The following is a 57,671-nucleotide window of genomic DNA, read 5'->3' on the forward strand; positions in this document are numbered from 1 at the left end:
CGTCGAGTCGGTGCAGCGGATGCGGGAGCGGGTCACCGAGAACATCCCGCAGAACGACGTCCACTACCAGATCAAGCTCGGGCCCGGCGGCCTGCGCGACATCGAGTTCACGGTGCAGCTGCTTCAGCTCGTCCACGGGCAGACCGACGACGAGATCCGCATGCCCGGGACTCTCCTCGCCCTGGGCGCCCTCGCCGACCGCGGGTACATCGGCCGCTCCGCCGCCGAGGAGTTCGCGCAGGACTACCGGGCACTCCGGCTGCTCGAGCACCGCCTCCAGCTGCGGCGCCTTCGGCGTACGCACCTGATGCCGCGGGACGAGCACGAGCTGCGGACCCTCGCCCGCTCCAGCGGGCTCGCCCGCACGGCGGAGGAGCTGCTGAGCGTCTGGAACGGGATCAAGCACCGCGTCCGGGGCCTGCACGAGCGCCTGTTCTACCGTCCGCTGCTCTCCGCGGTCGCCGCGCTCTCCGACGGCGGTGCCGAGCTGTCCACCGGCCAGGCGGAGGCGCGCCTCGCCGCCATCGGCTTCGCAGACGCCCGCGGGGCGCTCGGTCACATCGCCGCGATGACCTCGGGCGTCTCGCGCCGCGCGAGCATCCAGCGCCACCTCGTGCCGGTGATGCTGCAGTGGTTCGCCGACGGACCGGACCCCGACTACGGCCTGCTCGCGTTCCGGCGCCTCAGCGACGCACTGGGCGGGACGCCCTGGTTCCTCCGGATGCTGCGCGACTCGTCCGGAGCCGCCAAGCGGCTCACCACGGTGCTCTCCGGATCGCGCTTCGTCGGCGAGCTGCTCGACCGCATCCCGGAGTCGGCGGCCTGGCTCGAGGACGACGACGCCCTCCGCCCCCGCAGCGCCGCCCAGCTCGCCGAGGAGGTGCGCGCCGTGCTCGCCCGGCACGAGACGCCCGACGCGGTCGCCTCGGTCCTCCGCTCGATGCGCCGGCGCGAGGTGCTGCGGACCGCCATGGGTGGCGTGCTCGGCCTCAGCTCGATCGAGGAGATCGCGACCAGCCTCACCGACATCATCAGCGCACTGCTGGGCGGCGTGCTCGCCGCCATCCGGCGCGGCAGTGCGACCCGGCCCGGCGCCGACGCGGAGTTCGCGATCATCGGCATGGGCCGGTACGGAGGGGCGGAGCTGGGGTTCGGCTCCGACGCCGACGTGGTGTACGTCCAGCGACCCGGCACCGCCGAGCCGCACCAGGCCCAGCTCTACTCGCAGTTCGTCGTCGCCGAGCTGGTCCGGCTCACGGAGGACTCCCGCCTGCCACTCGACCTCGACGCCGACCTGCGGCCCGAGGGCAAGAACGGGCCCCTCGTGCGCTCCCTCGACTCCTACCGCGCCTACTACGCCCGCTGGTCGCTGACGTGGGAGGCGCAGGCGCTGCTCCGGGCGCGGGGAGTAGCGGGGGACCAGGCGCTCCTCGAGGACTTCGAGGAGCTGGCCGACGGGGTCCGATACCCGGGAGCGGTCTCCGACCGTGACATCCGCGAGGTGAAGCGGATCAAGGCACGGGTCGAGAGCGAGCGTCTGCCGCAGGGCGCCGACCCGCGCCGTCACCTCAAGCTCGGCCGCGGATCGCTGAGCGACGTCGAGTGGCTGGTGCAGCTCCTCCAGCTGCAGCACGCGCGGCGGACCCCGGCGCTCCGGACGACCTCGACCCTCACCGCCCTCGCGGTCGCGGAGGAGGAGGGCATGATCGGCCCGCAGGACGCGGATCGGCTGCGCGCCGCGTGGATCCTCGCGTCCCGCGTCCGCTCGGGCACCACGCTCTGGGGCAACCGCACCAGCGACGTCCTCCCGACCGACCGCCGGCAGCTCGAGGGCGTCGCGCGCCTGCTCGAGTATCCGGCCGGGTCCGCGACGGCACTCGAGGACGACTACCTCGGCGTGACCCGCCGCTCCCGCGCGGTCTTCGAGCGCCTGTTCTACGGGCCGGCCGCGGGAGACGCTCCCTCCTACCGCTGACGCCGGCGCGCCGCGGACGGCGAAGGACCGCCCCTCCGAGGAGGAACGGCCCTTCGGCAGTGCTGCGGGATCAGACCCCGTAGTACAGCTCGAACTCGAACGGGTGAGGACGCTGCGCGAGGGGCTTGATCTCCTTCTCGCGCTTGTACTCGATCCAGGTGTCGATGAGCTCCTGAGTGAACACGCCGCCCTGGAGGAGGAAGTCGTGGTCGGCCTCGAGGGCGTCGAGCGCCTCGCCCAGGGTCGCGGGGACCTGCGGGATGAGCTTCGCCTCCTCGGGGGGCAGCTCGTAGAGGTCCTTGTCGACCGGCTCGTGCGGCTCGATGCGGTTCTTGATGCCGTCGAGGCCCGCCATCAGCTGGGCGGCGAACGCGAGGTACGGGTTGCCGGAGGCGTCGGGCGCACGGAACTCGATGCGCTTGGCCTTCGGGTTCGTGCCCGTGATCGGGATGCGGATGGACGCGGAGCGGTTGCCGGCCGAGTAGACCAGGTTGACCGGCGCCTCGAAGCCCGGGATCAGGCGGTGGTACGAGTTGACCGTCGGGTTCGTGAACGCGAGGACGGCGGGGGCGTGCTTGAGCAGTCCGCCGATGTACCAGCGCGCGAGGTCCGAGAGACCGCCGTAGCCGTTCTCGTCGTAGAAGAGCGGCGTGCCGTCGTTCCACAGCGACTGGTGGGTGTGCATGCCCGAGCCGTTGTCGCCGAAGAGCGGCTTCGGCATGAACGTGGCGGTCTTGCCCCACTGCTCGGCCGTGTTCTTGACGATGTACTTGAACTTCAGGATGTCGTCCGCCGCGTGGACCATCGTGTCGAAGCGGTAGTTGATCTCGGCCTGGCCGCCGGTGCCCACCTCGTGGTGCGAGCGCTCGAGGATGAGGCCGGCGTCGATCAGCTTGAGGCAGATGTCGTCGCGGAGGTCGGCCTGCTTGTCGACGGGGCTCACCGGGAAGTAGCCGCCCTTGTAGGGCGTCTTGTTGCCGAGGTTGCCGCCCTCCTCGACGCGTCCCGAGTTCCAGGCGCCCTCGACCGAGTCGACGGAGTGGAACGCGGAGTTCTGCGTGATCTCGTAGCGGACGTCGTCGAAGATGTAGAACTCCGCCTCGGGGGCGAAGAACGCGGTGTCGGCGATGCCGGTCGACGCGAGGTACTTCTCGGCCTTCTTCGCGACCTGACGCGGGTCCTTGGAGTAGATCTCGCCGTTGCGCGGGTTGTAGATGTCGAAGACGAGGATCAGCGTGCGCTCGACGCGGAACGGGTCCACGTAGGCGGTGGTCACGTCAGGGATCAGCTGCATGTCCGATTCGTGGATGTTCGCGAATCCGCGGATCGAGGACCCGTCGAAGAGCTGACCGACGGAGAAGAACTCCTCATCGACAGTCGAGGCGGGGATGTTGAAGTGCTGCTGGACACCGGGGAGATCGGTGAACCGGATGTCGAGGAACTTGACGTCCGTGTCCTTGATGAACGAGAGCACCTCGGAAGAATCTTTAAACATGCAAAGGTCTCCAATGGCGTGACGGGGTGCTGCAGAGCGCAGCCGTTCCAGGGTAGTGACGGGGGGTTTCCCCACCGTGTCCCTGTTGTTTCCGACATGTTACGGGGCCGGTCCGGGGTCGGGCTCCACGTCGTCTGCCGGACCACCCGCTCCTCGGTCCGCTCCGAGACGCCGCGGATAGGATCGGAGGATGCCAGCCGCCGACCGCAGGACCTTCGCCGACGCCGCCCCGAGCTCGTACCCGGGGGAGCGTCTCGGCCTCCCCCGAGAGGGCCGCCTCTCGGTCGGACGGTCCGGCCGCCGCATCGCCGCCCTGGCCGTAGACGTCGCCGTCGCCGCTCTGCTGTCGCTCGCGTTCTTCGACTACGACCGCTGGGCGAGCCTGCTGCTGTTCGTCCTGCTGCAGGTCGTCTTCATCCCCACCATCGGCGGCAGCATCGGGCACCGCCTGCTCGGGATGCGCGTCATCCGTCTCGGCGGGGGCTGGGTCGGCGTGTGGCGCCCGATCGTGCGCTCTGTGCTGCTGGCCGTGCTGGTGCCGGCGCTCGTCTGGGACTCGGACCAGCGCGGCTTCCACGACAAGGTGGCCGGCACGGTTCTCGTCCGCTACTGACTCGCGCCGCAGACGCGACAGGCCGGCCGGGAGAGATCCCGACCGGCCTGTCGCGTCGTGCGTCAGCGCGATCGCTGAGGGCGCACCTTGAAGGGGTCGACGCCCTTCGGGATGGGCAGCGACGTGTTGAGCGAGGAGAGCCGGTTCTTCACCGCGAGGACCTCGGCCTTGGTGAGGACCTTCTTCGTCTTCGAGAGGCGGCTCGGCACCTTGTGCAGCGGAGTCGCATCGGCGTCGGAGCCGACGTGCACGAAGGTGACGGGGACGTTCGGCAGGATCCGCGACACCTTGCGCCGCTCGTCCTCGAGCATGCGCTTGGTCCGGGAGGCGGGGCCCTCCGCGATCAGCACGACGCCTCCGCGGCCGACGGCGCGGTAGACGGCGTCCTGGGTCTTGCCGTTGACGGCGACGGGCATCTCGCCGCCGGTCCAGGTGCCGCGCAGTCCGCTGCGCAGGACGGCGCCGACCGCGCCGGGCTGCCCGGCGATCTGCCCGTAGGCGGCGCGCTCGGCGCGGCGCGAGAGCACGGCGAGTCCGGCGACCAGGCCGGCCATCACGCCCACGATGATCCACAGCGCGATCACGAAGCCGTTGCCGTTGCCGAGCAGGATGCCGAGGAGCACGCCGAGCAGGATCGGGAGCAGGAGCGCGAGGAGGATGATCCAGACGGCGCTGCTGTCGTAGCGGCGGGTCATCTGGAACACCTGCCACATCTGCTTGAGACGTCCGGGTTCCTTGACCGCCTTCGTCGACGGTTCCGTGCTGCGTGCCATGACGTCAAGGATACCGAGCGGGAGCGCGGCGGCGGACCCCGGACGCGGATCCGACTCCTCCACAGAGGGCACGTGCGCCGATCCCTCCACCGATCGGGATCGGCGGGCGTCCTCCGCCTCGGCCTGCGGTCAGGCTCGCCTCATGACGAGCAGCGGGACGGTCCAGGGCCGGAGGATCGGCGGAGCGCGGACGGGGAGGCGGTGGACGCCTGCGCCGGACGCCGCACCGTCGGCCGAGCGGACGATGCGGCCGCGGGAGGCCGAGGCGCTGCAGGCGTCGCCGGTGGCTCGGCTCGCCGAGCACCGCCACCGCGAGAGCATCGTCCGGGTGGAGTCGTCTCCGAGGAGGTGCATCGTGTCGACCGCCCCTCCCGTCGTCGCCACGCTCGAGAGGTTCCTGCGGGTCGAGCGGGGGATCGGACTCGGCGCCGCGGTCACCCTCCTCGCCCCCGTGGTGGGCGCGGTCCGCTCGGCCGCGCTCGAGGGAGCATGGCTGGCTCCGACGACGGACGACATCGGCTTGACGGAGAAGGGTCGGCCCCTGCTGCTGCTGACGACGCCCGCCGTCGACACCCCGCGTGCGGCGCGCGACGCGCTGCAGCGGGTCCTGGAGCGCCTCGGGATGCTCTGCCCGGAGCTGCCGGTCGCCGCCCTCGCGCGGCACCGCGACCTGCTGGCGCTGGAGGGCAACCTCTACGGACTCGCGGATCCGCAGGGGATAGGCGAAGCGGTGCGGGCGCTGCCGACGTCCGGCGCGGATGCACGGGGTCGGGAGGCGGCGCCTGCTCCGACTGCCCGGCACCGGCGGGTCCATCCGCTCGACGGCTGGCAGGACCGCCTCCGGGCGTTCGTCGTCCCGCGTCGGGGACCGCTCTCGGTCGGGACGGCGATCGTGCTGGGAGCGGTGCTCGCCGGTTCGCTCGCGGGCGGGCCCGATCGGCAGGTGCAGGATGCGGAGGCGTCGACCGCAGCCGCGCCCGTTCCGGCTCGGTCGGCTCCGCCGGCGGTGGCGACCGCGGCACCGCCGGCTCCGGTCGCGGCGACCTCACTCGACGCCGAGCAGGCGGCGGAGGTGCTGATCGACGCGGTGCGCGCGTGCGGGGACCGGGAGTGCGCCCGCGGTCTGGTCACGGCGGACTCGCCGCTCGGCGACGCAGCGGACGGCCCCGCCTCCGCTGTCCCGGCGACGGGGGAGGCGTCGGCCGTCCTCGTCGACGTGAACGGGGCATCGGCGGTCGTGCACCTCCGGACGGCCCCGGGGACGACAGCGGCCTCCGTCCTGATCATCAGGACGGAGGCCGGCTGGCTCATCCGCGACGTCTACACCGGAGCGGCCTCGTGAGAGGCGCGCTCAGGGGGAGCGTGTCAGATGCCGAGGTCGTTCTCGAACGAGCCCTCCTCGAGGCGCTCCTTGATCGCGACCAGGAAGCGCGCCGCGTCGGCTCCGTCGACCGTGCGGTGGTCGTACGAGAGCGCGAGGAAGACGGTCGAGCGGATCGCGATGGCGTCAGTACCGTCCACCTGCACGACGGCCGGCTTCTTGGTGACGATGCCGGTGCCGAGGATCGCGGTCTGCGGCAGGAACACGACGGGAGTGTCGAACAGGGCCCCGCGCGAACCGGTGTTGGTCAGCGTGAAGGTGCCGCCGGCGAGCTCGTCGGGCTTCAGCTTGTTGTTGCGGGTGCGCTCGGCCAGGTCTCCGATGGTGGAGGCGATCTGCGCGAGGTTCAGCTCGGACGCGTTCTTGAGGACCGGGGTCAGCAGGCCGCGCTCGGTGTCGACGGCGATGCTGATGTTCTCGTGGTCCGGGTAGACGATCGACTCGCCGTCGAGGGTCGAGTTGATCACCGGGTAGGCCTTGAGCGCCTCGGCCGCCGCGAGGGCGAAGAACGGGAGGAAGGACAGCTTGGCGCCGGTCTTCTCCTGGAAGCTCTTCTTGACCGAGTCGCGGAAGCGGGCGACCGCCGTGACGTCGACCTCGATGACCGAGGTGAGCTGGGCGCTCGTCTGCATCGACTCGACGGCGCGCTGCGCGAGGACCTTGCGCAGGCGCGACATCGGCTGCGTGGTGCCGCGGAGGGGCGACGTCTCGAGCGGGGTGCGCGCGGCCTTGGCGGTTGCGGCGGCGGGCGCCGAGACCGGGGCGGCCGGAGCCGACTTGGCGGCCTCGACCGCGTCGAGGACGTCCTGCTTGCGGATGCGGCCGCCGACTCCGGTTCCTGTGAGGGTGGAGAGGTCGATGCCGTTCTCGCCGGCGAGCTTGCGCACGAGCGGGGTGACGTAGCCGGGGTTGGAGTCGGTGGGCTCCGGGGAGGCGGCGGGCGCGGCGGCAGCGGGGGCCGGCGCGGCGGCGGCCGGGGCGGGAGCCGACGGAGCGGGAGCCGCGGCCTCGGGGGCGGCGGGCTTCTCGGCGGCCGGGGCGGGCTCGGGCTCGGCCGGGGCGGGAGCCTCGGCGTCGCTCTCGGCGTCCACCGACGGGGTCGCCTCGTCAGTGGCCTCGGTCTCGGCTGCCTGGACCTCGGGGGCCTCCTCGGCGGGAGCCTCGGGCTCGGACGCCGACGCGGCTCCGGAGCCGTCTCCGATGCGCACCAGCTCGGCGCCGACCTCGACGGTCTCGTCCTCCTGGACGAGGATCTCCTCGATCACTCCCGCGACGGGCGACGGGATCTCGGTGTCGACCTTGTCGGTCGAGACCTCGAGCAGGGGCTCGTCCACCTCGACGCGGTCCCCGACGTTCTTCAGCCAGCGGGTGACCGTTCCTTCCGTGACACTCTCTCCGAGTGCCGGGAGGCTGACGGATTCGCTCATGAGCCTGTCTCCTTAAGACGCTTGTGTTTCGATGTCCAGCTTACTGATGCGGAAGCGGCGGGTCGCCGCACCGCAGTGGTTCTACAGGGCGTGCAGCGGCTTCCCGGCCAGAGCGAGGTGCGCCTCGCCGAGCGCCTCGTTCTGAGTGGGGTGCGCGTGCACGAGGGGCGCGACGTCCTCGGGATGCGCCTCCCAGTTCACGATGAGCTGAGCCTCGCCGATCAGCTCGCCGACGCGGGCTCCGACCATGTGCACGCCGACGACCGGGCCGTCGACCAGGCGCACGACCTTCACGGAGCCGGTGGTCCCGATGATCGTGCTCCGGGCGTTGCCGCCGAGGCCGTAGTCGTACACGGCGACGCGCTCGGCGCCGTACTCGGCGATCGCGCGGGCCTCGCCGAGGCCGACGGAGGCCACTTCGGGGTCGCTGTAGGTCACCTTCGGGACGTTGACGTCCGAGACGACCTGCGGGCCCAGACCGGCGATCTCCTCCGCGACGAAGATCCCCTGCTGGAAGCTCCGGTGCGCGAGCTGGAGCCCCGGCACGATGTCGCCCACGGCGTACACGCCGGGGACGGAGGTCTGCAGGCGCTCGTCGGTCAGCACGTAGCCGCGGTCGAGGCGGACCCCGGCCTCCTCGAGGCCGATGCCCGCGGTCACCGGGCCGCGGCCGACGGCGACCAGCAGGATCTCGCCCTCCACCGTGGCGCCGCTCTCGAGCGACACGGAGACGCCGCCCTCGCTCTGCGAGACCGACGCGACGCGAGATCCCAGCTGGAAGGCGATGCCCCGCTTGCGGAAGGCGCGCTCCAGCTGCTTGCTGACGCTCTCGTCCTCGTTGGGGACGAGGTGGGGGAGGGCCTCGACGATCGTGACCTCGGCGCCGAACGAGCGCCAGACGCTCGCGAACTCGACGCCGATCACTCCGCCGCCCAGGACGACGACGCTCGCGGGCACGTGGTCGAGCTCGAGAGCCTGGTCGCTCGTCAGGATGCGGCCGCCGATCTCGATCCCGGGGAGGGTGCGGGAGGCGGACCCGGTGGCGACGACGACCGACGCGCCGTGGAGCACGTGCTCACCGACCGTCACGGTGCCCGGCGCGGTGAGGCGGCCCTCGCCCGTGACGACCGTGATGCCGCGCGAGGACACGAGGCTCTGGAGGCCCTTGTACTTGCCGGCGACGACGCCTTCGCGGTAGCGCGTGACGCCCGCCATGTCGATCCCGGTGAAGCTCGAGAGCACGCCGTACTTCTCTCCCTCGCGGGCGCCGTCCGCCAGCTCGGCGGCGTGCAGCAGGGCCTTGGTGGGCACGCACCCGCGGTGCAGGCAGGTGCCGCCGAGCTTGTCGCGCTCCACGAGCGCGACGCTCATCCCGAGCTGCGTCGCCCGGAGGGCCGCCGCGTACCCGCCGCTGCCACCTCCGAGCACGACCAGGTCGTAGCGCTCTTCCGACACCCAGTGACTCCCTCGCGACGTGCGGTCCCGCTTCCCGGCCGACCGGCTCCGGCGCTGAGCGCCGAGCGGATCGGGAGGGGGGACGAGGCGGGATCTCCCGCCCCGTCGACCCTACTACGCGCTCGCGAAGCCCTCGGCCAGAGCGATCAGCGCGCGCACCGAGACCCCCGTGGCGCCGGCTCCGGTGAAGCCGTAGCCGCCGCCTCCGTTACTCGAGGGGCCGGCGATGTCGAGGTGCGCCCACGGGATCGTGGTCGCGTCCTCGCCCTCGCCGCGCTTCCCGACGAACTCGCGGAGGAAGTGGCCGGCGAGGAGCATGCCGCCGGCGGTGTTGCCCGGCTTGACGTTCGCGATGTCGGCGATGTCCGAGTTGAGCAGCGGTCGCAGCTCCGCGGGGAGGGGCATCTGCCAGAAGGGCTCTCCCGCCGCGCGGGCGGCGTCGAGGACGCGGGAGACCACCTCGTCGTCGCCCAGAGCGCCGACGGTCCGGTTGCCGAGGGCGACCACGGAGGCGCCGGTCAGCGTCGCGACGTCGATGATCGCATCGGGCTGCTCCTCGCTGGCGGCGACGAGGCCGTCGGCGAGCACCAGTCGGCCCTCGGCGTCGGTGTTCAGCACCTCCACCGTGGTCCCGCCGCGCACGGTCAGCACGTCGTCCGGGCGGATCGCGGTCCCGGAGGGGAGGTTCTCGGCGATGCAGAGCCAGGCGGTCGCGCGGAGCGGGAGGCCGAGCTCCGCGATGGCGCGCACGACGGCGTACACGGTCGCCGCGCCCGCCATGTCGGTCTTCATCCCGATCATCGAGGCCGGCGGCTTGAGCGAGAGTCCGCCGCTGTCGAAGGTGATGCCCTTGCCGACCAGGGCGAGGTGGGTGCTCGCGCCCTCGGGCGCGTAGGCGACCTTCACGAGGCGGGGCGGGCGGGAGGAGCCGCTGCCGACTCCGAGGATGCCGCCGAACCCCTCCTCCGCGAGGGCCTCCTCGTCCCAGACGGTGACCTCGAGGGGCAGTCCCTCTGCGCCGGTCTGCACGGCCTCGGCCAGCGTCTGCGGGTAGAGGTGCGACGGGGGAGTGTTGACGAGGTCCTTCACCGTGCCGACCGCGCGGCCGAGCACGAGCGCCCGGTCCAGGACGGCGGGGTCGGCCGACTCGCCGCCGCCCAGCAGGACGACGTGCTCGACGGGCGCCTTCGCCGCGGCGGCGGTGCTGCCGCGGAAGGCGGTGAAGGAGTAGGAGCCGAGCGCGGCGCCCTCGGCGACCGCGGCGAGCGTGCCGTCGGAGCCGGCGGGGAGGGAGAGTGCCACGGAGGCGGACCCCGCGAGCAGGCGGACGGCGGCGCCCGCGGCGTTCCGCAGCGCGGTGTCGTCGGGCTCCGCCGAGCCGAGTCCGACGAGCACGATCACTCCGGCACGGACCGAGGACGGCACGCGCACGAGCGTCTCGGCCGCGCCGGTCGCGCCGAGCGCGCTCAGCGCGGGGGCCAGCTCCTCGAAGCCCTCCGCGCCGACGAGCCGGGGACCGTCGGGTCCCGGGGCGACGCCGAGGACGAGGGCGTCGGTGTCGATATCGGAGGCGGGAACGGTCGAGTACTCGAGAGAGGAGAGGGGCATGGCGGCAATGCTAGGCGCTGTTCGCTGAGGGCTCAGCGGACCCGGCCGGGGCGCCGGGACCCCCGTTTAGACTGGACGCATGCTGGATCCGGAAGACCTGTTCGAGATCGAGGGCGACCTCTCCGAGATCCCGCGCGGGCTGCACCTCGTCGCGGGCCTGACCGGCTCGGCCGACGCCGGGGGAGCGGTGGGGCAGCTGGGGGAGTACCTCTTCGAGACCCTCGAGCACCGCGGGGTCGCGGTCTTCGACCAGGATCAGCTGCTCGACTACCGGGCCCGCCGCCCCATCATCACGTTCGACCAGGACCACCTGACGGACTACCGTCCTGCGATGCTCCGGCTCTCGCTCGCGCACGACGAGCTGCACCAGCCGTTCCTCCTGCTCACCGGCTTCGAGCCCGACTTCCAGTGGGAGCGGTTCACCCGCGCGGTGGTCTCCCTCCTCGAGCGGCTCGACGTCGCCTCGACCACGTGGGTCCAGGCGATCCCGATGCCCGTGCCGCACACCCGGCCCGTCGGCGTCACCGTGAGCGGCAACCGCGAGGACCTGATCGAGGCGATGTCGGTCTGGAAGCCGCACACGCAGGTGCCCTCGAACGTCCTCCACCTGCTCGAGCTGCGCCTCTACGAGCGCGGTCTGACCGTGGTCGGCTTCGCGCTGCTCATCCCCCACTACCTGTCGGACACCGAGTACCCGCAGGCGGCGGTCGCGGCGCTCGAGAGCATCTCGGCGTCGACCGGCCTCATCTTCCCGACAGACCGCCTGCGCGAGAGCGGGCGGGAGTTCCTCGGCAAGGTCGACGAGCAGGTCGGCGGCAACGACGAGCTGCAGAAGCTGGTCTCGGCCCTCGAGGCGCGGCACGACACCTACATGGAGGGGACGAGCCTCCGCTCGCCGCTCACCGACGAGGACGGCTTCGTGCCCAGCGCCGACGCGATCGCCGCCGAGCTCGAGAAGTTCCTCGCGATCCGCCGCCCGGGCGAGGAGCCCACCGCCTCCTGAGCGGCCGTAGGATCGGACGAGTGCGTGATCGTCGAGCCTGGTTCGTCTTCGGTGCCGGAGCGTTCGCCTACCTCGTCGCGGTCCTGGACCGCACGACGCTGGGCGTCGCAGGAGTGGACGCCGCGGAGCGGTTCGGGGTGGCCGCCGCCGTCCTCTCGTCGCTCGCCGTCGTCCAGCTGATCGTCTACGCCGGGATGCAGATCCCGGTCGGGATCCTCATCGACCGGTTCGGCCCGCGGACCCTGATCCTCTCGGGCACGGCCCTGATGATGGCGGGCCAGGTCGTGGTCGCGATCGCGCCGGGCATCGGCGTCGCGATCGTCGGGCGGATCCTGCTGGGAGCGGGGGACGCCGCGATCTTCACCTCCGTGATCCGCCTCACGGTCACCTGGTTCAGCGGACCGATCGTGCCGCAGCTCTCGCAGTGGATCGGCAACATCGGCCAGGTGGGCCAGATCCTCTCCGCACTCCCGTTCGCGGCGATCCTCCACACGTTCGGCTGGGAGCCCGCGTTCCTCAGCGCCGCCGGCCTCGGGGCCGTGTCCTTCCTCGGCGTGCTCCTCCTGGTCGCCGACGTCCCGCCGCGCACCGAGCCGATCACGGTGGTGCCTCCGACGCTCCGGGCGACGATCGCGCAGCTCGGAGTGAGCCTGCGCCGGCCGGGGACGCAGCTCGGCTTCTGGTCGCACTTCGTCACGCAGTCCTCCGGCACGGTCTTCACGCTCCTCTGGGGCTACCCCTTCCTCGTCTACGCGATCGGCCTGCCGCCGACCGTCGCCGCGCCGACCCTCACGATCGTCGTGATCGCGGGGATCGTCGTCGGGCCGGTGCTCGGCGTCCTGACCGCCCGCCACCCCATGCGCCGCAGCAACCTCGTGCTCGGGATCGTCTCGGCGATGGCGGTCGCCTGGACCGTCGTGCTGCTCTGGCCCGGCATCCCGCCGTACTGGCTCGTGGTGCTGCTCCTGATCGTCGTCGGAGCGGGCGGCCCCGGCTCCATGATCGGGTTCGACTTCGCCCGCACGTTCAACCCCTCGCGGAGCCTCGGCGCGGCCAACGGCGTCGTGAACGTGGGCGGGTTCCTGGCCAGCTTCACGATGATGTTCGCGATCGGCCTGATCCTCGACGCACTGGCCGGTCCCGGTGCCTCCTCCGAGCAGACCTACTCGCTCGAGCACTTCCGCCTGGCGTGGTGCGTGCAGTACGTGGTGGTCGGCGCCGGAGTCGTCGGACTCGTCGTCGCGCGCCGCCGGACCCGCCGCCGCCTGGCCGAGGACGAGGGAATAACCGTGGCCCCTCTCTGGGTTGCACTGAGTGACCGGATGCGCCGCGGCCGCGCGGGGCGCTGACGGTCGTCCCCGTCGATCCCCCCTTCTGCAGACGCGATGTCCCAGCGGAACGGCCCGGATCCCGCCGGATCGAGCCCCAGTCGCACCGCACCGCACGGCTGCACTACTCAGACGTGCAATAATTGTCAATAGGACCCGTTCGGGTCGAGGAGCACCAGGCCCACGTCGGGCGTGCGACGTCCTCGACTTGACATGGGTCCTCGTAATGCCCACCGACGGACGACGCCTTCCCGCGCCGCCCGCCCCCGGGACGCAACGGATGGAGAGGTGCCGCCATGGCCACCAGAGCTACCAAGACCGCAACGCTCGACGCCGTCGACGACGACGTGACGACGACCACCAAGAAGCCCGCGACGCGCAAGCCCGCGGCGAAGACCACGGCGGCCAAGACCACCGCGGCCAAGACGACCCGCTCGCGCGCCACGACCAAGGCCGCCGCTCCCGCCGACACCGAGGAGGAGCCGACCGACGCCGTCGAGCCCGACGAGGCGGCGGAGGAGGAGGAGACCGAGGTCGTCGCCGAGGACACCGAGACCGACGCGAAGGACGACGCGGAGACGCCGGAGGCCCCGGCCGCCGCTGCCGTCGCCGCTCCGGCCGAGCCGCTCCCGAGCGGTGCGCTCGTCCTGTCGTTCGGCGGAGAGGACGACGAGGTCCCGGTCTACTCGACCGCGATCACCGGTGCCACCGCCGACCCGGTCAAGGACTACCTGAAGCAGATCGGCAAGGTCGCGCTCCTGAACGCGGCCGAGGAGGTCGAGCTCGCGATGCGCATCGAGGCCGGCCTGTTCGCCGAGGACAAGCTCGCCAACTCGACCGACCTCAGCCCGGAGCTCGTCCGCGAGCTGCGCTGGGTCGCGAAGGACGGCCAGCGCGCGAAGAGCCACCTGCTCGGAGCGAACCTCCGGCTCGTCGTCAGCCTCGCGAAGCGCTACACCGGTCGCGGGATGCAGTTCCTCGACCTCATCCAGGAGGGCAACCTGGGCCTCATCCGCGCGGTCGAGAAGTTCGACTACACCAAGGGCTTCAAGTTCTCGACCTACGCCACGTGGTGGATCCGCCAGGCGATCACCCGCGCGATGGCCGACCAGGCCCGCACCATCCGCATCCCGGTGCACATGGTCGAGGTCATCAACAAGCTGGCCCGCGTGCAGCGCCAGATGCTCCAGGACCTGGGCCGCGAGCCCACGCCCGAGGAGCTCTCGCGCGAGCTCGACATGACCCCCGAGAAGGTCATCGAGGTGCAGAAGTACGGGCGCGAGCCGATCTCGCTGCACACGCCCCTGGGCGAGGACGGCGACAGCGAGTTCGGCGACCTCATCGAGGACACCGAGGCGGTCGTCCCGGCCGACGCCGTGGGCTTCACCATGCTGCAGAAGCAGCTGGAGTCGCTGCTCGACTCGCTCTCGGAGCGCGAGGCCGGCGTGATCCGCATGCGCTTCGGCCTCGGCGACGGCATGCCGAAGACGCTCGACCAGATCGGCGACACCTTCGGCGTGACGCGCGAGCGCATCCGCCAGATCGAGTCCAAGACGATGGCCAAGCTCCGCCACCCGTCCCGCTCGCAGTCGCTCCGCGACTACCTCGAGTAGGCCGGTGATCCGCTACGCGCCGGCGGTCCTCCTCGGGAGGGCCGCCCGGTTCGCCGCGCGGGTCCGGAAGCCCGGTGGGGGATCCGCTGTGCCCGGACTCGTGGTGAACCGCGTCGCGCCCGGATTCCTGCCCGCGGTGCTCGACGGGTTCCGGGACGGCCTCGTGGTCGTCACGGGATCGGCGGGCAAGTCGACCACGACCAAGATGCTGGTCGCGGTGCTCCGCGCGCACGGGCTCCGGGTCTTCACCAACCCCTCGACGGCCAACATCGCCCAGGGGCTGACCTCCGCGCTCCTGGAGCGGGCGGACCTCCGCGGGCGGATCGACGCCGACATCGCCGTCCTCGAGATGGACGAGGGTCACGGCGCGCGCCTCGCGCCCCGGATGCGCCCCCGCGTCGTCCTGCTGACGAACGTGGTGGTCGACCAGATCGACCGCTTCTTCGATCCGGCCATGGTCGCCCGGATGCTCGGCACCATCGCTTCCCGCGCGACCGGTCCCGTCGTGCTGAACGCCGACGACCGCCACGTCGCCGATGTCGCGACCTCCCTCCCCGACGAGCGGATCCGCTGGTACGGCGTCTCCTCCTCCGTCCGCGACTCCGCGTCCGGCGGTCTCGGCTACGCCGCAGAGGCGGAGGCCGGGACCGACCGTGCGACCACCGTCGTCGAGAGCACGAAGGGAGCGGCCGCGCGCATCATCAGCGACGGCGACCCGCTCGAGGTCCGGCTCCCCGCACGGGGCGTCCACTACGCGGTGGACGCCGCGGCGGCCGTCTCCACGGCCCGCGCCGTGCTCGCCGAGCGCTTCGACCCGGCCCTCGCCGTCTCCGCGCTCTCGAGCATCGACCCCGTCTTCGGGCGGGGCGAGATCGTCACCGTGCGCGGCCACGAAGTCGAGTTCGTCCTGGTTCAGAACCCGGCGAGCTACCGCCTGAACATCGCGGAGATCCCCGCGGGGACCGAGCAGATCATGCTCGCGATCGGCTCCGACGTCCGAGACCCCTCCTACTTCTGGCCCGTGGACACCTCCGTGCTCGGGCACGTCCGTGTCGTCTCGGGGTCGAAGGCGCACGAGGCGGCGCTGCACCTGCGCTACGACGGCGTGCGCGTCGACTCCGTCGACGAGGACCTGGGTCGCGCGCTCGACGCGTTCCTCGCTCTGCCGACCCCCGCCTCCGGCCGGAAGACCATCGTCTTCTCGGCCGATTCGATGCGCCGCACCCGTGCGCACCTGCAGCTCGTCACCAACCGCGAGGAGACCGCGTGACCACCCTCCGCATCGCCGTGCTCGCTCCCGACGTCCTGGACAGCAACGGCGACGCGGCGAACGCCCGGGTCCTCGCGGCTCGGGCGCGCTGGTCGGGCGTCGAGGCGGAGGTCGTGCCGCTCATGACCGCCTCCGACGCCGAGGTCCGTCCGGACGTCCTGGTCGCCGGGACGGGAGCGGACGAGGACCTCCCGGGCGTCCTGGCACTCCTCCACGAGATCGCGCCGACGCTGCGGGCCTGGGTCGACCAGGGCACTCAGGTGGTCGCGGTCGGAGCCGGCTGGGAGATGCTGGCCGGTTCGATCAGCACGGCCGCGGGCGGCGCCCGGGGTATCGGGCTGTTCCCCGGAGACTCGGTCACGGGCGAGCGCGCGACCGACGACCTCCTCGTCGAGACGCCGGGCGGCGTCCTCGTCGGATTCGAGAACCACGAGCGCCGGATGACCGGGATCGCGCCCGAGGACGCGCTCGGCCGAGTGCTGCACGGCACCGGCGACGGCGCCGGCCACGAGGGCTACGCGGAGGGAGGCCTTCTGGGCACGCACCTGCACGGCCCCGTCCTCGCGAAGAACCCCTCGCTCGCGGACGCGATCCTGCGGCGCGCCCTCGGCGACGCCTACTCCCCGTCGGACGAGCGTCTCCGCCTGGTCGATGAAACGGCACGAGCCGCTCGCGATGTGATCGTGAAGCGGCTCGGTGTCGGTCGGTAGGGCGCTGACGCACCGTCCAGGCTGATCGGGGACGCGCTAGGGGCGCTGCTCCTCGAAGAGTCGGGCGGACTCGTCGTGCCAGCTCTGAGCGATGCTGGAGAGCTTCTCCTGGTACTTCTTCCCGTGGTGTGCGCAGAACAGCAGTTCTCCGTTGTTCACGACCACTCGGATGTACGCCTGCGCACCGCAGCTGTCGCAGCGGTCGGCGGCGGAGAGCTGGTGGGCACCGGCGAGCTCGTCCACGCCGTTCTGGGTTGCTGTGGTCGACATGACTTGGCCTCCTGCACTCGTTCTTCAATCTCTGCTTAGTGGAATCCATCCAAGCACGCGATTGTTTCCGCACGGAGTCGATCGGTCGGCATTTCGCTCTGCGCGTAGGGGCCCCGCGCCGAGCGGCCATCGTGCTGTCGCCGGGTGCCGCGCCACCGCGGCCGGAGCGGTTCCCGAAAGTAGACTGGGCGGATGGCCTCCACCGACTACAACGCCCGTCACCTCTCCGTCCTCGAGGGTCTCGAGGCGGTCCGGAAGCGGCCCGGCATGTACATCGGATCGACCGACTCGCGCGGCCTCATGCACTGCCTCTGGGAGGTCATCGACAACTCCGTCGACGAGGCGCTGGCCGGGCACGGGACCGAGATCAGCGTGCTCCTGCACGCCGACGGCAGCGTCGAGGTGCGCGACCGCGCGCGCGGGATCCCGGTCGACATCGAGCCGAAGACGGGGCTCTCCGGAGTCGAGGTCGTGTTCACGAAGCTGCACGCGGGCGGCAAGTTCGGCTCCGGATCCTACGCAGCGTCCGGCGGTCTGCACGGCGTCGGCGCCTCCGTGGTCAACGCGCTCTCGGAGCGCCTGGACGTCGAGGTCGACCGCAACGGCCGCACCTACCGGATGTCGTTCCACCGGGGGGAGCCCGGGCGCTTCGCCGACGCGGGCGAGCCCACCCCCGACGCTCCGTTCACGCCATTCGAGAACGGGTCGGAGCTGACGGTCGTCGGTAAGGTCGCCAAGGGCGTCACCGGAACGCGCGTGCGCTACTGGGCCGACCGCCAGATCTTCACGAAGGGCGCCTCGTTCCAGACGGACGACCTGGTGACGCGCGCCCGGCAGACCGCGTTCCTCGTCCCCGGCCTGACGATCGACATCGTCGACGACCGGGCGGACGAGCGCCGCGCCGAGATGTTCCGCTACGACGGCGGCATCTCGGAGTTCGTCGAGTTCCTCGCCCCCGACGCTCCCGTGACCGAGGTGCTGCGCCTCACCGGCTCCGGCACCTTCACCGAGACCGTGCCGGTGCTGACCCCCGGCGGCGCCATGGTGCCCACCGAGGTGGAGCGCACCTGCGAGGTCGACATCGCCCTGCGCTGGGGCACCGGCTACGAGACGGTGATGCGCAGCTTCGTGAACATCATCTCGACGCCCAAGGGCGGGACGCACCAGACCGGCTTCGAGCAGGGCCTGCTGAAGCTGCTCCGCTCGCAGGTGGAGGCGAACGCCCGCCGCCTCAAGGTCGGCTCGGACAAGCTCGAGAAGGACGACGTCCTCGCCGGGCTCAGCGCCGTGCTGACCGTGCGGCTCCCGGAGCCGCAGTTCGAAGGCCAGACGAAGGAGGTGCTGGGCACGCCCGCGGTCCGCGCGATCGTCGCCTCCACCATCGCCTCGACGCTGGGCGCGGTGTTCTCCTCGACGCGCCGCGAGGACAAGGCGCAGACCTCCCAGCTCCTCGAGAAGGTCGTCGCCGAGATGAAGTCGCGGATCTCGGCCCGCGCGCACAAGGAGACGCAGCGCCGCAAGAACGCGCTGGAGTCCTCCTCCCTTCCGGCGAAGCTGGTCGACTGCCGCAGCAGCGACGTCGAGAACAGCGAGCTCTTCATCGTCGAGGGCGACTCCGCCCTCGGCACCGCCAAGCTCGCCCGCAACAGCGAGTACCAGGCCCTGCTGCCGATCCGGGGGAAGATCCTCAACACGCAGAAGGCGAGCATCGCCGACATGCTCTCGAACGCCGAGTGCGCCTCGATGATCCAGGTGATCGGAGCCGGCTCCGGCCGCTCCTTCGACCTCTCGGCCGCCCGCTACGGGAAGATCATCCTGATGAGCGACGCCGACGTCGACGGCGCCCACATCCGCACCCTGCTGCTCACGCTCTTCTTCCGCTACATGCGGCCGCTCGTCGAGGCGGGGCGCGTCTTCGCCGCCGTGCCTCCGCTGCATCGGCTCGTGGTGATGAACGCGGGGAAGAAGCCGAACGAGACGATCTACACCTACTCCGAGAAGGAGCTGCAGAGCGTGCTCGCGGCCCTCGGCAAGGCGGGCCGCCGCTACCAGGACCCGATCCAGCGCTACAAGGGGCTCGGCGAGATGGACGCGGACCAGCTGGCCACGACGACCATGGACCGCTCGCGCCGCACCCTCCGCCGGGTGCGGGTAGCGGACGCCGAGAACGCCGGCCGGGTGTTCGAGCTGCTGATGGGCAACGACGTGGCGCCCCGCAAGGAGTTCATCGTCCGCGGGTCCGAGTCGCTGTCGCGGGACCGCATCGACGTCTGAGCCGCGGGGCTCAGAACACCTCGGGCGCCGCTCCGATCGTCGCGATCGGCGCCGCGAGCGCCACGCCGGAGCCGTCGCGCTTCATCCCGGAGTCGGGCAGCGCGGCGACCGAGCCGTCGGCCTCGAGGGCGTGTGCGGGACCGGGGCCGACCCACGCCACTCCGAGGGCGGTCTCTCCCTTGAGGAAGCGCTGCGCGCGGACTCCGCCGGTGGCCCTGCCCTTGGCGGGGAACTCCGAGAACGGCGAGACCTTCGCACTGCCGGTGTCGGTCCCCGAGAGGGCCCAGCTGTCGACGGCGACCGTCGCGACGACGGCCTCGTCCCGGTCCTCGGCGGCGACGACGGCGAAGTGCACGACGTCGTCGGTCTCGGCCAGCTTGACCCCGGCCATCCCCGCGGCGGTCCGGCCCTGAGGGCGGACGGCGGACGCGGGGAAGCGCAGCAGCTGGGCCTCGCCGGTGACGAAGACCAGCTCGTCCTCCTCCGCCGACGCGGCCGCGCCCACGACGGCGTCCTTCGGCTTCAGGGCGATGAGCTCGATGTCCGGGCGGTTGGGCAGCTCGCCCGGCGCGACGCGCTTGACGACGCCCTGCTGGGTGCCGAGCGCGATCGGCCGCTCGTCGTCGAGGGCGACGAGCGCGAGCACCCGCTCGTCCTTCGCCAGGTGCGGGAGGTAGTCGCTCATGCGCACGCCCGCGCCCAGCTGCACCGAGGAGGAGGGGACGGCGGGCACGTCGACCGGCGAGAAGCGGAGGAGCCGACCGGCGCTGGTGACCGCGCCGATCTCCGTCCGGCTGGTCGTGTCGAGCACGCTGAGGACGGCGTCGTGCTTCGAGCGGCGCGTGGCGCGCTCGGGGTGGGGAGCGGCCTCGGGGTCGCGGTCGACCCGCACCATGCGGCCGGTGGTGCTCAGCAGCACCCGGCAGGGCACGTCCGCGATCTCGAGCACCGCGGCGGCCTTCCGCCCGGTGGTGGCGACGGAGGGACGCGCCTCGGTGAGCAGGGTGCGCCGCGGGGTCCCGAGGCGCTGGGCGACCTCGTCGAGCTCGTCCGAGACCAGCTCGTCGATCCGTGAGCGGCTGGCGAGGAGGGCCTCGAGCTCGGCGATCTCGGCGAGGAGGGTGTCGCGCTCGGTCTCGAGCTCGATGCGCGAGAACTTCGTGAGACGGCGGAGCTGGAGCTCGAGGATGTAGTCGGCCTGCAGGGTGCTGAGGTCGAAGACCTCGATCAGCCGGGCCCGCGCCGCCGCGGTGTCGTCGCTCCCGCGGATCAGCTGGATGACCTCGTCGATGTCGAGGATCGCGATGAGCAGGCCCTCGACCAGGTGCAGCCGCTCCTGGCGCTTGCGCAGTCGGTAGCGGGTCCGCCGGGTGACGACCTTCACCCGGTGGCCGATGTAGACCTGCAGCAGCTCCTTCAGGCCGAGGGTGCGCGGGCCGCCGTCGACCAGCGCGACGTTGTTGATCGAGAACGCGTCCTCGAGGGGCGTGTAGCGGTAGAGCTGCTCGAGGACGGCCTCGGGACTGAAGCCGGTCTTGATCCCGATGACGAGCCGGAGGCCGTTGTCCCGGTCCGTCAGGTCGGTGACGTCCGAGATGCCGCTGAGCTTCTTGCTCTGGACGCCGTCCTTGATCTTGTCGATGACCTTCTCGGCGCCGACGAGGTAGGGCAGCTCGGTGACGACCAGGCCGGACTTGCGCGCGGTGATGCTCTCGACCGAGACGCGGGCACGGGTCTTGAAGCCGCCCCGGCCGGTCGCGTAGGCGTCGCGCACGCCGGCGAGGCCGACGATCGTGCCACCGCTCGGGAAGTCCGGTCCCGGGACGAACGACATCAGGTCGTCCAGGGACGCGTCGGGATGGGCGATCAGGTGCCGGGCCGCCCCGATCACCTCCACGAGGTTGTGGGGCGCCATGTTCGTCGCCATGCCGACGGCGATGCCGCTGGCCCCGTTGACCAGCAGGTTCGGGAACGCGGAGGGGAGGACCTCGGGCTGGTCGTGCGAGTTGTCGTAGTTCGGGACGAAGTCGACGACGTCCTCGCCGAGGTGCTCGGTCATGGCCGTGGCGGCCGGGGCGAGGCGGGCCTCGGTGTAGCGGGCCGCGGCCGGGCCGTCGTCGAGGGAGCCGAAGTTGCCGTGCCCGTCGACGAGGGCGACCCTCATCGTGAACGGCTGGGCGAGGCGGACGAGGGAGTCGTAGATCGAGGCGTCGCCGTGCGGGTGCAGCTTGCCCATCACCTCGCCGACCACGCGGGCCGACTTCACGTGGCCGTGATCGGGCCGCAGCCCCATCTCGCTCATCATGTAGAGGATCCGGCGCTGCACCGGCTTGAGACCGTCGCGGGCGTCGGGCAGGGCCCGCGAGTAGATGACCGAGTACGCGTACTCGAGGAAGGACCCCTCCATCTCGGCCGAGACGTCGACGTCCTCGATGCGCTCGGTGAGCGAGGATCCGGAGGAGGGGGCTGCAGCGTTCATGACTCGATTCGGTGGCGGGCGCGGGGCGGCGGCGGGGGACTGCACCGCCCTGCGGCGCTCGACGGGACGGGCGGAGCGGAGACGGCGCCTCGCGGACGGGACCGGCCCTCCCGTTCACGCGCACGCTCCGCCGCACCGGCCCGGCGGGGACGGCGGCGCTGTGCGAAACTGGGCGCGATGACCCACATGCTACCGCCAGCCCCCGACGGGCGGCGGAGCCTCGCCGACGTCCTGCCGGGCGCCCTCGACGCGCTCCTGGGCCGCCCCGGCCTCTTCGGTTCGCCCCGCGTCGAGCGGATCGTGATCGTCCTCGTCGACGGCCTGGGTGCCGCGAACCTCCGCCAGCGCGGGGGCCACTCGCGCACGCTCGCTCCGGCCCTCAACCGCGGCACCACGCTCGTCTCGGGCTTCCCGACGACCACCGCGGCGGCCCTGGCGAGCCTGACGACGGGCCTGCGCCCGGGCGGGCACGGGATGGTCGGCTACCGCGTGCTCGACCGCGCCTCCGACCGCCTGGTCAACCAGCTCTCCGGCTGGGACGAGGGCATGGTGCCCGAGATGTGGCAGCCCCACCCCACGGTCTTCGAGCAGGCCTCGGCCGCCGGTGTCCGGGCCGGAGTGATCGGCCCCGCGCGGTACGCCCGCTCCGGTCTCACGCGGGCGATCCTGCGCGGCGCCGAGTACCACTCCGCCGGCGGCGTCGCCGAGCGCTTCGCGGCGGCGCGCGCCCTGCTCGACGAGGGCGGCCGGCAGCTCGTGTACCTCTACGTCCCCGAGCTCGACCAGGCGGCGCACGCGCGCGGCTGGGAGTCGCCGGAGTGGACGGCAGCGCTCGAGCTCCTGGACGGGGAGGTCGGCGGAGCGGTCCGCGGGCTCTCCGCCCGCGAGAGCGTGCTGGTCACCGCCGACCACGGCATCGTGGACGTCCCGGCGTCCTCGCACGTGCTCGTCGAGCGGGGACCGCTGCTCGAGGGCGTCCGGCACCTCGGCGGAGAGCCCCGCTGCCTGCAGCTCCACCTCGAGCCGGGTGTGGACCCCGACGACGTGGCGCGGCGCTGGATCGAGGCGGAGGGCGCACGCTCCTGGATCGCGACACGCGACGGGGTCGCTGCGAGCGGCTGGTTCGGCGAGGTCTCACCGGCGGCGGCCGAGCGGATGGGCGACGTGTTCGTCGCGGCACGGAGGACCATCGCCTACTACGCGGCGGACGACTCCTCCGGCCGCTCGATGATCGGGCAGCACGGGTCGCTCACGCCGGAGGAGACGCAGGTGCCGCTCCTCCGCTTCGGCGCGCTGGCCTGAGCCGGGCCGGAGGGACGGGGGGCACCGTCCGCCCCGGCGGAGCCGCGCCGGCGGAGGGTCAGTCGTCGCTGCGCGCTCCGAAGACGATCTCGTCCCAGCTCGGCATCGACGCCCGCCCCCGGCGGAGGCTCCCGCGCACGCCCGACGGCTGCTCGGGGACCGGGGGAGCGGTGCGCGGCGGCTCCGGTGCCTTCTCGACGGGAGGAGCGGCCTCGGCCTCGGGCTCCGGCTCCTCGCGGACGCGGAGGCTCGAGGCGTGATCGCGCTCGCCCCGGCGGCGACGCAGGGCGTCGAGCAGGTCGGCGGTGTCGTTGAGGTTGCGCTCGCGCTGCTCCGTCGTGCTCGTGACGGGGCGGGGGAGCGTCGAGATCGGGCGCGGGGTCTCGGAGAGGGCCGGCTGCGGCTCCGTGTCGGAGGGGCGGACGGCGGCCGGCCGGGCGTGCGGCATCGCGGCGGGGCGGCCGGCGGTGGGGTGGTCGGCCCGGGCGGAGCGGCTCGGCGCCTCCGCGGACTCCGGGTCGAAGCGCGTGGCGAGCTCGTCGACGGCGGCGGGGATGACGGCGCGCAGGCGCGGGATGAGGGTCGGCCTGATCTCACCCTGCTGCGAGAGCGTGATCGCCTCGGAGGTCAGCGGCGACAGCAGCGCCTTCCGCGGGTCGAAGCGCCAGCGGGCGTCGTGGTCGATCTCGTCCGAGCGGAAGAGGAGCTTGACGACCCAGCCCTCCTCCTCCTTCCAGCTCGACCACTGCTCGCCCTCGGCGCCGAGCGACGCGAGGCGGTCGCGGATGACATCGCCGAAGGGCGTGCCCTCCTCGAGGGGATCGGGGTCGGTGGTCGTGTAGACGCGCACGGCGAGGGCGGACGCGACGATGTGCTCGCGCTCGGCCGTGACGGGTCCCTCGAAGCGCTGGACGTAGCCCAGGTCGGCGCCCGTGAGCTCGGCGACCTCCTCGGCGGAGAGCCCGGAGCGGATGTGGGCCTGGATCTCGCGGGGGGAGACGCGCTTCTCGCGCGGCGGGAGGGTGTGGACCCGCGGCCGCAGCTGGCTCTGCAGCGTCTCGTCGATGCGGACCGAGAAGCGCTCGCCGCCCTCGGACACGAGGACGAGCGATCCGCCCTCGACGCCGATCACCTTCAGTTCCATCATCGTGGGGACCCTCCTTCTGGACGCGGACCGGGCAAGGATGCCACGCGCCCGGGCGATCGGCCGGGAATACCCCGGGCGGGTCGAAAGTTGGTGCGGAAGGAGGCGGGGCGAGCGGGTGTCAAGAGCCGTTCGAGGTGGTTTGCGAATCGATGCGTCGTGATGCACACTGACCCCGCCGATTTGTTGAACAGCAGAAATAAGAAGTGGATGGGAATGGCTACGGACTACGACGCCCCCCGCAAGACCGATGACGACTCCGAGTCGATCGAGGCCCTGAAGGAGCGAGTCCCCGACAAGATGTCCGGAGTCGTCGACGTCGATGACGCCGACAACCCGGGCGGATTCGAACTGCCCGGTGCCGATCTGTCCGACCTCGATCTGGACGTCGTGGTCCTTCCGCCCCAGGCGGACGAGTTCACGTGCGTGAGCTGCTTCCTCGTGAAGCACCGCTCGCAGATCGACCACGAGGAGAAGCTCGGACCGATCTGCCTGGAGTGCGCCGCTTAAGCGCCTCCCGGCTCCGAAGGACGACCGCTCCGTCGCCGTGATCCCCGGATCGCGGCGACGATGTCGTCCGGGCGGCGGGTGGAGACCAGCCAGTACGGCGTCGGGTCGGCCGGATCCTCGATCGGGACCCGCACCACCTCCTTCACCCAGCCGCGGATGACCAGGTACGCCCGCGCGTCCAGGCGCGTCCCGCGCTCGGCGAACGCCTGGTCCCCCGAGTAGGAGGACGGCTCGCCCACGAGGTCCAGCGGGATGTGCGCGCGGCCGGCGCGCAGCTCCCCCTCCGCCACCTCGATCACGGGGGAGAGGGCCAGCAGCGACAGCACGCAGCCCGCGTACAGAACGACCGCGACGATCACCCCCACCGCGAGGTCGATGGGCGCGAACACCAGGATGCTGGCGGGGATCACGAGGGCGGTGGCGACGAAGAGCCAGGGCGCGGGCCACAGCCTCTCTCGGTAGGACGGCATGACCCTATTGGATCAGACGTTTGGTCTACCCTCGTCACGTGCCTGCAACCGTCGACGTCCCGATCACCGCGGACCGGCTCCCCTCCTACGCCCGTCCGGGCGACGCGGGAGCCGATCTCCACTCGACGGAGGACGTGGTGCTCGCCCCCGGTGAGCGCGCCTCCGTCGGCACCGGGGTGGCCGTCGCCCTCCCGGAGGGCCACGCCGGCTTCGTCGTCCCCCGCAGCGGGCTGGCCTTCAGGCACGGCATCACCGTCGTCAACGCCCCCGGAACGATCGACGCGGGCTACCGCGGCGAGATCCGGGTGGCGCTGCTGAACACCGACAGCCGCGAGACGTACCGCGTCTCGGCGGGGGACCGGATCGCGCAGCTCGTGATCGTCCCCGTCGTCCAGGCGAGGTTCACGACCGTCGACGAGCTTCCCGAGTCGGTCCGCGGCACGGGCGGCTTCGGATCCACCGGGTACGCCGCCGGCGCCCAGGAGACCAGAATCCACGAGGAGAGCGCATGAGCGACATCCAGCCCACGGCCGGCGAGGCCGCCGAGCCCGTCCAGCAGGACTTCGAGAAGTCGGCGCCGGAGGATCGCGCGGAGGCCGGGCCCCTGGACGAGCGCGAGGCCAACCCGGTCCGCCCCTACATCGACCTCGGCGGGGTGAAGGTGCTTCCCCGCGAGGGCATGCACATCCGCCTCGAGGTCGAGGAGGGGACCAAGCGCGTCATCGCCGTCGGCCTCGACTACGCAGGGTCGACGCTGCAGGTGCAGCCCTTCTCCGCGCCGCGCTCCTCGGGCCTCTGGCACGAGATCCGCGGCCAGATCGCCGAGCAGATCGGCCGTCAGGGCGGATCGACGACGGAGCGCGACGGCGTCTTCGGTCCGGAGCTCGTCGCCGAGCTCCCGATCGCCGGCGGCCAGACCCGCGTCGCCCGGTTCGTCGGCGTCGACGGTCCGCGCTGGTTCCTCCGCGGCGTGATCGCCGGAGCCGGAGCCGTCGACGAGCAGGCGGCCGCCTCGGTCGAGGAGCTCTTCCGCAGCATCGTCGTGGTCCGCGGCAGCGGCCCGATGCCTCCGCGCGACCTGATCCCGCTGAAGGTGCCGACCGGCAGCCAGACCCAGCAGAGCGCGAGCTGACCGGCATGGAGCCGGTGCGGCCCGAGGACCCGGCCCGATCGGAGGAGCCGGTCCGGCCCGAGGTGGGCGACGCGATCGCGCAGGCCGCCCGCCGCTCGGGACTCGGCGCGGTCGCCGACGGCGAGCCGTTCGACGGGAAGGCGCTGCTGCGCACCATGGGCGGCGTCCGGGGGATCCTCGAGGCCGTCGTGCCCGGCATCGCCTTCGTCCTGCTCTACACGGTCACCTCGGAGCTGGTGCTCTCGCTGGTCGCATCCGTCGGGCTCGCCGTGGCGTTCACGGTGGCGCGGGTGCTCGGCCGGACGCCGGTGATCCAGGCCGTCGGCGGGCTGCTCGCCGTGGTGGTCTCGGCCGCACTGGCGCTGTTCACCGGGCGGGGCGTCGACAACTTCGCCCTGGGGCTGCTCACCAACCTCGTCTACGGGCTCGTCTTCCTCCTCTCCGTCGTCGTGCGCTGGCCCCTGATCGGCGTCGCCGCCGGCTTCCTGATGGGGGACGGCACCGCCTGGCGGTCCGATCGGCGCAAGCGCCGCCTCTTCGGCGCCCTGACCCTCGCGTGGGCGGGGCTCTTCCTCCTGCGCCTGGCCGTGCAGTACCCGCTGTTCCTCGCCGAGGACACCACGGCGCTGGGCATCTGGAAGCTGGCGCTGGGCCTGCCCCTGTACGCGCCGCTGCTGGTGCTCACCGTGCTCGCAGTCCGGGCCGAGTACCGCGGAGCCGGCGAGCGCGCCGATGCGGGCGATGCTCCGGATCGTGCATAGAATTGTCTCGACGTCGAGATAAATAGCGCTCGCCTCCCCGCACCGTCGCGGCGAGGTCGACCGGGCGCCTCGGCGTCGAGGAGTTAGGTCCTCCTTGGTGGCAGGCCGCTGTGCGCGGTCGTCAAGATGAGGACGGAGAGCGGCTCCGCCCGTCGGCGGACGCTGCAGTCAGCGAAGGAGAGGGCGACGTGTCCGCGGTAGACAGCTTTGGATCGAAAGACACCCTGAAGGTCGGCTCGACCGACTACGAGGTGTTCCGCATCGACCGGGTCCCCGGTCACGAGAAGCTCCCGTTCAGCCTCAAGGTGCTGCTCGAGAACCTCCTCCGCACGGAGGACGGCGCGAACATCACCGCCGACCACATCCGCGCCCTCGGCGAGTGGGTCCCGGAGTCGGAGCCCGACACCGAGATCCAGTTCACGCCGGCCCGCGTGGTCATGCAGGACTTCACCGGCGTGCCCTGCATCGTCGACCTCGCCACCATGCGCGAGGCCGTCGCTGCCCTGGGCGGCGACGCGAACCGGATCAACCCGCTCGCGCCCGCCGAGATGGTCATCGACCACTCCGTCATCGCCGACCTCTTCGGCACCGAGGACGCGCTCGAGCGCAACGTCGAGCTCGAGTACGAGCGCAACGGCGAGCGGTACCAGTTCCTCCGCTGGGGCCAGACCGCCTTCGACGACTTCAAGGTCGTCCCGCCCGGAACCGGCATCGTGCACCAGGTCAACATCGAGTACCTGGCCCGCGTCACCATGACCCGCGAGGTGGGCGGCGCGCTGCGCGCCTACCCCGACACCTGCGTCGGCACCGACTCGCACACGACGATGGTCAACGGCCTCGGCGTGCTCGGCTGGGGCGTCGGCGGCATCGAAGCCGAGGCCGCGATGCTCGGCCAGCCCGTCTCGATGCTCATCCCGAAGGTCGTCGGCTTCAAGCTCACCGGCTCGATCCCGACCGGCGTGACCGCGACGGACGTCGTGCTCACCATCACGCAGATGCTGCGCAAGCACGGCGTGGTCGGCAAGTTCGTCGAGTTCTACGGGGCCGGCGTCGCCGCGGTGCCGCTCGCCAACCGCGCCACCATCGGCAACATGAGCCCCGAGTTCGGCTCCACCGCCGCGATGTTCCCCATCGACGACGTGACCCTCGACTACCTGCGCCTCACCGGCCGCAGCGACGAGCAGATCGCCCTCGTCGAGCAGTACTCCAAGCTGCAGAAGCTCTGGCACGACCCCGCGGTCGAGCCGGTCTTCAGCGAGTACCTCGAGCTCGACCTCGGCACCGTCGTCCCCTCGATCGCCGGCCCGAAGCGCCCGCAGGACCGGATCGAGCTCTCGTCCGCCAAGACGCAGTTCGAGTCGGACCTCACCAACTACGCGGACGTCTCGCACGACATCGTCGACCTGACCATCGCGGAGTCGTTCCCCGCCTCCGACCCCGGAGAGCTGCAGCCGCAGGACGAGCACAGCAGCCACGAGCACACCCACCGCTCGCACGCGCCGGCGACCGCCTCCAAGCCGACCACGGTCGAGCTCGGCGAGGGCGGGACCTTCACGATCGATCACGGCGCCGTCGCGATCGCGGCGATCACCTCGTGCACCAACACGTCGAACCCGTCCGTCATGCTCGCGGCCGGCCTGCTGGCCCGCAACGCGGCGCAGAAGGGTCTGAAGGCCAAGCCGTGGGTCAAGACCACGCTGGCGCCCGGATCGAAGGTCGTCACCGACTACTACGAGAAGGCCGGCCTGACCGAGTCGCTCGAAGCGCTCGGCTTCTACACGGTCGGCTACGGCTGCACGACCTGCATCGGCAACTCCGGCCCGCTGCTCGAGGAGATCTCGGCCGCGGTGCAGGACAACGACCTCGCCGTGACCGCCGTGCTCTCGGGCAACCGCAACTTCGAGGGCCGCATCAACCCGGACGTGAAGATGAACTACCTGGCGAGCCCCCCGCTCGTCATCGCCTACGCGCTCGCCGGCTCGATGAACTTCGACTTCGAGGTCGACGCGCTCGGCACCGACTCCGACGGCAATGACGTGTTCCTCAAGGACATCTGGCCCGACGCGGCCGAGGTGCAGGCGACGATCGACTCGTCGATCGACAAGTCGATGTTCGACACGCAGTACGCGGGCGTGTTCGACGGTGACGAGCGCTGGCGCGCGCTGCAGACCCCCGAGGGCTCGATCTTCGAGTGGGACGAGTCGTCGACCTACGTGCGGAAGCCCCCGTACTTCGACGGCATGACGATGGAGACGACCCCGGTCACCGACATCGCCGGTGCCCGCGTGCTCGCCAAGCTCGGCGACTCCGTCACGACCGACCACATCAGCCCCGCCGGCTCGATCAAGGCCGACAGCCCCGCCGGCCGCTACCTCGACGAGCACGGCATCGACCGCAAGGACTACAACTCCTACGGCTCGCGCCGCGGCAACCACGAGGTGATGATCCGCGGCACGTTCGCGAACATCCGCCTGCGCAACCAGCTGCTCGACGGCGTGGAGGGCGGTTACACCCGCGACTTCACTCAGCCGGACGCCCCGCAGTCGTTCATCTACGACGCGTCGCAGAACTACCAGGCCGAGGGCACCCCGCTCGTTATCCTGGGCGGCAAGGAGTACGGCTCCGGCTCGTCGCGCGACTGGGCGGCCAAGGGCACGAGCCTGCTGGGCGTCAAGGCGGTCATCGTCGAGAGCTTCGAGCGGATCCACCGCTCGAACCTCATCGGCATGGGCGTCGTCCCGCTGCAGTTCCCCGCGGGCGAGAGCTGGGAGTCGCTGGGCCTGGACGGCACCGAGTCGATCAGCATCTCGGGCATCGAGGAGCTGAACGAGGGCGTCACCCCCAAGACGGTCCACGTCGTCGCCGAGCCGACCGAGCACTCGGCCGAGGGCAAGCAGACCGTCGAGTTCGACGCGGTCGTCCGCATCGACACCCCCGGTGAGGCGGACTACTACCGCAACGGCGGCATCCTGCAGTACGTGCTGCGCTCGCTCGTCTAGATCAGCCGCAGAGCGTGTGCGCCTTCCCTGCGGGGGAGGCGCACACGCGTTCCCGGGGGCCCCGTGCGTAGACTCGGGAGACGTCCCCACCTCGCTCACGACCCCGGAAGGCGGCGCGCATGGCTGTTCTCGAGACCATCGGCGGTCCTCGCGATCTCGATCGCCTGACCGCGGCCGAGCTCGAGACGCTGGCGCAGGAGATCCGCGACTTCCTCGTGCGCGAGGTCTCGAAGACCGGCGGCCACCTGGGGCCGAACCTCGGCGTCGTCGAGACGACCATCGCGATCCACCGGGTCTTCGACTCGCCGCACGACGCGATCGTGTTCGACACCGGCCACCAGTCCTACGTCCACAAGCTGCTCACCGGTCGCCAGGACTTCTCGAAGCTCCGGCAGCGCGGCGGCCTCGCCGGCTACCCGCAGCGGAGGGAGTCGCCGCACGACATCGTCGAGAGCTCGCACGCCTCCAGCTCGCTGTCCTGGGCGGACGGCATCTCCCGCGCCTTCACGATGACCGGTCAGACCGACCGCCACGTCGTCGCGGTCGTGGGCGACGGCGCCCTCACCGGCGGCATGACCTGGGAGGCGCTGAACAACATCAGCGACGACAACTCCCGCGGGCTGGTCATCGTGGTCAACGACAACGGGCGCTCCTACGCCCCGACCATCGGCGGCATGGCCCGCTTCCTCAACGGCGTCCGCACGCGGCCGACCTACCGCACGATCCACCGCGGCTCCCGGGCCGTCTCGGAGCGGCTGGGCGGCCCCGCCGCCGCCGTCTACCGCGGCGTGCGCGGCGGGCTCCACGGCTTCCTCAGCCGCTTCATCAACAACGAGGCGCTCTACTCCAACCTCGACATCAAGTACCTGGGGCCGATCGACGGACACGACCTGACGGCGATGGAGGAGGCCCTCCAGCAGGCGAAGGACTACGGCCAGCCGGTCATCGTCCACGCGATCACCCAGAAGGGCAAGGGCTTCGGTCCGGCCGTGCACGACCTCGCCGACCAGTTCCACGCCGTCGGGCAGATCGACCCCGAGACGGGCGAGCCGCTGAGCGCGGCCGGGGCCCGATCGTGGACCTCGGTGTTCGCCGAGGAGATCGTCACCCTGGCCGACCAGGACCCGACGATCGTCGGCATCACGGCCGCCATGCTCCGGCCCGTCGGTCTCGACCGCCTCGCGGAGAAGTACCCGGAGCGCGTCTTCGACGTCGGCATCGCGGAGCAGCACGCCGTGACCTCGGCCGCCGGTCTCGCCTTCGGCGGGCTGCATCCGGTCGTCGCGCTGTACGCCACCTTCGTGAACCGCGCCTTCGACCAGGTCTTGATGGACGTCGCACTGCACCGCGCGGGCGTCACCTTCGTACTGGACCGCGCCGGAGTCACCGGGCCCGACGGTCCGAGCCACCACGGCATGTGGGATCTGGCGATCCTGCAGGTCGTCCCGAACATCCGCCTCGCCGCTCCGCGCGACTCCGTGCGTCTGCGCGAGGAGCTGCGCGAGGCCGTGGGCGTCACCGACGCGCCGACCGTGGTGCGCTTCTCGAAGGGGAGCGTCGGCGACGAGATCGACGCCGTCGAGCGCCTCGGCGACGGAGTCGACGTGCTCGCCCGCGCCGAGCGCAAGGACGTGCTGCTGGTCACGGTCGGGCCGATGGCCGCGATGGGTCTCGAGGTCGCTCAGCGGCTCGCGGCCCAGGGCATCGGAGCCACTGTCGTCGACCCCCGCTGGGTCGTGCCCGTGCCCACCAGCATCATCGAGCTCGCCCGCGAGCACCGAATCGTCGTCTCGATCGAGGACGGGGTGCGCGTCGGCGGGATCGGCACGCGCATCCGCCAGGACCTGCGCGAGGCCGGCGTGGACACCGCGGTGACAGAGCTCGGGCTGCCCGACCAGTTCCTCGACCACGCGAAGCGCGAGGAGATCCTCGAGGACGTCGGGCTCACTCCCCAGCACATCGCCCGCGACGTCGTCGCGCAGGTGCTGGGCAGCAAGATCCCGGTCGCCCGTCCGCTCCCGGACGAGGTCGAGGCCCGGGACGACGCCCGCAGCGACTGATCGTCCGTCGGGACCCGTCCCGCAGGCGACGCGCGGAAGGGGCGCCGGATCAGATCCGGCGCCCCTTCCGCGTCACTGCACTCCGCGTCAGTCGACGCCGCGGATCGCGGGGTGGTGGAACGTGTCCCCGAACGCCCGCTCGCTCGCGCCGACCCGGTCGAGGTAGGGCGTGAGCCCGCCCATCTGGAACGGGTAGCCCGCGCCGAGGATCAGGCAGAGGTCGATGTCCTCCGCGGCGTGCACGACGTCGTCGTCCAGCATCCGCTTGACCTCGTCCGCGAGACCCGTCTCGACGCGCAGCCGCAGCTGCTCGGCCGTCATCGGCTCCGTGCCCCCGGCGACGATCGCGACCGCGCGCTTGTCGACGCCCTTCACACGCCCCTTCGCGTCGCGCTCGAAGACGTGGCCGAGCTCGGCGAGGCGGTGCAGGTTGGGGCTGTCGAAGAAGCGGTCGGGGAACGCGGCGTGGTGGGTGTCGAGCACGTGCGCGCCGACCTTGAGGCCCACCAGCTCGAGCAGCTCGAACGGGGTCATCGGCAGGCCGAACGGAGCCAGCGACTGCTCGACGACCTCGAAGGGAGTGCCCGTGTCGCCCGCGTGCATCGCCTCGCCCAGGACCTTCGCCAGCACGCGGTTCACCACGAAGCCCGGGGTGTCGCGCGTGATGACGGCGTTCTTCTTGAGCTTCGCGGCGGTGACCATCGCCGTCGAGAGGGTCTCGTCGTCGGTGTGCGGCGTCCGGACCACCTCGATCAGCGGCATGACCGCGACCGGGTTGAAGAAGTGGAAGCCGACGAGGCGCTCGGGGTGCTCCAGCCGCTCGCCGATGCGCTCGACGGAGAGGGACGAGGTGTTGGTCGCGAGCACCGCCGTGGGCGAGACGTAGCGCTCGATGTCGGCGAAGACCTCCTGCTTCACCGACAGCTCCTCGAAGACCGCCTCGATCACCCAGTCGGCGTCGGCGAAGTCGGAGCGATCGGTCGTGCCGGTGATCAGCGCCCGGAGGCGGTTCGCGTCGTCGGGAGAGACGCGCCCCTTCGCCAGCAGCGCATCGATCTCGGCGCGGATGCCCGCGACGCCCTTGTCGACCCGCTCCTGGTCGAGGTCGGTGATGACCACCGGCACCTGGAGGCGGCGGAGGAAGAGCAGCGCGAACTGCGAGGCCATGAGGCCCGCGCCGACGACCCCGACCTTGGTGACGGGCTTGGCCAGCGCCCTGTCGGGCGCTCCCGCGGGACGCTTGGCGCGCTTCTGCACCAGATCGAACGCGTAGATGCTCGCGCGGAACTGGTCGCCCGAGATCAGGTCGGCCAGCGCCTCGTCCTCGGCGGCGAAGCCCTCCTCGCGGGTGGTGTTCTTCGCGGCCTTGAGAAGCTCCAGCGCGCGGTACGGAGACGCCGCGACCGTGCCGATCCGCGACTCCAGCTGCTTGCGAGCGATCGAGATCGCGACGTCCCACTTGACCAGCCGCTCCAGCTTGCCGGGTGCGTTCGGCCGCTCCACCTTCACGGAGCCGCCGATCACGCCGTCGGCCCAGCGGAGCGAGTCCTCGAGGAAGGCGGCGGGCGGGAAGATCGCGTCGGCGATGCCGAGGTCGAACACCTCCTGGCCCTTGAGCGTGCGGTTGTTCTTGAGCGGGTTCTCGACCACGACCTTGAGGGCGTTCTCGATGCCGATCAGGTTCGGCAGGAGCCACGCGCCGCCCCAGCCGGGGATGATGCCGAGGAAGACCTCGGGGAGCCCGAGCGCGGGGATGGAGGAGTCGACGGTGCGGTAGTCGGCGTTCAGGCCGATCTCGGTGCCGCCGCCCAGGGCGAGGCCGTTGATGAAGGCGAAGGACGGCACGCCCAGCTCGGCCAGCATCCCCAGCGTGCGGTGGCCCAGGCGCGCCAGCTGGCGGCCGAGCTCACGGCTCGGGATGGCCCCGACCTTGCTGAGGTCGGCTCCCGCGGCGAGGATGAACGGCTTGCCGGTGATGCCGACCGCCTGGATCTCGCCGCGCGAGGCGCGCTCCTTCTGCGTGAGGAGGACGTCCGCCAGCTCGAAGAGCGACGCCGGCCCGAAGGTGTTGGGGCGGGTGTGGTCGCGGTCGTTGTCGAGCGTGATCAGGGCGAGCGTGCGGCCGCTGGGCAGCGGCACGTCGCAGACGTAGGAGTGGGTGACGACCTCGCCCTCGGCGAGGTCCACGAGGTTCTCGAATCCGTCGAGCATGGGTCAGCGTCCCTTCCGTCGTCCGCGCTTGCCGTCGTAGTGCGGGTTCTCCCAGATCACCGTGCCGCCCTGGCCGAGGCCGACGCAGAGGGCCGTCACGCCGTAGCGGACCTCGGGGTGCGACTCGAACTGCCGGGCCAGCTGGATCATCAGCCGGACCCCGGAGGAGGCGAGCGGGTGGCCGATCGCGATCGCTCCGCCGTACTCGTTGACGCGCGGGTCGTCGTCGTCGAGGCCGAAATGGTCGAGGAAGGAGAGCACCTGCACGGCGAACGCCTCGTTGAGCTCGAAGAGCCCGATGTCCTCGATGCCCAGGCCCGCCTTGCGGAGCGCCTTCTCGGTCGAGGGGACCGGGCCGATGCCCATGATCTCGGGCTCGACGCCGGCGTACGCGAAGCTCACCATCCGCATCTTCGCGGACAGGCCCAGCTCCTCCGCGGCCTCGGCGCTGGCCAGGAGCGACACCGTCGCCCCGTCGTTGAGCCCGGAGGAGTTGCCCGCGGTCACCCGGCCGTGGGGGCGGAACGGGGTCCGCAGGCCCGCGAGGCCCTCGAGGGTCGTCTCGGGGCGCGGTGCCTCATCGGCGGTCGCGAGGCCCCAGCCCGCGGCACTGCGCGTGGCGACGGGGACGAGGTCCGGCTGGATGCTGCCGGCGGCGTACGCGGCGGCGAGCTTCTGCTGGCTCCGCAGGGCGTAGTGGTCGGCGCGCTCCTTCGTCAGGTGCGGGAAGCGGTCGTGGATCCGCTCCGCCGTGCGGCCCATGTTGAGCGCGTCCTCGCCGACGAGGCGCTCGGAGAGGAAGCGCGGGTTGGGGTCGGCGCCGAAGCCCATCGGATGCCGGCCCATGTGCTCCACGCCGCCGGCGAGGACCACGTCGTAGGCGCCGAACGCGATGCCGCCCGCGGTCGCGGTGACCGAGGTCATCGCTCCGGCGCACATGCGGTCGATGGCGAAGCCGGGCACCGACTTCGGCAGCCCGGCGAGCAGCGCCGCCGTGCGGCCGAGGGTCAGGCCCTGGTCGCCCTGCTGGGTGGTGGCGGCGATCGCCACCTCGTCCACCCGCTCCTTCGGCAGCGCGCCGTTGCGCTCCAGCAGACCGATCATCGCCTTGACGACGAGGTCGTCGGCTCGGGTCTGCCAGTACATGCCCTTCTCGCCGGCACGCCCGAACGGAGTACGGACTCCGTCGACGAACACGACTTCGGATCTCTCGGCCACAATGCCTCCCAGGAACTCACGGTCGCCGTCGATCGTAGGAACCGGTACCGCGCAGCCGGAATCCTTTGCCGCTTCCTACGAAGGGGTTTCGGTGCCCTCGGCCGGCGCTTGGGCCGCTTCGACAAACGCGGTGGCGATCGAGCCCGACGTGGCTTCGACCTGCCAGGCGCGGGCGCCGGCGCGGGTGAGCTCCGCGGCGACCGACTCCGCGGTCAACGGCTCGGGCGGGTTCCAGGCCACCCGGCGCAGCAGCTCCGGCGTGAGCAGGTTCTCGACCGGGAGCGAGAGCAGCTCGGCGATCTCGGTGACCACGGCGCGTCCCGCCTTCAGACGGGCGTCGGCGGCCGGGTTGCGATCGCCCCACGCGCGCGGAGGGGGGAGCGTGTCGGCGGCAGGGCGGGTCGGGCTCGGCAGGTCCTCGGTCGTCGTCCCGCGCTCGATCGCGGCCCACCAGCGCTCGACCTCGCCGCGGCTGGCGCGGCCGGTGAAGTCGCGGCGGCCCGAGAGCTGTCCGATGCTGGTCGGGATGTTGCGGGCGACCGCGATGATCGAGGAGTCGGGGATCAGGCGGCCGGGAGCGATGTCGCGCTCGCGGGCGAACGCGTCCCGGGCCAGCCAGAGCTCGCGCGCCACGGCGAGGGGGCGCGGGCCGCGGAGCGAGTGCATGCCGGAGAGGCGGCGCCACGGATCCGGCGGGACCGCCTTCGGGGCGCGCGCGAGCGTCGCCTCGAACTCCTCGCGGGCGATGCGCGTCTTCCGCGCGGCGATGAGCATCTCCTCCATGCGGTCGCGGAGGTCCACGAGGAGCTCCACGTCCTTCGCGGCGTAGACGAGCCAGCTCTGGGGGAGGGGGCGGGTCGACCAGTCGGCGGCCGAGTGCTCCTTGGCCAGGTGGATGCCGAGGAGGTCCTCGACGACGGCGCCGAGGCCCACCTTGGGCAGTCCGAGGAGCCGGGCGGCGAGCTCGGTGTCGAAGATCCGCACCGGGTCCAGGCCCACCTCGCGCAGGCAGGCGAGATCCTGGCTGGCGGCGTGGAGGACCCACTCCTCCTGGCCGATGACCGCCTGCAGGGCGTCCATCCGGCCGATGGCGGGGGGATCGAAGAGGAACGCGCCGGCACCGCGCCGGTAGACCTGGATCAGGTACGCGCGCTGCGAGTAGGTGAAGCCGGAGGCGCGCTCGGCGTCGACGGCGACGGGGCCCTCGCCGGCGGCGAGGGCGTCGACCGCGGCGAGAAACTCGTCGGGCGTGGAGAGGACACGGTAATCAGTCACGGTTGTTCCGTCGGAAGGCGAGCGGGGTCACACCGTCGCTCGATACGGGCGGGAGACCCGCGAGCATGCACAACAGCTCCCCCCACCCTTCCACGTGAGCGGCGAGCTGCGCATCATCCGGGCTCCAGGAGGCGCGGATCTCGATCTGCGCACCGTCCCCCTGAGCGGCAAGCTCGCCGAAACCGGTGGAGAGCACCTTGGTGGCCGTGCCGGACGCGGCGGAATAGGAGGCGCCCCGCGCCCCGAGGGCGTCGATGAGCCAGGACCAGGCGACCTCGGCGAGGAACGGATCGGTGCCGATCTCGACCTCGAGCGGGGCCTGGGCGAAGCAGACGACACGGAAGGGGCCGCCCCACTGCTCGGGCTCCTCGGGGTCGTAGAGCAGGATGAAGCGCCCCGTGCCCAGCTCGGAGTCGCGTCCGTGCGCGTGCGGCGCGACGTCGCCCGACAGGGCGAGGGCCCAGGGCGCGAGACCCGACGGCGAGGCGATCTCGGACACGGTGAGCTCGGCGCGCGTGGCAGCGGCGCGGATCGACTCCGCCGCGACCCGGAACTCCTCGGGGAGCTGGGACGACGCTGGGAATTCGGGCACGGTCGCAGACTAGGGTTCCGACGCGCCCGGGACGCGCAGGCACGCCGGGTGGGCGGCTCTCAGCGCGTGCGGCTCCAGCGGGCGTAGACGGCCCCGGAATCGTCCGCGGCCAGGAGCGTCAGGCCGTAGGCGTCGTCGACGACGGCCGTGCCCGTCGCGACCGGGAGGCCCGGCAGGACGACGCGCGGCGAGGTGGTGAGGCACAGCTCGTCGACCCGGCCCGAGGCGAGGAACTGGCCCGAGAGCGAGGCGCCGCCCTCGCAGACGACGCGGTGCAGGCCGAGCCCGGCGAGAGCCTCCAGGAGCTCGTCGACGCCGATCCGCTCCGAGGAGGACGGGACCGGGACGACCTCGACGCCGGCGGGGAGCCCCTCCACCGCGCCGCGCGACTCCGGCACCAGCAGCAGGACCCGGGAGCCCTCCTGCAGCTCCAGGCGGTGCCCGGCGAGATCGCCCGAGGCGGAGACGACGGCGAGCGGGACCCGCCGGGGGACGCGGTAGCCCTCGGCGCGGACGCTCGCGGCTCCGACGAGGACGACGTCGGCCTGCTCGCGGACGACTCCGAGGATCGTGCGGTCGACGCGGTTGGTGAGCGTCTCGCTCGTGCCGTCGGAGCCGGTGCTGGAGCCGGTGACGCTCGCGATCATGTTCAGGCGCACGCGCACCGCCTCGTCGGGACGCCAGGCGTCCGCGACCGCCGCTCGCGCGCCCTCCTCGCCGATCACGATCGGCGGACCGGCGGGGACGAGCGGCCGGAGGATCATGCGGCCAGGTGCGCGCGGACCTGCCGCTTGGTACGGCCGAGCAGCGCGGTCATGCCGCGCAGGCGCAGCGGCGAGACCGCCTCCGAGAGGCCGATGGTCTGCGGGAAGTCGTCGGGGACGGCGAGCACCTGCTCGGGGGTGAGCCCGGCCAGGCCCTGCGCCAGGATCGACGCGAAGCCGCGCGTCGTGGGCGCCTCGCGGGGAGCCGTGGCGTGCAGGTGCACGATCCCGCCCTCGACGTCGACGACGATGAAGACGGGCGCCTGGCACTCCTCCACGCGCTCGAAGAGGTCCGGGTGGTCGCGGTAGCGCTCGGGCAGGTCGGGGAGCTCGTTCGAGAACTCGAGCAGGAGCTGCAGGCGCTCCGGCTTCTCGAGGGCGAGGAACTCCTCGCGGATGTCGCGCAGAGCGTCGGGGAGCGTGGTGTCGGTCATCCGGTCCAGTGTCTCATCGGGGGAGGGGCGGCGGGCGGTCGCAGCGGAGGCCGGGAGCCCGGATCCGGCCCGTCGACGGGCGGATCGGCGCTCCCGGCCTCCGTCGTGACGCGTCAGCGGGCCGCGGGGGCCTCGCCGGGCTCGGCGCCCTGCACGATCGGGACGCGGACGGCGCTGCCCCACTCGGTCCAGGAGCCGTCGTAGTTGCGGACGCCCTCGAAGCCGAGGAGGTGGGTCAGCACGAACCAGGTGTGGGCGGAGCGCTCGCCGATCCGGCAGTAGGCGATGACGGAGTCGCCGTCCTTCAGCCCCGCGCCCTCGCGGTAGATGCCGTTCAGCTCGTCGAGGGGGCGGAAGGTGCCGTCCTCGGCGGCGGCCCTGCCCCAGGGCACGTTCTGCGCGCTGGGGATGTGACCGGCGCGCAGGGCGCCCTCCTCCGGGTAGGCCGGCGCCGTGGTGCGCTGCCCGGTGAACTCCTCCGGGGAGCGGACGTCGATCAGCGGGTTGCCGAAGTGCGCGAGGACGTCGTCCTTGAAGGCGCGGATCTCGGCGTCGCTGCGCTCGACGACGGGGTACTCGGCGGGCTCCGGGGAGGAGGCGTCCGTGGTCGTCGGGCGGCCCTCCGCGAGCCACTTGTCGCGACCGCCGTCGAGCAGACGGACGTCCTCGTGGCCGAAGAGGGTGAAGACCCAGAGCGCGTAGGCGGCCCACCAGTTGTTCTTGTCGCCGTAGACGACGACGGTGGCGTCGCGGGCGATGCCCTTGCCGCCGACGAGCGCGGCGAACGCGGCACCGTGGATGTAGTCGCGCTGCACCGGGTCGTTGAGGTCGGTGTGCCAGTCGATCTTGACGGAGCCGGGGATGTGGCCGGTCTCGTAGAGCAGGACGTCCTCGTCGGACTCGACGACGACGAGACCGGGAGTGCCGAGGCGCTGCTCGAGCCAGTCGGCGCTGACGAGCCGTTCGGGGTGCGCGTAGGAGGCGAACTTCGGCGACGGATCGGTTTCGACGGACAAGGAGGACCTCCAGGATGGTGCGCGGAGCGCGGGCGTGATTCCACGGCGGGCTACGCTGGAGCCCGCCCTTCAGCGACAGTACGCGTCCGCGGACGACGCCGCACGGAGGGCGCCGTAAGAGTTCGACACAGAACCGCGGCGGCTCCGTGCCCGGTGCGGCCGCCGCCACTGAGCGCACGGACCCCGCCGTGCGCAGGATGCGAGACGCGAGTGAGCCCCGACGACGTCCGATCGACGAGCAGCCTGACCGCCCGCTCGCCCCAGATCAGCGGGCACGAGATCGCGTCGACGCTGGTGCCCCCGCGCCAGTTCGAGGGCGCCACCTTCGAGAGCTACCGTCCCGACCCGGAGTACCCCTCGCAGGCCGACGCGGTGGAGGCTCTCCGCGCGTTCGCCGCCGACGGCGGATCCAAGGGAGGCGGAGGCGGCTTCCTGGGCTTCGGCCGGAAGAAGGCCCCCGCGGTCAAGCCGGGCGTGTACCTCGACGGCGGCTTCGGCGTCGGCAAGACCCACCTGCTCGCGGCGATCTGGCACGCGGTGCCGGGCCGCACCTACTTCGGGACGTTCATCGAGTACACCGCGCTCGTCGGCGCGCTCGGCTACGCGGCGACCGTCTCGCTCCTCAAGGGCTCGGCGCTGCTGTGCATCGACGAGTTCGAGCTGGACGACCCGGGCGACACGATGCTGATGACGCGGCTCCTCGGCGAGCTGGTCGCCTCCGGGACCCGCATCGCCGCGACCTCGAACACCCCGCCCAACGCGCTGGGCGAGGGGCGCTTCGCCGCGGCGGACTTCCTCCGCGAGATCCAGTCGATGGCCGCCCACTTCGAGACGATGCGGATCGACGGCACCGACTACCGGCGCCGCGACATCGAGGGCCACGCCGTGGTGCGCACCGACGAGGAGATCGACGCTCTCGTCGCGGCCGCCCCCGCCGGCTCCGTCGTCACCGACGACCCGTTCGCGGACGCCGTGCACCACCTGGGCACCGTGCACCCCTCCCGCTACATCAAGGTGATCGACGGCGTCGACACCATCGTGCTCCGGGGCGTCACCGCTCTGACCGACCAGACCGACGCCCTGCGCCTCGTGGCCTTCATCGACCGGGTCTACGACGCGCAGATCCCGGTCCTCGCCTCCGGGACGCCCCTCGACGAGGTCTTCGGCGGCGACATGCTGAGCGGCGGCTACCGCAAGAAGTACCTGCGCTCGATGTCGCGGCTCATCGCGCTCACCTCGATGGCGCCCCGCTCCTAGGGGCGGATCCGCTCTCCTCCCGGCGTTCCCGGGGTCGTCGTCGTGCCGTCCGCCGGCGCGCCGTAACGCGCTTTTTACACAGGGGCCTCGGCCGTAACCTCCGCGAAACGTGGTGCCTCACGGGACGAAACCTCGCGCCACCAGACTGTCGGCTACCCGAGGTGACCCGACACCCGCGTGTCTCCAGGCCGTGCTCCGACGCAGCGTCCTCGCTCCGGGCTTTTCTCTGCACACTCACGAGAGGTTCAACAATGGATCAAGGCAATACCGCGTTCCTGCTCATCGCAGCCGCGCTGGTCCTGCTCATGACCCCCGGGCTCGCCTTCTTCTACGGCGGCCTGGTGCGTGCGAAGAGCGTCATCAGCATGATGATGCTCAGCTTCGGAGCCATGGGCCTCATCGGGGTCCTCTGGGTCCTGTACGGCTACGCGATCGCGTTCGGCAACGGCCCGTCCGGCCCCGCAGGGACCGACACCTTCGTCGGCATCGACGGCGTCCTCGGCATCGACACCGCCCAGATCGGCCTGCAGGGCATCTACAACGACGCGCTCGGCGAGCAGACGTCGGCCTACCCGACGCTGGCCTTCGCCGCGTTCCAGGCGACGTTCGCGATCATCACCGTCGCGCTCATCTCCGGCGCCATCGCCGACCGCGCGAAGTTCGGGGCCTGGATGGTCTTCGCCGGCGTCTGGGCCACCGTCGTCTACTTCCCGGTCGCCTCGTGGGTCTTCAACTTCACCCTCGGCGACGACGCCACCGTCGTCGACGGCGGCTGGATCGCCTACGGCGTCGGCGCGATCGACTTCGCGGGCGGCACCGCCGTCCACATCAACGCCGGAGCGGCGGCCCTCGCCCTCGCCCTGGTGCTCGGCAAGCGCGTCAACTTCACCAAGGGCGCGCACCAGCCGCACAACCCGCCGTTCGTGCTCCTGGGCGCCGGACTGCTGTGGTTCGGCTGGTTCGGGTTCAACGCCGGCTCCGAGCTCGCCGCCGACGGCATCGCGGCCGTCGCCTTCCTGAACACCATCGCCGCTCCGGCCGCCGCGATCCTCGGCTGGCTCGTCGTCGAGAAGATCAAGGACGGCAAGCCCACCTCGATCGGCGCCGCCTCGGGCGCGGTCGCGGGCCTCGTCGCGATCACCCCGGCCTGCGCCAGCCTGTCGCCGTTCTGGGCGATCGTCCTGGGCGTCATCACCGGCGCCGTCTGCGCCCTGGCGATCGACCTGAAGTACCGCCTCGGCTACGACGACTCGCTCGACGTGGTCGGCGTGCACCTGGTCGGCGGCCTCATCGGAACGCTCTACATCGGCTTCTTCGGCACCGGCGTGGGCCTGTTCCTCACCGGCGACGCGAGCCAGCTCGGCAAGCAGGCCCTCGCGGCCTTCACCGTCCTCGCCTACTCCTTCGTCATGACGCTCCTCATCGGCTGGATCATCCAGAAGACGATGGGCTTCCGTGTGAAGAACGAGGACGAGATCGCCGGCATCGACACGGCCATCCACGGCGAGGCGGGCTACGTCCTGGCGGACTGACCCCTCCTCCGCAGCACCCGACGGGGTGCCGGCCCTCCGGAGCCGGCACCCCGTCGGCGCGTCCGCGACGGGCGACCGCCGGGCGCGCCCCCGCGGGCGGGCGGCCGCGGATCCGGGCTAGGGTTCCGGGGTGCCCTCCTCGCGCTCGGTCGTGTCCCTGCTCCTCCGATTCCTCGGCCGCGCGGTCGCCCCGCGGCCGGACGCCGGGCCCCGCCCGCAGCGCCCGTACCTGAGCACGACGGCGCCGACGCCGGGCGCGAGCGGAGTGGGCCGCACCGTCGAGGTCGACCCGTCGCGGCTCCGCGGGGTCCGCCTGGGCTACGCGCCCACGCCCGACGGCGACCCGGACCCGGGCGAGGTCGTCTGGACCTGGGTCCCCTACGAGGAGGACGACGGCCGCGGCAAGGACCGCCCGGTGCTCGTGCTCGCGGTCGAGAAGTCGGGGACGGTTCTCGCCGTGCGGCTGAGCTCGAAGGAGCACTCCGACTACCTGGCCGTCGGCACCGGCGGCTGGGACCCGGACGGGCGCCCCAGCTGGGTCGACCCGGAGCGCGTGTTCCGCGTGCACCCCGCCGGGATGCGCCGCGAAGGAGCAGCTCTGGAGCGCGCTCGGTACGACGCCGTCGCCCGGGTGCTCACGGCGCGGTACGGCTGGCACTGAGCGCTAGAAGCCGTCGAGCGGCCACGAGTGGTCGCCGCTGACCGCCTCACAGGGCGATCCCTGCGCGTCGAACGAGGGCCGTGCTCCTCGGAGGAGGCGTCAGACCGGGTCGATCGGCACGAAGCCCGCGTACTTCGCGGCGCGGCCGTCCCCGGAGGACGTGCCGGTGAGCCTGCGCCGCACCCACGGCGCGACGTGCTGCCGGTAGTACTGCACGGTTCCGCCGCGCCGGAGTGCGGCCTCGGGAGCGTCGGGCAGCGCGGCGGGCGGTGTGAGCCCGAGCGCCCGCAGGACCCGGTCGGCCACCCGCCGGTGTCCCCGCGGGCCGAGGTGCAGGCGGTCCTCCGACCACAGCTCCGGATCGGCGAAAGCGGGGTCGTGCCAGTTGTCGGCGACGACCACGTCGGTCCGGTGGCTCGTCCGGCGCAGGACGGCGTCGGTCAGCGCGTCCCCGCGGCGGCGGATGAGAGAGCCGAGCGGGAGCCGCGGAGACGGGTCGGCGCCGGCCAGGGCGATCAGCACGACGCCCTGCTCGTCGCAGCGCTCGAGCACACGGAGGTAGGCGTCGGCGATCCGCTCGATGTCGGCGCGCGGGCGCAGCATGTCGTTGCCGCCTCCGTTGAAGGAGAGGTGGGTCGGGCCCAGGGCGAGCGCGGGCTCGAGCTGCTCGGCGAGGATCGGCGCGATGAGCCGGCCCCGGATCGCGAGATTGGCGTACTCGATCCGCTCGCCCGTGGCCGCCGCCCATCCCGCGGCCGTCAGATCGGCCCAGCCGCGCGGGGTGCCGTCCGGCCGCTCGTCGCCGACGCCCTCGGTGAAGGAATCGCCGATCGCGACGTAGCGGACGGCCGTCATCGGCGGGTTCCGGAGGTGCGCATCGTGGCACTGTACCGCTCCGCGGCCGGGCTCAGGCGCGGCGCCTCAGCGGGGTGACCGGTGCCGAGCGGGTGCTGCTGGGGCGGGCCGGCGTCGCGGCGCCCGGCGCTGCGGCGAGCAGCTCCTCCTCGGGCCGGGTGCCGGGCCGGTGCTCGCGCTCGGGACGCGGGGCGGCCCGGAACCAGGCGGCCAGCGCGGAGGACCGGCGGTGCTTCCGGTGGTCGCGATCCAGCTCGGCGGTGCCCCGGTAGCCGGAGCCCCGGGCGATGCGGTCGAGGCCGCCGAGAGCGACGGGGGTGCTCGCCATCAGAACGGCGGCCAGCTCGAGTCGGCGGAGGGCGAGGTGCTCGTCGAGGCCGAGCCCGTAGCAGCGGCGGAACCGCAGCCGCAGCAGCAGGGCGGGCATCCGCAGCTCGGCGGCGAGGTGGTGGACGGTGAAGCGCCGATCGAGGTAGCGCTCGTTGACGAGGGCGGCCGCCGCGATGGCGACGACGTCGAGCGGCCGGCGGGAGGCGGCGAGGCGGGGGGCGGGGGTCCGGGTGTCCAGGGGAGGCATGCACAGGAGACGCGCGAGGTCCCTGTTCGTGACGCGGAGGCGCGGAATGCGTTCGGGTGGCGCAGTGATCGGTGTCGGACCGGCTCGACCGGCAGGGGCTGTGCCATCGTCGGGAGGGGGCGGAGTCCCCGCCGATCCGGAACCGACACCCAGGAGACGACCGCATGGCGCACGCCGCGCTGATCATCCACAGCGCACGGAAGGTCGACGCGGCCGGGACGGTGGAGGACCACTGGCTCCTCGCGCGGGACGGCGCGATCACGGCGACCGGCACCGGCGCCGGCTGGCAGGCGCAGGCGGAGGGGGCGGAGCTGCACGACGCGCGGGGCCTCACCGCTGTCCCGGGCTTCCTCGACCTCCACGTGCACGGAGGGGGCGGTCACCGCTTCGACGGAGGAGCGGAGGCGATCCGCGCGGGCCTCGCGCTGCACCGCTCCCGCGGCACCACGCGCTCGCTGGTCAGCCTGGTGTCGGCACCGCTGGAGCAGCTGGAGGCCTCTCTGGACGCGGTCTCGGCTCTCGCGGCCGCCGACCCGCTCGTGCTCGGCGCCCACCTCGAGGGCCCGTTCCTCGCGCCCTCGTGCAGGGGAGCGCACGACCCCGCGGCTCTCGTGCACCCCTCCTCCGGCGCGGTCGACCGGCTGCTGGACGCCGCTCGCGGACGCCTCGCGCAGATCACGCTCGCGCCCGAGCTGCCGGGAGCCCTCGCGGCGGTGGAGCGGCTCGCCGGCGCCGGCACGGTGGTCGCGGTGGGCCACACCGAGGCGGACGCCGACCAGGCGCGGGCCGCGTTCCACCGCGGAGCCCGGCTGGTCACGCACGCGTTCAACGCCATGCCCGGGATCGGCCACCGCTCCCCGGGCCCGATCCCGGTGGCCCTGGGAGACGAGCGGGTCGCGCTCGAGCTGATCCTCGACGGCCGGCACGTGGACGTCGAGGTGGTGCGGCTCGCGTTCGCGGCGGCTCCCGGGCGGATCGCGCTCGTCACCGACGCGATGGCGGCGGCCGGGGCGGGCGACGGAGCGCACCGCCTCGGCCCGCTCGACGTCGAGGTGCTCGGCGGAGTCGCCCGGCTCGCGGGCACCGCTGTGCTCGCCGGATCCACGCTCACGCAGGAGGAGGCCCTGCGGCGCGCCGTCGGGCCCGGCCGGCTCGGGCTGGAGGCGTCCGTCGCCGCCCTCACCGCCGTTCCCGCCCGCGTGCTCGGCCGGGGCGACCTCGGCCTGCTGGCCCCCGGGTACCGCGCCGACGTCGTCCTGCTCGACGCATCGCTCCGCGTGCAGCGGGTCTGGGCCGAGGGGCGCCCGTTCCCCGACTCCGCGGCCGGCGCGACGCGACCCCGGGTCAGGGCGTCGGCGTGACGGTCCAGGTCCCCTCGGTCTGGACAGCCATGACGCCGGGCAGGTCGGCCTCGAACACCTCGGAGAAGGCGACGGAGTCGCCGAACAGCTGCGGCTGATCGGAGGTCGTGAATACGCGGCCGGAGAACGAGTCGTCCGGACCCGCGGGCGTGAAGTCGACCGTCACGCGCGGGACGTCGTCGGAGAAGAACAGGACGGCCGGGCCGGTGCCGGACTGCGCACCGCTCACCGTCGCGAGGTCGTTCCAGCTCTGCAGGCCGAGCGTCCACGGCCCGTCGGCTCGGACGATCACCTGCTGCTCGACGGGGTCGTCGCGGAAGATCCCGGTCAGGAACGACCCCGTCATCGGGGCGGCGGCCTCGCCGAAGGGCGTCATCCGGCCCGCGGCGGTGACGATCGCCGTGCCGGTGCAGGCCGAGCAGTCCAGGCTCAGGACGACCGCGAACTCGCCCTGCCGCTGGAACGACACGTCGGCCGGGCCGGTGCCCGAGACGGTGGCGGGGACTCCCTCGCCGACCGGCCCGGCGTCGACGACGGTTCCGACCGGCTCGGCGGTCGCCGGTGCGGAGGGGGTCGGGCTCGGAGTGATCAGGTCGGTGAGGGCGGGTCTCGGCGTCCGCGAGGCGGGCGCGGACGCCGTGGCGCCCGCCTCGGCCCCGCCGCCGGCGGTGCACCCGCCCAGCAGCAGGAGCCCCGCCGCTGCCGTCGTCGCCACTGCCGCTGTCGTCCCCCGAGCCCTCATGCGTCCAGACTGCCAGGGCTGGTCCGGATCGTCGTCCCCGGAGGGAGTCAGAGGAGCAGGGCGCCGAGGCCCGCGGCGGCGAGGACGACGATCCACGGGGGCACGGTCCAGCGCGTCAGCGCCACGAAGGCGCCGATCGCGAGCGCCAGAGCGCCGGTCGAGCCGATGCCCTCCGTCAGCACCGGGTCGTAGAGGGCGCCGCCGAGCAGTCCCACCACGCCGGCGTTCACGCCGGCCAGCGCCCTCTGCGCGACCGGCAGGTGCCGCAGCCGCTGCCAGAACGGGAGCACGCCGACCACGAGCAGAGCGCCCGGCAGGAAGATCGCGACCAGCGCGATCGCCGCCCCCGCGACACCGTCCGGCGTCCCCGCGCCCACCGCGCCGAGGAACGCGGAGAAGGTGAAGAGCGGGCCCGGCACCGCCTGCGCCGCGCCGTAGCCGGCCAGGAACTCGCTCTGCCTGACCGCGCCGGCGCCGACCGTCTGCGCCTCCAGCAGAGGCAGCACGACGTGGCCGCCCCCGAACACCAGAGCGCCCGCGCGGTAGAAGACGGAGGCGAGACCCGCCGCTCCCTCGCCGGTGAGAGCGGCGAGCAGGGGGAGGCCGGCCAGGAGGAGCCCCCAGAGGGCGAGGGCCGAGACCGCGAGCGCCATCGGGATCCGGACCGCGAAGCCCGGGCCCTCGTCCGGAGCCGCCTCCTCGCGGCGGAGCCACAGGACGCCGGCCAGGCCCGCCGCCGCGATCACCGCCACCTGCAGCGCGGGCTCCGGGGCGAGGAGCACAGCGACGGCCGCCGCGCCGGCGATCGTCGCGCGGCGGCGGTCCTGTGCGAGCGAGCGCGCCATCCCGAGCACGGCCTGCGCGACGACCGCGGCCGCCGCCGCCTGGAGGCCCAGGAGCCAGCCGGCGGAGGCGACATCGCCCGCACCGGCGACGAGCCCGGCGACGAGGACCAGGGCGATCGCCGAGGGGAGCGTGAATCCGCACCACGCGGCGACCAGTCCGGCGAGCCCCGCGCGCTGCAGGCCGACCGCCATCCCGACCTGGCTGGACGCGGGTCCGGGGAGGAACTGGCACAGCGCGACGAGGTCGGCGTACGCGCGATCGGTCAGCCAGCCGCGGCGCACCACGAACTCCTCGCGGAAGTAGCCGAGGTGCGCGATCGGCCCGCCGAACGAGGTCAGCCCGAGGCGGAGGAACACGAGGAGCACGGGGAGGGCGCCGCCCCGCTGCAGCCGACCCGTCTCCGACACGGGGGCATCCTGCCAGACGGCGGTGTCCAGCACGCGTCGTGTCACCGGAAAAGGGACGATAAGCGGCCGGATAAGCGATTCCTTCTTCTCCGGTTGATGAAACGGTGGGTAGAAATACTGAACCCCTTCTCATCCCCTCTGTTAGCCTGATCCGGCTTCCCTTTCCTTCTCGAGGAGAAGGTGATCCGCATCAGTAGCGCGAGCGCTGCCGCTCGTTCACTGAACGCCTTCTCCTCCTCTTTCGATCGGTGTACCCGGAACGGTGACGATCGGAAAGGCTCTCTCTTCCGTGACTCCTCAGGACACTGCCGTCGGCGACTCCGCCGACTCCTCCCGCACCGGCTCCCGGTCGGGCGTCAAGGCCCTCTCCGCTCTCTCCCGCCGCACGATCCTCGCCGGATCCGTCGCCGGCGCGGGCGCGATCGCCTTCGCGACGCCGGCCCTCGCGGCCGGCGACCTCGCCGCGGTGCCCCGACTGCCCGGCGAGGTCTCGCGCCTGTCCACCGCCACGTCGAAGACGGGCGGGAAGCGCTACGAGATCATCGACGTCGTCGTCGCGGGGGACCGGGCGCGCCTGTTCGTGCCGCACGCGACGCCTCCGTCGCAGACCAGGGGCGCATCGATGCTCTGGTACTACCACGCCCGCAACGGCACCCACACGGCGCTCTCGAGCGCCTTCGCGTACTCGGCCGACCTCGCCGTGGACCGCGGCATCGTCAGCATCTGCCCGACCTACGGCGGCAGCATCTGGTCGAGCCCGCGGGCGATCGAGATCCAGGCCGCTGTCGTCGCCTGGGCCTCGTCGGTATGGCGGATCGACGCGAGCCTCCTGCGCTCCGACTCCGGGGGCGGGCCGCTTCTGACCTGGGCCTACGGGAAGCGGATGGTGCCGAACATCCGGGGCGCGTACCTCTGCAACAGCTCCTACGACATGGAGGAGCGGGCGGCGAGCGAACCGGACCGGATCGGCCCCGAGTACGCCGACGCCGCGGCCATCGCCGCCACCAACCCGGCGCGGCTGCCCGCGTCGGTGTGGCGCGGTGCGCGGCTGAGGATCACAGGATCGCCCGACGACAAGGTCGTGCCGTTCGCCCTGCACGGCGCCGCCCTCCACGCCGCGGCCCTGCCCCTGGCGAAGGAGGCGACGGTCCGCACCCACCCGGGGGAGGGCACCGACGGGCACAAGGTCCCGAGCTTCACCAACAAGGAGATGCTCGACACCTTCCAGCGCTGGATCACCGAGGGCCCCGTGCCGCAGACGGCGCCCGAGCCCGAGACGCCACCCGTGTCCACGCTGCCCGGCGCGGGCACCTACGAGAACGGCGCCGCGCAGATCGTCACCACCGGCACCTGGACGACGCTGAAGGCCACCGCGGACAGCGGCGGGAGCATCGCCTACTCGACCAGCTCCGGCGCCTCCGCGACGCTCGCCTTCACCGGCACGAGCATCGCCTGGATCAGCCGACTCACGTCGTCCTCCGGGATCAACGACGTCGAGCTCGACGGTGTGAAGGTCGCCTCCGTCGACCGCTACAGCGCGTCCACCCGCTCGAAGCAGACGGTGTGGAGCAGCGGACAGCTCGCCGCCGGGCCGCACACGCTGACGATCCGCCGGGGGAGCGGCCGCAATCCGGCCTCGACCGGGACCAACCTGCTGCTCGACTCCTTCGTGGTCGGCGACGCGACGCCTCCGCCGGCCACGACGCTGCCCGGAGCGGGCACCTACGAGAACGGCGCCGCCCCGATCGTCACGACCGGCACCTGGTCGACGTTGAAGGCGAGCACGGACAGCGGCGGCAGCATCGCCTACTCGACCACCGCGGGCGCCTCCGCAACCCTCGCCTTCACGGGTACCAGCGTGAGCTGGATCAGCCGCCTCACCGGCTCGTCCGGCATCAACGAGGTCGAGCTCGACGGAGTCAAGGTCGCGTCCGTCGACCGCTACAGCGCCGCGACGCGGTCGAAGCAGACGGTCTGGAGCAGCGGACAGCTCGCGGCCGGGCCGCACACGGTGACCATCCGCCGCGGGAGCGGCCGCAACCCGGCCTCGAGCGGCACCAACCTGATCCTCGACGCGTTCGTGGTCGGCGACGCCGCTCCGGTCCCCACGGTCACCGTGCCCACGCCGATCGCGGAGTGGTCCTTCGCCGAGAGCGCCGCCCCCTTCGCCTCGGCCGTCGCGGGCGCTCCGGCGCTCCGGCAGGGCGCGGGCTCCTCCGCCCGCGCCGTCGCCACGCCGTTCGGCACCGGAGTCGCCCTCAACGGGACGACGGACCACCTGGTCGTCCCCAAGGACGAGGTCGGCCCGCTCAACCTGGGCGCCTCGACCGGCCAGGTGACGATCGCGGTGTGGGTGCTCATTTCCGACGCGGACGGCGCCTGCATCGCGGGCGTCTGGGAGGAGTCGACGGTCGGGCCGCTGCGCTCCTATGCGCTGTTCAACAACCTCCCTGAGTACGGCGGCTGGGAGCGCGTGTGCATGCACGTCTCGAAGCTCGGCGGGCCGACGCCCGGCTACCCGTACTCGCGCGACTACTCGGTGGAGCCCCGCCGGATCACGCGCGGCGTGTGGCAGTTGCACGTCGGGACGTACGACGGCGCAGTCGCGGTCTCGTACCTCGACGGCGCCGCCACCGCGTACCCGGTGTACACCGACAAGCTCGGCGCGACCTACGCCAAGAACCCCTACGTCTACCCCGACGGCCTCAACGCGGCTCCGGGCGACTTCGTGGTCGGAGCGGTCGGCCGGGACGGCACGATGATCAACCGCTTCGCCGGCTCCCTCGCCCGACTGCGGGTGTGGGACCGGGCGCTGACCGCGGAGCAGGTGAAGCAGCTCTACTCGGCCGAGAAGGGCGCACTCGGCTGACGACACGAGGGCGGTGACACGAGTCCGAGAAGCGGATGATCCGCTTCTCGGACAAGGCCGTGTGAGCATTAGCCGGTGTCCCTCTTTCGAGGATGATTTTATCGGCTGAATTCGGATCTGCGGGCGGCCGCTCCACTGCTGCTCCGCCGTTCTCCGCCGCCTGTGTCCGCTGCGCGGGATTCCGCACTCACGCGGACGTGCGCTCCCGGAGGGGCGGACCGGGAATTCATCGCCCGGCGGCCGCGCAGCCCTGTCCCGGATCTCGGAGTGCGGCCCCGCGCCAGATGCGCACCGGCGCGACCACCTCCCAGCCGAGGGTGAGGTAGAGGGCGCGGCCGTCCGCGCTGGCGACGAGGAGACCGCTCCGTGCACCCTCGGACCGAGCCCAGGCGGTGAGGGCGTCGACGACCCGCCGTCCCAGTCCGCGTCGGCGGAACCGCGCATCGGCCTCGATCCTGTCCAGGACCGCGACCGTCCCGTGCACGGCGGCGGTGCCCTGAGCGGCGACGACTCCGTCGACCAGCAGCCGGACGCCCGCCACTCCGTCGGCGGCCTCGAGCACGGCTCCCTCGAGCAGGGCTCCCTCGGCGGTGCGGCTCGGGCCGAGGGACGCCGCCATCAGGCTCTCGTCGCCCGACACGAGCTCCAGCCCGGCGGCGGGCGCGAGGCGGGCGTCGTCGCCCAGGCCGATGACCGTCATCCACTCCCGGGGCCCGGCCGTCTGCTCGGCGCCCGCCTGCAGCGCGGAGGGCGACGGATCGACCAGGATCCGCTCCCGCGTGCGCGACTCCGCTCCGACATCGACCAGCCAGGCCTCGTCCTCGCGGACGCGCTGCACGCCGCGTGCACGGCACCAGCCCTCGATCCAGTCGTCCACCCGCTCCGTCGTCGTGATCACGCCCCGAGAGTAGCCGCGACCGGACGGACGCGGTCGTGGAATGGGGCTCTGCTGGCGGCGGCCGTCGATCCACGCCAGGGCCCCCCTCGCCGCGGATCGCACCCCGCGCACCGCGATCCGCCGGGTCCTCCCGTTGTCAACCTCAGTGCCACGGCGCCGTCCCCGGCCCTACCGTCGGCGCGAGACATCCGCTGCACCGCCGGGACCCTGACGGCCGTGCCGAGAGTGAGGGGCCGATCCGATGCCCAGGCAGGACGGCGACCCGCGGAGCACCACCCGAGTGCTGCGCGAGCTGGTCTCCGCGTTCGAGGATCCGGGGGCCGTGCACCCGGCGCTCGCCCGGCAGGTGCGGAGCGCCGCCCGCGAGCTGCTCGGCGCGTCGGAGCGGGAACCGCTGCGCCTGCGCGTGCGGATGCCGACCCTGATGGTCCCGCGCTCGGTCGTGGACGAGGTGCCCGATCCGCCCCCGGTGCCGCCCGCCGCGCTCTGACCCGACGGCGCTCGTACACTCGGACGATGCGACACGGCATCGTCATCCTCCCGCAGGACCCGTGGGCCGAGGCCCGCCGGAAGTGGCAGTCGGCCGAGGGCCTGGGCTTCGACCACGCGTGGACCTACGACCACCTCTCCTGGCGCTCCCTCGCCGACCAGCCGTGGCACGCGACCGTCCCCACCCTCACCGCTGCCGCGATGGTGACCGAGACGCTCCGCCTGGGCACGTTCGTGGCCTCCCCGAACTTCCGCCACCCGGTGCCGTTCGCGAAGGAGATCGCGACGCTGGACGAGATCTCGGGCGGTCGGACGATCCTCGGGGTCGGCTCGGGCGGCACGGGCTTCGACGCGCGCGTGCTCGGGCAGCCCGACTACTCGCCCCGGCAGCGGCACGAGCGCTTCACCGAGTTCGTCACGGCCCTCGACGCGCTGCTGCGCTTCGAGGAGCCCGGCTCGAGCGGCGTGGACCTCGAGAGGGAGTGGTTCACCGCCCGCTCGGCGCGCATGGTGGGCGAGCCCGTGCAGAGCCCCCGCGTCCCGTTCGTCCTCGCCGCGAACGGGCCGAAGGGCCTCGCGCTCGTCGCCGAGCGCGGGCAGGGCTGGGTCACCACCGGCCCGGAGGGAGTGTCGAGCGAGGAGTGGTGGCGGGCGGTCGCGTCCCTCTCCCGGCGGCTCGACGCGGCGCTCGAGGCGGCCGGGCGCGACCCGCGCACCGTCGAGCGCCACCTCTCGCTCGACTCCGGGAGCGACTACTCCCTCGAGAGCGTCGCCCGGTTCGAGGACATGGCCGGCCGGGCGGAGGAGCTCGGCTTCACGGACGTGATCGCGCACTGGCCGCGGCGCGACGGCGTCTACGCGGGCGACGACGAGGTCCTCTACGAGGTCGCCTCGCGCTTCTGACCGGGCCTCGGGGGCTCCGGAGCGGTCCTCAGACCGCGCGGGCGCTCCCGCGGTCGACGAGACGCGCGGGCAGGAGGCGGATCGACGGCTCCTCGCCGCGGGACGGCTGCTCGATCCGCTCGACGAGCGTGTCGACCAGGTGCGCGCCGAGCTCGGCGGCACCCGTCTCGACGTAGCTGTAGGGGAGCGAGAAGTCGCGGGCGAACTCGGCCGAGTACAGGCTCACGACGGACAGCTGCCCGGGCACGGCGACAGCGCGTCGGCCCAGGATCGCGGGAAGCATCGCGATGGTCCGGTCGCTGTGGACGACCAGCGCCGTGAGACCGGGGTTGTCGTCGAGGAACGCCGTGACCATCGGCTCGACGGCGTCGGCGGCGGTGGCGGCCGGGCGCAGCACCAGCTCGATCCCGAGCCGACCGGCGGTCTCGAGAGCCGACTCGCGGAACCGGAGCCCGTAGGTCCCTCCGCGGTCGAAGACGCGCTCAGGAGGGGTGACGAGACCGATGCTCCGATGCCCGAGGGCGCCCAGGTGCTCGATCAGCAGGCGGGCCGCGTCGCCGAAGTCGAGGTCGAAGACGTCCACCCCGGAGGCGTCCGCGGGCACGCCGAGGGCGGCACCGGGCCGCCGCGAGGCGCGCAGGACGGGCAGCCGGTCGTCGTCGTCCGCGACGCTCAGGAGGATCAGTCCGTCGACCTGGCCGGAGCGCGTGAGCCGGCGGACGGCAGCCGCCCCGTCGGCCTCGGTGGCCAGCAGCACGTCGTAGCCGAGCTCGCGGGCGCGGGCCGTGATGGGGAGGACGTACTCGACCATCGCGGGCGCGAACTCGTCCGGGTCGAAGTGGACGAGCAGGCCCAGCGCCATGGTGCGGCGCGTCGCGAGCGCCCGTGCTCCGGCGTTGACCGTGAAGTCGAGCTCGGCGATCGCGTCCTCGATGCGCTTGCGCGTCTCGGGGGAGATGCTGCGCTTGCCGGAGAGGACGTACGACACCGTGCTGCGAGAGACCCCTGCCGCTTTCGCGACGTCTCCGATCGTGGCCATCTCCACCCCCGCTCGAACCGTGTCGAGAGTGGCAGTGCGGCGCGGCGCACGCAACTCGGTCGCCGCGTCCCCGGAGCGAGGACCGGACGCTGCGGCTCCGGCGCTCTGCTCGTCCACGGCGCGCTCGTCCCCGTCGGGGAACCTCCGGTCCCGACGACACGCCGACGCGGCCGGGCGCACGAGGTGCCCGGCCGCGTCAGGGCGTTCTGGACGGATCAGCCGCAGCGCGCCGCACCGTAGGCCGGTGCCGTGGATCCGCTCGCGGCAGCGCCGTCGACCGTCCCCGCGATCCGCACGTCGAGAGCGCCGGCTCCGACGCTCGCAGCGCGGGTGCTGAAGGCGGCTGAGACCGTCTTGCCGGGAGCGACCCCGGTGAAGGTCTTCGTGCCCCAGGCCGAGCCGATCGTGACGTCAGCGGCGACCGCGCTGGTGTTGGTCGCCGTCCCCGTGATCGTGACCTTCCCCGCGGTGCAGCGCGAGGCCGCCGTGCCGCTCACCGTCAGGCCCGTGGTCCGCCCGACGAAGGGCGTGACAGAGATCCTGTCGATGTTGGGCGCGTACTGCGAGGTGAGCAGGACGCCGGGGAAGGTGTCGGAGAGGTAGGTCGTCCCGTCGAAGCCCGGGAGCTCCTTCGAGGTGATCGCGATGGTGTTCGAGCCCTTCCTGAGCGTGACCGGCACGCTCAGGTCCCACAGCTGGTTCTGGTGGAACGTGTGCGGGAAGAGCACGCGCTGCGTCACTCCGTTGACCGTGATGTCCGCGTGGCGGGCGAGCGGGTCGGGGTTGTAGTGCGTCGCGGGGGACTGCTCCTCGTTGGAGTAGCGCAGCGTGAGCGCGTACGTCCCGTCCTGCTCGGCCTTCACGTCGCCGAAGGTCAGGGTCGAGTCGCCGTCGCGTCCGCCGCCGATGTTCCCGACGGCCTTGCCGCCCGACGCGAAGGACAGGTCGCGGACCGTGGCGGGGCCGGTGATCGTGGCCGCCTCCGCCTCGTAGCTCGTCGTCGCGGGCGGGTTCGCGCTCGCTCCGATGACGATCCGATCGACGAGGAGCGTGCCGCTCGTGCCGACGACCTCGATCTTGTTCACGCCGCCCGAGAGGAAGACCTGGCGGGTCGAGCTCGCGCCCACCGGCCCGACCTTCACGTCGTTGACGTAGAGGTCGCCGGTGCCGCCGCCCAGGGTGTCCACGGTCACGGAGGACGGCGCGTCCTTCGCGGAGTAGCCCCAGACGGTGGTGGAGGCGCCGCTGGTGAGCGTCGCCGTGCCCGAGCCGGAGACGCCGGCGCGGGAGTAGTCGGCCGTCGCTCCGTTCTCGAGCGTGCCGGTCTCGGCCTCGTGGATCGAGGTCGCGGCGGCCGCGCTGGGGAGGGAGAGCTCGATCTTGTCGACGATCGCGTCGCCCACGGTCGACTTCGTGCCGGCGAGGTTCTTCGCGGCGAGCGAGATCGTGTGGGTGCCGGCGGTCAGCTTCACCTTGGTGTCCGCGTGGTCCCAGACCACGAACTTGTAGGCCAGCGGAAGGAGGATCTCCTGCTCCGCAGCGCCGTCGACGCTCAGGAACGCGTTGATCGGACCCTGCTGGGCGTTGGCGGCGTAGGTGTTGAGGGAGTTGGCGAAGACGCTGAGGTCGTACTCGCCGTCCTTCGGGACGGTGACCGCGAAGTCGAGCTTCAGGTCGCCGCCGGTGCGGATCCCGCCGACGTTGCGTCCGCCCGAGGTGTAGAAGCCGCCGACGTTGGTCGGCGAGCCCTCGGGTCCGTTGAGGTTCCGCGATCCGGTGTAGCGGGCGTCCTCGGCCTCGTACTTCTGGCGGAAGGCGACGGGCGAGGCGGACGGGGACGACGCGTTGGCGCCCGGGGTCAGGACGACCTCGTAGGCGGAGTCGACGTCGAGCGCGGGCAGGGATCCGCCGAAGTCGAGCGAGAGGGCGCCGTCCACGACGGACGCGTCGAACTCCTTGACCGTCTGCGGGGCTCCCGAGTCGCCGACCTGGCCGGTCCAGCGGATCTCGCTGACCTCCACGTGGACCTTCGAGCCGAAGGTGGCGGCCGGGATGCGCTCGAACGCGACCTTCTGCGAGCCGCCGACGCCTCCGAAGAGGGCTCTCGCCTGCTTGGCCGCGGTGTCGAGGGTCGCGACGCCCTGGAGTGTGTAGCTCTGGCCGGGCTTGGGCGGCGTGACCGCGACGGTGTCGCCGGTCATCGAGGCGTAGGCGTTGAGGAGCCACCACTGGCCGTTGGCGCGGTTGGCCTGCACCGCGGAGTCGGAGAGGTTGCCGTCGATGTTCCAGTAGGCGATGTCGCCGTCGACCTTCTTGTCCTCGAGCGCGCTGATCCACTGGACCATCTGGCCGGGCACGGAGGTGTGGTAGTTGAAGGCGTACTCGTTGAGGTTCACCGGCAGGTGCTTCCCGGCGTAGGACGTGCCCGCGTACAGCTCGTCCTCCCAGGCCCGGAAGCGGTCGACGTTGGTGCGGATCTCACCCGGGGCGCTCAGCTCGTGCCAGGTCATCACGTCGGGGACGGTGTCCTGCTCGAGCGTGTGGGTCATGAACCCGCGGACCTGGTCGTAGAGGACGCTGGTGTTCGGTCCGGCGATGCGGGCGTCGGGCATCCTGTCGCGGATCAGCGCGTAGGTGCTGTCCCAGGCCGCGAAGAACGCGGTCGGGTCCTCCAGCCAGCTCTTCCCGTTGTAGCTCCACTTCCCGTTGCCGAACATGTTGCCCTCGGGCTCGTTGAACGGCACGAACACGATGTTGTCCTGGTACTCCTCGGGGAGCGCGAGCACCTGGTCGACCTGCGTGGCGATCTTCGCCTGGTAGTCGGCCAGCTTCTCCTGGGGAGTGCTGCCCGGCCACTCGTAGGGGAAGCCGCGGTAGATGTCCGTCATGTAGATGTAGGTGTCGCCGTCCGAGGTGTCGGCGACGGCCTTAGCGACGCTCAGCGCGTCCGCGCCCGGATGCTGAGGCCCGTCCTGCGCCTTGGTCGAGACCGTGCGCAGGTCGATCCCCTCGAGGAGGTTGTCGGAGGGGAGGCCCTCGCCGTAGACCCCGTAGAGGGTGCCGGACGCGCCGCCCATGAACTCCCCGGTGCTCGCGCCGAGGTCGATGGTCATCTCGTCGAGTGCGCGCACCGTGACGGTCGCCGTGACCGCGGTGCCGAGGCCGGTGACGGTGCCCTTCACGGTGAAGGTGCCGCGCTTCGCGTACGCGGAGGCGGGGACGCTCTCCCAGGTGACCGGGGCGTCGCGGTTCACGCCGTCGGAGTAGGTGGCGGGGACCCCCGGCAGGGCCGGCGCGACGCCGATGCCGGTGGTGACCGCGACGCTCGTCGAGAGAACGCCGGTGACGGCCGGCGCGGCGTCGCCCGCCAGACCCCGGACCTGCGCGGCGGTCAGAGCCCGGTTGTAGACGCGGAAGTCGTCGATCGCTCCGTCGAAGTAGGGGTGCACGTTCCAGAGCGCCCGGCCGATGTTGCCGCTCTTGGAGGCGGAGGCGGAGTAGAGCTGCTTCGCGAGGTCGACGGAGGCGGGAGCCGTCGCGACCTGCAGACCGTTGAGGTACAGGGTCACGGTCGTGCCGTCCATCGTCGCGGTGACGTTGACCCACTGGTCCTTCTGCAGCGGCGAGGAGCTGGAGACTCCGGTCTCGCCGCCGTCCTTCAGCTGCTTGATGA

At 72.3% G+C, this 57,671-nt stretch carries 47 protein-coding genes (1 of these 47 running past the window's edge); 23 read left to right on the plus strand and 24 right to left on the minus strand.

Translation table 11 applies throughout. The features are described 5' to 3' along the window. On the plus strand, positions 1–1,975 hold a 1,975-nt coding region (locus C5C74_RS04730), incomplete at its 5' end, for a bifunctional [glutamine synthetase] adenylyltransferase/[glutamine synthetase]-adenylyl-L-tyrosine phosphorylase (RefSeq protein WP_104351065.1). Positions 1,976–2,045: 70 nt separating this feature from the next. Here the strand turns inward: C5C74_RS04730 and glnA are convergent. After that, on the minus strand, positions 2,046–3,470 hold the full coding sequence (gene glnA / locus C5C74_RS04735) for a type I glutamate--ammonia ligase (RefSeq protein ID WP_104223668.1): 1,425 nt from the start codon (positions 3,468–3,470) through the stop codon (positions 2,046–2,048). A gap of 190 nt (positions 3,471–3,660) precedes the next feature. On the opposite strand from glnA, the gene C5C74_RS04740 reads away from it, so the two are divergent. After that, positions 3,661–4,083 (plus strand): RDD family protein, encoded by a 423-nt coding sequence (locus C5C74_RS04740; RefSeq protein WP_104351066.1) that lies wholly within the window; start codon positions 3,661–3,663, stop codon positions 4,081–4,083. 62 nt (positions 4,084–4,145) lie between these two features. Here C5C74_RS04740 and C5C74_RS04745 read toward each other — a convergent pair whose 3' ends face one another. Together C5C74_RS04745 and C5C74_RS04750 are read right to left on the minus strand one after the other, a co-directional pair. Further along, on the minus strand, positions 4,146–4,856 hold the full coding sequence (locus tag C5C74_RS04745; RefSeq protein WP_104223728.1) for a DUF4191 domain-containing protein: 711 nt from the start codon (positions 4,854–4,856) through the stop codon (positions 4,146–4,148). 129 nt (positions 4,857–4,985) lie between these two features. Continuing rightward, positions 4,986–5,210: a hypothetical protein gene (locus C5C74_RS04750; protein ID WP_146083008.1), complete on the minus strand. Its 225-nt coding sequence runs from the start codon at positions 5,208–5,210 to the stop codon at positions 4,986–4,988. Between the two features lies 1 nt (position 5,211). On the opposite strand from C5C74_RS04750, the gene C5C74_RS04755 reads away from it, so the two are divergent. Then, the gene (locus C5C74_RS04755; protein ID WP_104351067.1) at positions 5,212–6,198 is read left to right on the plus strand and encodes a hypothetical protein; all 987 of its coding nucleotides are present in this window, start codon (positions 5,212–5,214) and stop codon (positions 6,196–6,198) included. A 23-nt stretch (positions 6,199–6,221) separates the two neighbouring features. On the opposite strand, the gene sucB is transcribed toward C5C74_RS04755, so the two are convergent. The 3 genes from sucB to C5C74_RS04770 all read right to left on the minus strand — a co-directional run bounded on the left by sucB (position 6,222) and on the right by C5C74_RS04770 (position 10,727). Continuing rightward, positions 6,222–7,664, minus strand: coding sequence for a 2-oxoglutarate dehydrogenase, E2 component, dihydrolipoamide succinyltransferase (gene sucB / locus C5C74_RS04760; protein ID WP_104351068.1), 1,443 nt, complete (start codon positions 7,662–7,664; stop codon positions 6,222–6,224). A gap of 81 nt (positions 7,665–7,745) precedes the next feature. Then, a complete protein-coding gene (lpdA, locus tag C5C74_RS04765; RefSeq protein ID WP_104232557.1) occupies positions 7,746–9,119 on the minus strand; it encodes a dihydrolipoyl dehydrogenase in 1,374 nt (457 codons plus the stop codon). A gap of 114 nt (positions 9,120–9,233) precedes the next feature. Beyond that, entirely contained in the window at positions 9,234–10,727 is a 1,494-nt protein-coding gene (locus C5C74_RS04770) for a leucyl aminopeptidase (RefSeq protein WP_104324748.1), read from the minus strand. A gap of 79 nt (positions 10,728–10,806) precedes the next feature. On the opposite strand from C5C74_RS04770, the gene C5C74_RS04775 reads away from it, so the two are divergent. From C5C74_RS04775 to C5C74_RS04795, 5 genes are all read left to right on the plus strand, one after another. Further along, a complete protein-coding gene (locus tag C5C74_RS04775) occupies positions 10,807–11,730 on the plus strand; it encodes a proteasome assembly chaperone family protein (RefSeq protein ID WP_104225227.1) in 924 nt (307 codons plus the stop codon). 20 nt (positions 11,731–11,750) lie between these two features. Then, positions 11,751–13,079, plus strand: a complete 1,329-nt coding sequence (locus C5C74_RS04780; RefSeq protein ID WP_104261522.1) for a nitrate/nitrite transporter — start codon at positions 11,751–11,753, stop codon at positions 13,077–13,079. Between the two features lie 275 nt (positions 13,080–13,354). Beyond that, positions 13,355–14,671 (plus strand): RNA polymerase sigma factor, encoded by a 1,317-nt coding sequence (locus C5C74_RS04785; protein ID WP_104232561.1) that lies wholly within the window; start codon positions 13,355–13,357, stop codon positions 14,669–14,671. Between the two features lie 88 nt (positions 14,672–14,759). Further along, positions 14,760–15,941 (plus strand): Mur ligase family protein, encoded by a 1,182-nt coding sequence (locus tag C5C74_RS04790; protein WP_146083009.1) that lies wholly within the window; start codon positions 14,760–14,762, stop codon positions 15,939–15,941. Further along, positions 15,938–16,651 (plus strand): type 1 glutamine amidotransferase, encoded by a 714-nt coding sequence (locus C5C74_RS04795; protein WP_104351070.1) that lies wholly within the window; start codon positions 15,938–15,940, stop codon positions 16,649–16,651. Before C5C74_RS04790 ends, C5C74_RS04795 begins: the two co-directional genes overlap by 4 nt. A gap of 36 nt (positions 16,652–16,687) precedes the next feature. On the opposite strand, the gene C5C74_RS04800 is transcribed toward C5C74_RS04795, so the two are convergent. Continuing rightward, positions 16,688–16,921: a hypothetical protein gene (locus tag C5C74_RS04800; protein WP_068212876.1), complete on the minus strand. Its 234-nt coding sequence runs from the start codon at positions 16,919–16,921 to the stop codon at positions 16,688–16,690. Between the two features lie 192 nt (positions 16,922–17,113). On the opposite strand from C5C74_RS04800, the gene C5C74_RS04805 reads away from it, so the two are divergent. Then, positions 17,114–19,195 carry a type IIA DNA topoisomerase subunit B gene (locus C5C74_RS04805; RefSeq protein ID WP_104225230.1) on the plus strand — a complete coding sequence of 694 codons (2,082 nt, stop codon included), beginning with the start codon at positions 17,114–17,116 and terminating at the stop codon, positions 19,193–19,195. 10 nt (positions 19,196–19,205) lie between these two features. On the opposite strand, the gene C5C74_RS04810 is transcribed toward C5C74_RS04805, so the two are convergent. After that, positions 19,206–21,674, minus strand: coding sequence for a DNA topoisomerase (ATP-hydrolyzing) subunit A (locus C5C74_RS04810; RefSeq protein ID WP_104351071.1), 2,469 nt, complete (start codon positions 21,672–21,674; stop codon positions 19,206–19,208). A 177-nt stretch (positions 21,675–21,851) separates the two neighbouring features. Between C5C74_RS04810 and C5C74_RS04815 the strand changes: the two genes are divergently transcribed. Beyond that, positions 21,852–22,976, plus strand: a complete 1,125-nt coding sequence (locus tag C5C74_RS04815) for an alkaline phosphatase family protein (protein ID WP_258064096.1) — start codon at positions 21,852–21,854, stop codon at positions 22,974–22,976. 58 nt (positions 22,977–23,034) lie between these two features. Here the strand turns inward: C5C74_RS04815 and sepH are convergent, their stop codons facing one another. Next, a complete protein-coding gene (sepH, locus tag C5C74_RS04820; protein WP_104238755.1) occupies positions 23,035–24,123 on the minus strand; it encodes a septation protein SepH in 1,089 nt (362 codons plus the stop codon). A 213-nt stretch (positions 24,124–24,336) separates the two neighbouring features. Here sepH and C5C74_RS04825 point away from each other — a divergent pair, with 213 nt between their 5' ends. Further along, positions 24,337–24,630, plus strand: coding sequence for a DUF4193 domain-containing protein (locus tag C5C74_RS04825; protein ID WP_055792269.1), 294 nt, complete (start codon positions 24,337–24,339; stop codon positions 24,628–24,630). Here C5C74_RS04825 and C5C74_RS04830 read toward each other — a convergent pair. Continuing rightward, positions 24,627–25,100, minus strand: a complete 474-nt coding sequence (locus C5C74_RS04830) for a DUF3093 domain-containing protein (protein ID WP_104232568.1) — start codon at positions 25,098–25,100, stop codon at positions 24,627–24,629. The genes C5C74_RS04825 and C5C74_RS04830 overlap by 4 nt on opposite strands. A gap of 38 nt (positions 25,101–25,138) precedes the next feature. Here C5C74_RS04830 and dut point away from each other — a divergent pair, with 38 nt between their 5' ends. The 5 genes from dut (at position 25,139) to dxs (ending at position 32,052) form a co-directional block, all read left to right on the plus strand. Then, complete coding sequence (gene dut / locus C5C74_RS04835) at positions 25,139–25,612, plus strand: dUTP diphosphatase (protein WP_104319836.1); 474 nt, start codon at positions 25,139–25,141, stop codon at positions 25,610–25,612. Beyond that, a complete protein-coding gene (locus tag C5C74_RS04840) occupies positions 25,609–26,232 on the plus strand; it encodes a DUF3710 domain-containing protein (protein ID WP_104248032.1) in 624 nt (207 codons plus the stop codon). Before dut ends, C5C74_RS04840 begins: the two co-directional genes overlap by 4 nt. Positions 26,233–26,237: 5 nt before the next feature. Beyond that, positions 26,238–26,993, plus strand: coding sequence for a DUF3159 domain-containing protein (locus tag C5C74_RS04845; protein WP_104255031.1), 756 nt, complete (start codon positions 26,238–26,240; stop codon positions 26,991–26,993). 188 nt (positions 26,994–27,181) lie between these two features. Next, positions 27,182–29,992 (plus strand): aconitate hydratase AcnA, encoded by a 2,811-nt coding sequence (gene acnA, locus C5C74_RS04850; protein ID WP_104267882.1) that lies wholly within the window; start codon positions 27,182–27,184, stop codon positions 29,990–29,992. Between the two features lie 119 nt (positions 29,993–30,111). Beyond that, positions 30,112–32,052, plus strand: a complete 1,941-nt coding sequence (dxs, locus tag C5C74_RS04855) for a 1-deoxy-D-xylulose-5-phosphate synthase (RefSeq protein WP_104351073.1) — start codon at positions 30,112–30,114, stop codon at positions 32,050–32,052. Positions 32,053–32,139: 87 nt separating this feature from the next. Here the strand turns inward: dxs and C5C74_RS04860 are convergent, their stop codons facing one another. The 7 genes from C5C74_RS04860 to C5C74_RS04890 form a co-directional block, all read right to left on the minus strand. Continuing rightward, positions 32,140–34,263, minus strand: coding sequence for a 3-hydroxyacyl-CoA dehydrogenase NAD-binding domain-containing protein (locus C5C74_RS04860; RefSeq protein ID WP_104351074.1), 2,124 nt, complete (start codon positions 34,261–34,263; stop codon positions 32,140–32,142). Between the two features lie 3 nt (positions 34,264–34,266). Beyond that, positions 34,267–35,481, minus strand: a complete 1,215-nt coding sequence (locus C5C74_RS04865) for a thiolase family protein (RefSeq protein ID WP_104225236.1) — start codon at positions 35,479–35,481, stop codon at positions 34,267–34,269. Between the two features lie 75 nt (positions 35,482–35,556). Next, the gene (locus tag C5C74_RS04870; protein ID WP_104222092.1) at positions 35,557–36,756 is read right to left on the minus strand and encodes a ribonuclease D; all 1,200 of its coding nucleotides are present in this window, start codon (positions 36,754–36,756) and stop codon (positions 35,557–35,559) included. Then, positions 36,749–37,348 (minus strand): DUF3000 domain-containing protein, encoded by a 600-nt coding sequence (locus tag C5C74_RS04875; RefSeq protein ID WP_104351075.1) that lies wholly within the window; start codon positions 37,346–37,348, stop codon positions 36,749–36,751. Before C5C74_RS04875 ends, C5C74_RS04870 begins: the two co-directional genes overlap by 8 nt. 59 nt (positions 37,349–37,407) lie before the next feature. Continuing rightward, positions 37,408–38,112: a dihydrofolate reductase family protein gene (locus C5C74_RS04880; protein WP_104351076.1), complete on the minus strand. Its 705-nt coding sequence runs from the start codon at positions 38,110–38,112 to the stop codon at positions 37,408–37,410. Continuing rightward, positions 38,109–38,546, minus strand: a complete 438-nt coding sequence (locus C5C74_RS04885) for a SufE family protein (RefSeq protein WP_104222086.1) — start codon at positions 38,544–38,546, stop codon at positions 38,109–38,111. The genes C5C74_RS04880 and C5C74_RS04885 overlap by 4 nt, the downstream gene beginning before the upstream one ends. Positions 38,547–38,659: 113 nt before the next feature. Continuing rightward, on the minus strand, positions 38,660–39,562 hold the full coding sequence (locus C5C74_RS04890) for a sulfurtransferase (RefSeq protein WP_104351077.1): 903 nt from the start codon (positions 39,560–39,562) through the stop codon (positions 38,660–38,662). A 210-nt stretch (positions 39,563–39,772) separates the two neighbouring features. Here C5C74_RS04890 and zapE point away from each other — a divergent pair, with 210 nt between their 5' ends. The 3 genes from zapE to C5C74_RS04905 all read left to right on the plus strand — a co-directional run bounded on the left by zapE (position 39,773) and on the right by C5C74_RS04905 (position 43,012). After that, on the plus strand, positions 39,773–40,819 hold the full coding sequence (gene zapE, locus C5C74_RS04895; protein ID WP_104351078.1) for a cell division protein ZapE: 1,047 nt from the start codon (positions 39,773–39,775) through the stop codon (positions 40,817–40,819). A 251-nt stretch (positions 40,820–41,070) separates the two neighbouring features. Further along, complete coding sequence (locus tag C5C74_RS04900) at positions 41,071–42,351, plus strand: ammonium transporter (protein ID WP_104222080.1); 1,281 nt, start codon at positions 41,071–41,073, stop codon at positions 42,349–42,351. A 130-nt stretch (positions 42,352–42,481) separates the two neighbouring features. Further along, the gene (locus tag C5C74_RS04905; protein WP_219813439.1) at positions 42,482–43,012 is read left to right on the plus strand and encodes a type II toxin-antitoxin system PemK/MazF family toxin; all 531 of its coding nucleotides are present in this window, start codon (positions 42,482–42,484) and stop codon (positions 43,010–43,012) included. A 99-nt stretch (positions 43,013–43,111) separates the two neighbouring features. On the opposite strand, the gene C5C74_RS04910 is transcribed toward C5C74_RS04905, so the two are convergent. Both C5C74_RS04910 and C5C74_RS04915 read right to left on the minus strand, forming a co-directional pair. Next, positions 43,112–43,867 carry an SGNH/GDSL hydrolase family protein gene (locus C5C74_RS04910; RefSeq protein ID WP_104351079.1) on the minus strand — a complete coding sequence of 252 codons (756 nt, stop codon included), beginning with the start codon at positions 43,865–43,867 and terminating at the stop codon, positions 43,112–43,114. A gap of 52 nt (positions 43,868–43,919) precedes the next feature. After that, complete coding sequence (locus tag C5C74_RS04915; RefSeq protein ID WP_104351080.1) at positions 43,920–44,444, minus strand: hypothetical protein; 525 nt, start codon at positions 44,442–44,444, stop codon at positions 43,920–43,922. Positions 44,445–44,608: 164 nt separating this feature from the next. On the opposite strand from C5C74_RS04915, the gene C5C74_RS04920 reads away from it, so the two are divergent. Further along, positions 44,609–45,805: an N-acetylglucosamine-6-phosphate deacetylase gene (locus tag C5C74_RS04920; protein ID WP_104351081.1), complete on the plus strand. Its 1,197-nt coding sequence runs from the start codon at positions 44,609–44,611 to the stop codon at positions 45,803–45,805. Here the strand turns inward: C5C74_RS04920 and C5C74_RS04925 are convergent. Together C5C74_RS04925 and chrA are read right to left on the minus strand one after the other, a co-directional pair. Next, positions 45,789–46,520, minus strand: a complete 732-nt coding sequence (locus C5C74_RS04925) for a hypothetical protein (RefSeq protein ID WP_104351082.1) — start codon at positions 46,518–46,520, stop codon at positions 45,789–45,791. The two genes, C5C74_RS04920 and C5C74_RS04925, sit on opposite strands and share 17 nt — an antisense overlap. A 74-nt stretch (positions 46,521–46,594) precedes the next feature. Next, on the minus strand, positions 46,595–47,800 hold the full coding sequence (chrA, locus tag C5C74_RS04930) for a chromate efflux transporter (RefSeq protein ID WP_258064097.1): 1,206 nt from the start codon (positions 47,798–47,800) through the stop codon (positions 46,595–46,597). A gap of 289 nt (positions 47,801–48,089) precedes the next feature. On the opposite strand from chrA, the gene C5C74_RS04935 reads away from it, so the two are divergent. After that, positions 48,090–50,669: a LamG-like jellyroll fold domain-containing protein gene (locus C5C74_RS04935; protein WP_104351083.1), complete on the plus strand. Its 2,580-nt coding sequence runs from the start codon at positions 48,090–48,092 to the stop codon at positions 50,667–50,669. A 226-nt stretch (positions 50,670–50,895) separates the two neighbouring features. On the opposite strand, the gene C5C74_RS04940 is transcribed toward C5C74_RS04935, so the two are convergent. Next, positions 50,896–51,567: a GNAT family N-acetyltransferase gene (locus C5C74_RS04940; RefSeq protein WP_219813440.1), complete on the minus strand. Its 672-nt coding sequence runs from the start codon at positions 51,565–51,567 to the stop codon at positions 50,896–50,898. Positions 51,568–51,808: 241 nt separating this feature from the next. On the opposite strand from C5C74_RS04940, the gene C5C74_RS04945 reads away from it, so the two are divergent. Further along, positions 51,809–52,057: a hypothetical protein gene (locus C5C74_RS04945; protein ID WP_146076891.1), complete on the plus strand. Its 249-nt coding sequence runs from the start codon at positions 51,809–51,811 to the stop codon at positions 52,055–52,057. A 26-nt stretch (positions 52,058–52,083) separates the two neighbouring features. Continuing rightward, on the plus strand, positions 52,084–52,959 hold the full coding sequence (locus C5C74_RS04950; protein WP_104351084.1) for an LLM class flavin-dependent oxidoreductase: 876 nt from the start codon (positions 52,084–52,086) through the stop codon (positions 52,957–52,959). A gap of 28 nt (positions 52,960–52,987) precedes the next feature. On the opposite strand, the gene C5C74_RS04955 is transcribed toward C5C74_RS04950, so the two are convergent. Further along, positions 52,988–53,998 (minus strand): LacI family DNA-binding transcriptional regulator, encoded by a 1,011-nt coding sequence (locus C5C74_RS04955; protein WP_104246852.1) that lies wholly within the window; start codon positions 53,996–53,998, stop codon positions 52,988–52,990. A gap of 215 nt (positions 53,999–54,213) precedes the next feature. Continuing rightward, positions 54,214–57,671, minus strand: partial view of a LamG-like jellyroll fold domain-containing protein gene (locus C5C74_RS04960; protein WP_104351085.1) — the 3' portion only. The gene runs 484 nt beyond the window's last position; 3,458 of the gene's 3,942 nt are visible here — the last part of the coding sequence; its start codon lies off the right edge, out of view; its stop codon occupies positions 54,214–54,216.

This window comes from Rathayibacter sp. AY1E8 (assembly GCF_002931415.1).
In the GTDB taxonomy this organism is placed as follows: domain Bacteria; phylum Actinomycetota; class Actinomycetes; order Actinomycetales; family Microbacteriaceae; genus Rathayibacter.

Bases quoted from the DNA above. Each gene is read 5' to 3' on its own strand.
- C5C74_RS04810 (WP_104351071.1), bottom strand. From the start codon at position 21,674: ATGAACGCTGCAGCCCCCTCCTCCGGATCCTCGCTCACCGAGCGCATC.
- dxs (WP_104351073.1), top strand. From the start codon at position 30,112: ATGGCTGTTCTCGAGACCATCGGCGGTCCTCGCGATCTCGATCGCCTG.
- C5C74_RS04910 (WP_104351079.1), bottom strand. From the start codon at position 43,867: ATGACGGCCGTCCGCTACGTCGCGATCGGCGATTCCTTCACCGAGGGC.
- C5C74_RS04770 (WP_104324748.1), bottom strand. From the start codon at position 10,727: ATGCCCCTCTCCTCTCTCGAGTACTCGACCGTTCCCGCCTCCGATATC.
- C5C74_RS04955 (WP_104246852.1), bottom strand. From the start codon at position 53,998: ATGGCCACGATCGGAGACGTCGCGAAAGCGGCAGGGGTCTCTCGCAGC.
- C5C74_RS04840 (WP_104248032.1), top strand. From the start codon at position 25,609: ATGAGCGACATCCAGCCCACGGCCGGCGAGGCCGCCGAGCCCGTCCAG.
- C5C74_RS04830 (WP_104232568.1), bottom strand. From the start codon at position 25,100: ATGCCGTCCTACCGAGAGAGGCTGTGGCCCGCGCCCTGGCTCTTCGTC.
- C5C74_RS04750 (WP_146083008.1), bottom strand. From the start codon at position 5,210: ATGCACCTCCTCGGAGACGACTCCACCCGGACGATGCTCTCGCGGTGG.
- C5C74_RS04845 (WP_104255031.1), top strand. From the start codon at position 26,238: ATGGAGCCGGTGCGGCCCGAGGACCCGGCCCGATCGGAGGAGCCGGTC.
- C5C74_RS04945 (WP_146076891.1), top strand. From the start codon at position 51,809: ATGCCCAGGCAGGACGGCGACCCGCGGAGCACCACCCGAGTGCTGCGC.
- C5C74_RS04900 (WP_104222080.1), top strand. From the start codon at position 41,071: ATGGATCAAGGCAATACCGCGTTCCTGCTCATCGCAGCCGCGCTGGTC.
- sepH (WP_104238755.1), bottom strand. From the start codon at position 24,123: ATGATGGAACTGAAGGTGATCGGCGTCGAGGGCGGATCGCTCGTCCTC.
- C5C74_RS04805 (WP_104225230.1), top strand. From the start codon at position 17,114: ATGGCCTCCACCGACTACAACGCCCGTCACCTCTCCGTCCTCGAGGGT.
- C5C74_RS04775 (WP_104225227.1), top strand. From the start codon at position 10,807: ATGCTGGATCCGGAAGACCTGTTCGAGATCGAGGGCGACCTCTCCGAG.
- glnA (WP_104223668.1), bottom strand. From the start codon at position 3,470: ATGTTTAAAGATTCTTCCGAGGTGCTCTCGTTCATCAAGGACACGGAC.
- C5C74_RS04745 (WP_104223728.1), bottom strand. From the start codon at position 4,856: ATGGCACGCAGCACGGAACCGTCGACGAAGGCGGTCAAGGAACCCGGA.
- C5C74_RS04825 (WP_055792269.1), top strand. From the start codon at position 24,337: ATGGCTACGGACTACGACGCCCCCCGCAAGACCGATGACGACTCCGAG.
- C5C74_RS04860 (WP_104351074.1), bottom strand. From the start codon at position 34,263: ATGCTCGACGGATTCGAGAACCTCGTGGACCTCGCCGAGGGCGAGGTC.
- C5C74_RS04740 (WP_104351066.1), top strand. From the start codon at position 3,661: ATGCCAGCCGCCGACCGCAGGACCTTCGCCGACGCCGCCCCGAGCTCG.
- C5C74_RS04815 (WP_258064096.1), top strand. From the start codon at position 21,852: ATGACCCACATGCTACCGCCAGCCCCCGACGGGCGGCGGAGCCTCGCC.
- C5C74_RS04880 (WP_104351076.1), bottom strand. From the start codon at position 38,112: ATGATCCTCCGGCCGCTCGTCCCCGCCGGTCCGCCGATCGTGATCGGC.
- C5C74_RS04950 (WP_104351084.1), top strand. From the start codon at position 52,084: ATGCGACACGGCATCGTCATCCTCCCGCAGGACCCGTGGGCCGAGGCC.
- sucB (WP_104351068.1), bottom strand. From the start codon at position 7,664: ATGAGCGAATCCGTCAGCCTCCCGGCACTCGGAGAGAGTGTCACGGAA.
- C5C74_RS04885 (WP_104222086.1), bottom strand. From the start codon at position 38,546: ATGACCGACACCACGCTCCCCGACGCTCTGCGCGACATCCGCGAGGAG.
- C5C74_RS04785 (WP_104232561.1), top strand. From the start codon at position 13,355: ATGGCCACCAGAGCTACCAAGACCGCAACGCTCGACGCCGTCGACGAC.
- C5C74_RS04800 (WP_068212876.1), bottom strand. From the start codon at position 16,921: ATGTCGACCACAGCAACCCAGAACGGCGTGGACGAGCTCGCCGGTGCC.
- C5C74_RS04920 (WP_104351081.1), top strand. From the start codon at position 44,609: ATGGCGCACGCCGCGCTGATCATCCACAGCGCACGGAAGGTCGACGCG.
- C5C74_RS04915 (WP_104351080.1), bottom strand. From the start codon at position 44,444: ATGCCTCCCCTGGACACCCGGACCCCCGCCCCCCGCCTCGCCGCCTCC.